This is a genomic window from Flavobacterium sp. OHVDL-2026-0007 (genome assembly GCF_059882335.1).
In genome coordinates, this window is sequence record NZ_CM187612.1 from 2133850 (window position 1) to 2191520 (window position 57671).

The 57671-nt window shown below is 34.9% G+C and carries 56 protein-coding genes (2 of these 56 only partly in view); 12 read left to right on the forward strand and 44 right to left on the reverse strand.

The features are described from left to right. Positions 1–1178, reverse strand: the 5' portion of a protein-coding gene (locus AC51AA_RS08235; protein ID WP_500705485.1) for a hypothetical protein. 64 nt of this gene lie to the left of the window's left edge; only the first 1178 of its 1242 coding nucleotides appear in the window; its start codon is at positions 1176–1178; its stop codon lies beyond the left edge, outside the window. A gap of 85 nt (positions 1179–1263) precedes the next feature. On the opposite strand from AC51AA_RS08235, the gene AC51AA_RS08240 reads away from it, so the two are divergent. Together AC51AA_RS08240 and AC51AA_RS08245 are read left to right on the forward strand one after the other, a co-directional pair. Further along, a complete protein-coding gene (locus AC51AA_RS08240; protein ID WP_500705486.1) occupies positions 1264–2127 on the forward strand; it encodes a hypothetical protein in 864 nt (287 codons plus the stop codon). 596 nt (positions 2128–2723) lie between these two features. Continuing rightward, entirely contained in the window at positions 2724–3395 is a 672-nt protein-coding gene (locus AC51AA_RS08245; protein WP_500705487.1) for a hypothetical protein, read from the forward strand. Here AC51AA_RS08245 and AC51AA_RS08250 read toward each other — a convergent pair. The 26 genes from AC51AA_RS08250 to AC51AA_RS08375 form a co-directional block, all read right to left on the reverse strand. Next, positions 3387–3911, reverse strand: coding sequence for an ASCH domain-containing protein (locus AC51AA_RS08250; RefSeq protein ID WP_500705488.1), 525 nt, complete (start codon positions 3909–3911; stop codon positions 3387–3389). The two genes, AC51AA_RS08245 and AC51AA_RS08250, sit on opposite strands and share 9 nt — an antisense overlap. A gap of 40 nt (positions 3912–3951) precedes the next feature. After that, positions 3952–4194: a hypothetical protein gene (locus AC51AA_RS08255; RefSeq protein ID WP_500705489.1), complete on the reverse strand. Its 243-nt coding sequence runs from the start codon at positions 4192–4194 to the stop codon at positions 3952–3954. Further along, positions 4194–4325 (reverse strand): hypothetical protein, encoded by a 132-nt coding sequence (locus AC51AA_RS08260; RefSeq protein ID WP_500705490.1) that lies wholly within the window; start codon positions 4323–4325, stop codon positions 4194–4196. Before AC51AA_RS08260 ends, AC51AA_RS08255 begins: the two co-directional genes overlap by 1 nt. Before the next feature lie 373 nt (positions 4326–4698). Beyond that, positions 4699–5814: a DNA polymerase III subunit beta gene (gene dnaN / locus AC51AA_RS08265; RefSeq protein ID WP_500705491.1), complete on the reverse strand. Its 1116-nt coding sequence runs from the start codon at positions 5812–5814 to the stop codon at positions 4699–4701. A gap of 19 nt (positions 5815–5833) precedes the next feature. Further along, positions 5834–7183, reverse strand: a complete 1350-nt coding sequence (locus AC51AA_RS08270; protein ID WP_500705492.1) for a PcfJ domain-containing protein — start codon at positions 7181–7183, stop codon at positions 5834–5836. Between the two features lie 6 nt (positions 7184–7189). Continuing rightward, positions 7190–7702, reverse strand: a complete 513-nt coding sequence (locus AC51AA_RS08275; protein WP_500705493.1) for a PcfK-like family protein — start codon at positions 7700–7702, stop codon at positions 7190–7192. Beyond that, the gene (locus AC51AA_RS08280; protein ID WP_500705494.1) at positions 7699–7938 is read right to left on the reverse strand and encodes a hypothetical protein; all 240 of its coding nucleotides are present in this window, start codon (positions 7936–7938) and stop codon (positions 7699–7701) included. Before AC51AA_RS08280 ends, AC51AA_RS08275 begins: the two co-directional genes overlap by 4 nt. A 64-nt stretch (positions 7939–8002) precedes the next feature. Next, the gene (locus AC51AA_RS08285) at positions 8003–8722 is read right to left on the reverse strand and encodes a recombination protein NinG (RefSeq protein ID WP_500705495.1); all 720 of its coding nucleotides are present in this window, start codon (positions 8720–8722) and stop codon (positions 8003–8005) included. Then, positions 8719–8943 (reverse strand): hypothetical protein, encoded by a 225-nt coding sequence (locus AC51AA_RS08290; RefSeq protein WP_500705496.1) that lies wholly within the window; start codon positions 8941–8943, stop codon positions 8719–8721. Before AC51AA_RS08290 ends, AC51AA_RS08285 begins: the two co-directional genes overlap by 4 nt. 33 nt (positions 8944–8976) lie before the next feature. Then, on the reverse strand, positions 8977–9621 hold the full coding sequence (locus AC51AA_RS08295) for a hypothetical protein (RefSeq protein WP_500705497.1): 645 nt from the start codon (positions 9619–9621) through the stop codon (positions 8977–8979). Then, positions 9608–10519: a DUF4373 domain-containing protein gene (locus AC51AA_RS08300; protein WP_500705498.1), complete on the reverse strand. Its 912-nt coding sequence runs from the start codon at positions 10517–10519 to the stop codon at positions 9608–9610. Before AC51AA_RS08300 ends, AC51AA_RS08295 begins: the two co-directional genes overlap by 14 nt. A gap of 8 nt (positions 10520–10527) precedes the next feature. Further along, positions 10528–12285: a DEAD/DEAH box helicase gene (locus AC51AA_RS08305; RefSeq protein WP_500705499.1), complete on the reverse strand. Its 1758-nt coding sequence runs from the start codon at positions 12283–12285 to the stop codon at positions 10528–10530. Between the two features lie 102 nt (positions 12286–12387). Continuing rightward, positions 12388–12909, reverse strand: a complete 522-nt coding sequence (locus tag AC51AA_RS08310) for a hypothetical protein (protein ID WP_500705500.1) — start codon at positions 12907–12909, stop codon at positions 12388–12390. Between the two features lie 2 nt (positions 12910–12911). Next, positions 12912–13202, reverse strand: a complete 291-nt coding sequence (locus tag AC51AA_RS08315; RefSeq protein ID WP_500705501.1) for a helix-turn-helix domain-containing protein — start codon at positions 13200–13202, stop codon at positions 12912–12914. Continuing rightward, positions 13199–13639: a hypothetical protein gene (locus tag AC51AA_RS08320; RefSeq protein WP_500705502.1), complete on the reverse strand. Its 441-nt coding sequence runs from the start codon at positions 13637–13639 to the stop codon at positions 13199–13201. The genes AC51AA_RS08315 and AC51AA_RS08320 overlap by 4 nt, the downstream gene beginning before the upstream one ends. 14 nt (positions 13640–13653) lie before the next feature. Further along, complete coding sequence (locus AC51AA_RS08325) at positions 13654–14394, reverse strand: MBL fold metallo-hydrolase (protein WP_500705503.1); 741 nt, start codon at positions 14392–14394, stop codon at positions 13654–13656. 2 nt (positions 14395–14396) lie between these two features. Next, the gene (locus tag AC51AA_RS08330) at positions 14397–15461 is read right to left on the reverse strand and encodes a recombinase RecT (protein WP_500705504.1); all 1065 of its coding nucleotides are present in this window, start codon (positions 15459–15461) and stop codon (positions 14397–14399) included. A gap of 4 nt (positions 15462–15465) precedes the next feature. After that, positions 15466–15675, reverse strand: coding sequence for a hypothetical protein (locus AC51AA_RS08335; RefSeq protein WP_500705505.1), 210 nt, complete (start codon positions 15673–15675; stop codon positions 15466–15468). Next, positions 15675–17681: an AAA family ATPase gene (locus tag AC51AA_RS08340; RefSeq protein WP_500705506.1), complete on the reverse strand. Its 2007-nt coding sequence runs from the start codon at positions 17679–17681 to the stop codon at positions 15675–15677. Before AC51AA_RS08340 ends, AC51AA_RS08335 begins: the two co-directional genes overlap by 1 nt. Before the next feature lie 24 nt (positions 17682–17705). Then, on the reverse strand, positions 17706–17921 hold the full coding sequence (locus AC51AA_RS08345; RefSeq protein ID WP_500705507.1) for a hypothetical protein: 216 nt from the start codon (positions 17919–17921) through the stop codon (positions 17706–17708). A 2-nt stretch (positions 17922–17923) separates the two neighbouring features. Beyond that, the gene (locus AC51AA_RS08350; RefSeq protein WP_500705508.1) at positions 17924–18145 is read right to left on the reverse strand and encodes a hypothetical protein; all 222 of its coding nucleotides are present in this window, start codon (positions 18143–18145) and stop codon (positions 17924–17926) included. Positions 18146–18218: 73 nt separating this feature from the next. Continuing rightward, positions 18219–18446 (reverse strand): hypothetical protein, encoded by a 228-nt coding sequence (locus AC51AA_RS08355; protein WP_500705509.1) that lies wholly within the window; start codon positions 18444–18446, stop codon positions 18219–18221. A 3-nt stretch (positions 18447–18449) separates the two neighbouring features. Further along, the gene (locus AC51AA_RS08360; protein ID WP_500705510.1) at positions 18450–18944 is read right to left on the reverse strand and encodes an NUMOD4 domain-containing protein; all 495 of its coding nucleotides are present in this window, start codon (positions 18942–18944) and stop codon (positions 18450–18452) included. Positions 18945–19043: 99 nt separating this feature from the next. Beyond that, a complete protein-coding gene (locus tag AC51AA_RS08365; RefSeq protein ID WP_500705511.1) occupies positions 19044–19268 on the reverse strand; it encodes a hypothetical protein in 225 nt (74 codons plus the stop codon). Between the two features lies 1 nt (position 19269). Further along, positions 19270–19488, reverse strand: coding sequence for a hypothetical protein (locus tag AC51AA_RS08370; protein ID WP_500705512.1), 219 nt, complete (start codon positions 19486–19488; stop codon positions 19270–19272). Between the two features lie 27 nt (positions 19489–19515). Then, entirely contained in the window at positions 19516–19758 is a 243-nt protein-coding gene (locus tag AC51AA_RS08375; RefSeq protein ID WP_500705513.1) for a DUF7303 family protein, read from the reverse strand. A gap of 386 nt (positions 19759–20144) precedes the next feature. Between AC51AA_RS08375 and AC51AA_RS08380 the strand changes: the two genes are divergently transcribed. From AC51AA_RS08380 to AC51AA_RS08400, 5 genes are all read left to right on the forward strand, one after another. After that, on the forward strand, positions 20145–20852 hold the full coding sequence (locus tag AC51AA_RS08380) for a hypothetical protein (RefSeq protein ID WP_500705514.1): 708 nt from the start codon (positions 20145–20147) through the stop codon (positions 20850–20852). 86 nt (positions 20853–20938) lie between these two features. Further along, complete coding sequence (locus tag AC51AA_RS08385) at positions 20939–21172, forward strand: hypothetical protein (protein ID WP_500705515.1); 234 nt, start codon at positions 20939–20941, stop codon at positions 21170–21172. 40 nt (positions 21173–21212) lie between these two features. After that, positions 21213–21638, forward strand: a complete 426-nt coding sequence (locus AC51AA_RS08390; RefSeq protein WP_500705516.1) for a hypothetical protein — start codon at positions 21213–21215, stop codon at positions 21636–21638. 41 nt (positions 21639–21679) lie between these two features. Beyond that, entirely contained in the window at positions 21680–21934 is a 255-nt protein-coding gene (locus AC51AA_RS08395) for a helix-turn-helix domain-containing protein (RefSeq protein ID WP_500705517.1), read from the forward strand. A 44-nt stretch (positions 21935–21978) separates the two neighbouring features. Continuing rightward, entirely contained in the window at positions 21979–22956 is a 978-nt protein-coding gene (locus AC51AA_RS08400) for a KilA-N domain-containing protein (RefSeq protein ID WP_500705518.1), read from the forward strand. A gap of 302 nt (positions 22957–23258) precedes the next feature. Here the strand turns inward: AC51AA_RS08400 and AC51AA_RS08405 are convergent, their stop codons facing one another. Beyond that, a complete protein-coding gene (locus AC51AA_RS08405; protein WP_500705519.1) occupies positions 23259–23492 on the reverse strand; it encodes a putative signal transducing protein in 234 nt (77 codons plus the stop codon). Positions 23493–23689: 197 nt separating this feature from the next. Here AC51AA_RS08405 and AC51AA_RS08410 point away from each other — a divergent pair, with 197 nt between their 5' ends. From AC51AA_RS08410 to AC51AA_RS08420, 3 genes are all read left to right on the forward strand, one after another. After that, positions 23690–24910: a DUF6600 domain-containing protein gene (locus tag AC51AA_RS08410; protein ID WP_500705520.1), complete on the forward strand. Its 1221-nt coding sequence runs from the start codon at positions 23690–23692 to the stop codon at positions 24908–24910. Between the two features lie 1328 nt (positions 24911–26238). Further along, positions 26239–29058 (forward strand): heparin lyase I family protein, encoded by a 2820-nt coding sequence (locus AC51AA_RS08415; RefSeq protein WP_500705521.1) that lies wholly within the window; start codon positions 26239–26241, stop codon positions 29056–29058. A gap of 299 nt (positions 29059–29357) precedes the next feature. Continuing rightward, positions 29358–30191 (forward strand): heparin lyase I family protein, encoded by an 834-nt coding sequence (locus AC51AA_RS08420; RefSeq protein WP_500705522.1) that lies wholly within the window; start codon positions 29358–29360, stop codon positions 30189–30191. A 196-nt stretch (positions 30192–30387) separates the two neighbouring features. Here the strand turns inward: AC51AA_RS08420 and AC51AA_RS08425 are convergent, their stop codons facing one another. Next, the gene (locus AC51AA_RS08425; RefSeq protein ID WP_500705523.1) at positions 30388–30588 is read right to left on the reverse strand and encodes a dodecin family protein; all 201 of its coding nucleotides are present in this window, start codon (positions 30586–30588) and stop codon (positions 30388–30390) included. Between the two features lie 143 nt (positions 30589–30731). Further along, positions 30732–31499 carry a helix-turn-helix transcriptional regulator gene (locus tag AC51AA_RS08430; RefSeq protein WP_500705524.1) on the reverse strand — a complete coding sequence of 256 codons (768 nt, stop codon included), beginning with the start codon at positions 31497–31499 and terminating at the stop codon, positions 30732–30734. Between the two features lie 161 nt (positions 31500–31660). Here AC51AA_RS08430 and AC51AA_RS08435 point away from each other — a divergent pair, with 161 nt between their 5' ends. After that, complete coding sequence (locus AC51AA_RS08435; RefSeq protein WP_500705525.1) at positions 31661–32311, forward strand: DUF1349 domain-containing protein; 651 nt, start codon at positions 31661–31663, stop codon at positions 32309–32311. A 76-nt stretch (positions 32312–32387) separates the two neighbouring features. Here AC51AA_RS08435 and AC51AA_RS08440 read toward each other — a convergent pair whose 3' ends face one another. The 4 genes from AC51AA_RS08440 to AC51AA_RS08455 form a co-directional block, all read right to left on the reverse strand. Continuing rightward, positions 32388–32807: a hypothetical protein gene (locus tag AC51AA_RS08440; RefSeq protein ID WP_500705526.1), complete on the reverse strand. Its 420-nt coding sequence runs from the start codon at positions 32805–32807 to the stop codon at positions 32388–32390. A 2-nt stretch (positions 32808–32809) separates the two neighbouring features. Continuing rightward, positions 32810–33232 carry a helix-turn-helix domain-containing protein gene (locus AC51AA_RS08445; RefSeq protein ID WP_500705527.1) on the reverse strand — a complete coding sequence of 141 codons (423 nt, stop codon included), beginning with the start codon at positions 33230–33232 and terminating at the stop codon, positions 32810–32812. Then, positions 33222–33722, reverse strand: a complete 501-nt coding sequence (locus AC51AA_RS08450; protein WP_500705528.1) for a hypothetical protein — start codon at positions 33720–33722, stop codon at positions 33222–33224. The genes AC51AA_RS08445 and AC51AA_RS08450 overlap by 11 nt, the downstream gene beginning before the upstream one ends. A gap of 177 nt (positions 33723–33899) precedes the next feature. Further along, positions 33900–35075 (reverse strand): MFS transporter, encoded by a 1176-nt coding sequence (locus AC51AA_RS08455; RefSeq protein WP_500705529.1) that lies wholly within the window; start codon positions 35073–35075, stop codon positions 33900–33902. Positions 35076–35210: 135 nt separating this feature from the next. On the opposite strand from AC51AA_RS08455, the gene AC51AA_RS08460 reads away from it, so the two are divergent. After that, positions 35211–35717: a GNAT family N-acetyltransferase gene (locus AC51AA_RS08460; protein ID WP_500705530.1), complete on the forward strand. Its 507-nt coding sequence runs from the start codon at positions 35211–35213 to the stop codon at positions 35715–35717. 149 nt (positions 35718–35866) lie between these two features. On the opposite strand, the gene galA is transcribed toward AC51AA_RS08460, so the two are convergent. The 10 genes from galA to AC51AA_RS08510 form a co-directional block, all read right to left on the reverse strand. Next, a complete protein-coding gene (galA, locus tag AC51AA_RS08465) occupies positions 35867–38314 on the reverse strand; it encodes a beta-galactosidase GalA (protein ID WP_500705531.1) in 2448 nt (815 codons plus the stop codon). Positions 38315–38561: 247 nt separating this feature from the next. Continuing rightward, positions 38562–40340 (reverse strand): GDSL-type esterase/lipase family protein, encoded by a 1779-nt coding sequence (locus AC51AA_RS08470; RefSeq protein WP_500705532.1) that lies wholly within the window; start codon positions 40338–40340, stop codon positions 38562–38564. Between the two features lie 22 nt (positions 40341–40362). After that, the gene (locus AC51AA_RS08475; protein WP_500705533.1) at positions 40363–41283 is read right to left on the reverse strand and encodes an alpha/beta hydrolase; all 921 of its coding nucleotides are present in this window, start codon (positions 41281–41283) and stop codon (positions 40363–40365) included. Between the two features lie 124 nt (positions 41284–41407). Then, the gene (locus tag AC51AA_RS08480; protein WP_500705534.1) at positions 41408–42949 is read right to left on the reverse strand and encodes a sulfatase; all 1542 of its coding nucleotides are present in this window, start codon (positions 42947–42949) and stop codon (positions 41408–41410) included. Positions 42950–43043: 94 nt separating this feature from the next. Then, the gene (locus tag AC51AA_RS08485) at positions 43044–45110 is read right to left on the reverse strand and encodes an arylsulfatase (protein WP_500705535.1); all 2067 of its coding nucleotides are present in this window, start codon (positions 45108–45110) and stop codon (positions 43044–43046) included. 104 nt (positions 45111–45214) lie between these two features. Beyond that, on the reverse strand, positions 45215–48607 hold the full coding sequence (locus tag AC51AA_RS08490; RefSeq protein ID WP_500705536.1) for an endo-alpha-N-acetylgalactosaminidase family protein: 3393 nt from the start codon (positions 48605–48607) through the stop codon (positions 45215–45217). 329 nt (positions 48608–48936) lie between these two features. Next, positions 48937–50412 (reverse strand): alpha-L-fucosidase, encoded by a 1476-nt coding sequence (locus tag AC51AA_RS08495; RefSeq protein WP_500705537.1) that lies wholly within the window; start codon positions 50410–50412, stop codon positions 48937–48939. Positions 50413–50629: 217 nt separating this feature from the next. Beyond that, positions 50630–53764: a beta-galactosidase, LacZ type gene (lacZ, locus tag AC51AA_RS08500; protein ID WP_500705538.1), complete on the reverse strand. Its 3135-nt coding sequence runs from the start codon at positions 53762–53764 to the stop codon at positions 50630–50632. 239 nt (positions 53765–54003) lie between these two features. Further along, entirely contained in the window at positions 54004–55521 is a 1518-nt protein-coding gene (locus AC51AA_RS08505; RefSeq protein WP_500705539.1) for a RagB/SusD family nutrient uptake outer membrane protein, read from the reverse strand. Positions 55522–55531: 10 nt separating this feature from the next. Then, positions 55532–57671, reverse strand: partial view of a SusC/RagA family TonB-linked outer membrane protein gene (locus AC51AA_RS08510; RefSeq protein ID WP_500705540.1) — the 3' portion only. Its footprint extends 932 nt past the window's final position; 2140 of the gene's 3072 nt are visible here — the last part of the coding sequence; its start codon lies beyond the right edge, outside the window; the stop codon is at positions 55532–55534.

Genomic DNA, 57671 nt, shown 5'->3' on the forward strand with positions numbered 1-57671 from the left:
ACACCAAATTTGGTTAAATAATAGTCGTAACCGCTAAAAACAATTAACCTATGATCAATAAGCCTTCTTAATTCCTCCTCGCTAAATTCATCTCTTGAAATTGGCTCTCTAGTAGATGTATCAAGTCTAGATAGAATTCTGATAATTTTTGATCCTAAATTATTCTCAAGTAATATTATTTCCTCCAAATTTAGGAATAAATTTGAATCTTTATTGTCGGATTCCTCTGTTAAATAACGTTCGTTCTCAAATGCATTAATCCTGTCGTGAGCCATTCTTACTTGACGCTGTGCCTCATTAAATTTATTTTCTAAATCTAACTTACTGCGTTCTAATTCAGCAATTTCATTTTGGTACGTATTTGATTGTTGTCCTTGATTTTGAGCTATCTCCCTTAAATTTTGCGTGTTTTGTTCTAAATCGTTGATTTTCTTTTGAAGTTCCTTTAATACTTGCTCGCGCATATTAATTACCTTATCTGAATTCTGCATCTCGCGTTCTAGATCTCCTATTTTATTTTGATAATCACTTGATTGTTCTTCCCAAATCTGAAGCTGGTCTGTTAATTGTGATTTTTCATTTTTTAGTTGAGTTAATTTATTCTGATCATCTTTCGATTGTTTTTGTCGCTCTTGTATTTCATTTGATAAATTCAACTTAATACTTTGCAGCTCAGCAACCGTCTCTTGATGTACATTTATTTGTTGCTCCCGCTCTTCGAGTAATTTTTCTGATATTATCTGAGCGCCCTCTAGTTTTTTTATTTGATCAAGCATTTCCTGCTTGTCTTTATTGCGAGATAATTTATCCTGTAACTCTAGTTCTTTATCAGCTAATTTAATTTTTAAATCTAGTAATTCTTTTTTTCCATCATAGATTTGAGTACGCCTTGCATTCTTAACCGAGACAAGTAGGCTATCTATCCATTTCATAAGGTAAGGAACTCCTACACTATAAATTAGAGCTATTCCAAATGGAATTAAATATGCCAAAACTCCTAAATATTCATGATTAATTACAATTATTCTATCTTCAATTGTCGCCTTAGAAAAAAACAATACAGCCAGTACCCTCCAATTGTAGAATAAAAATGTCAGCATGAATGAACCTACAATCGGGGTTTTTAACCTTTCTTTTGATGAATCTAGTAAATTTTTTATTAATTCTGGAAATGTCATAAATTAAATTTTGGCAAACATAATTTAATTGTAGAATTAAAAAAAATTAAAAACTTTAATATTATGTTTGTTAAAATTATAAATAATGAATACAATCGCGAATTTTTTTCAAAGCATATATGATAGTTACCAAGATAGAATTAAAAGCCCTTTCGTTGGCTCATTTTTGATTTCATTTTTGATTTTTAATTGGAGAGTATTTGCAATACTATTTTATTCAGAATGGGCGATCCATTGTAGAATTGAATGGATTGAAGAACATTTTTATAAACAATCTAACTTTTGGTACCCAGTTTTAATTGCACTCTTTTACATATTAGTACTCCCATATATACATTTATTTTTTGAATGGGTTCTGTCTATTTATTCAAGGAAAAAACTAACAAAAAAAAACGCAGCTAGAGCCAATGATCTGAAAACTCAAAAAGCTGAAGCAAAATTATTAAGGGAAATTGCAGACGAACAGGCTGGGACAAGTGAAATTTTAAATTTGCAAGCTAAAATTGACTTACAACAAAAAGAAATCAATGAACTAACTGATCAATACAAGGAAGATCGCGAACGATGGAAAGAACGCTCAACAACTTCATATGAAATAGAAAAGGAATTAAATGCATCAGTCGACAAATTGTCAAAAGAAAACAGGTCGCTTAAAAGTAAACTCGATGAAGAAGATTATAAAAAACTAATAGATCCTGATATTGTTGAAATAGCAATGACAACACTTAAAAAAACAACATTATTAGAACGTAACGCACTTAAATCTTTATTTGGAAATGGAGGTAAAAATAAAACTTATCTTCCTTCAGACTTAGATACATCCTTCTTAAATCGACTTACAGAACTAAGACTGATAAAAATAGATAATGACGTGATAGGAATAACCACATTAGGAAAACTTGTTCTTGTAATGATGGAAAGTGACTTTGGTAAAGATCTGGTTTCGTAATTAAATACTAAAACACGAAAAAAAGGCAAGTTATAAATATTATATAAAATTGATTACTTTTAAAACTTTAACCAAAAACAATCCAATAAATGAAATTAATTAAAATTACAGATGCTAATGATCGTATACATTACATTAATATAAATTTTATCGTCGACATCTTCGACAGAGGTGACTTACGATTTGTGATTACAACTAATAAAGAAGTCTTTAGCAATGAGCCAGTATTAGATATTTTACAAAAAATAACTGACGCCGAAAAGTAACTTCTTATCTCATGACATTTTGATTTAAAAGGGGTGCTGCCTTTGGTTTTAAACCAGAGAACTTTTTAACTATGTACTGAACAAGAGATGCAGTATATCTTTTTGTGTTAATATAATCAAGATGATAGATGAGTAATGATGTAGGAACGATCACATTAATATTTTTAGCAATATTGGTATTAAGTGTGATATTGATTATCCTGGTAATGGATGCCACCAGTATTAGAAAAATGAAATTGAAGTTTTCAAATATTTTTTCTATCGAAGTTGAAAAATAACTTCTCTGGTGGCATCGCCACCAGTTTTTCAAATAACTAAACTCTATTTTAAATGACTAAATTCTTAAAAGATCACGCTTTTATATCTATCTCAATTTTGTCTTTTGTACTATTGCTAATTCCTATAGCAATATTCCTAAAGCATTTTGGTGGAAATATGATTTCAAATGACTTAAGCGATTGGGCATCATTTGGAGATTTTATGGGCGGTACAATTAATATTGTTCTCTCATTTACAAGTTTAATAATTCTTGCTATTTTAACGAATACAGTTAGTAAGCAATCAAATGAAGAAAATAAAAAAATAAATTTGCTAGTGCGTAAACTTGATTGCTATGACAAACTAACTTCGTTCTTGCCCAAAATAACTACTATTAGTGACGAACTAGTTAGATCTACTGCGATAATTATAGATACAAACAAATCAAATGATGTAAGGTTAGAGAACTTGCAATCTTTTCGCAATTTAACATTAGTATTTAGGGACTTTTATCATTTCATACTGACTTTCGAACGCAGATACGGACATTTATTTGAATATAATTTGAACTCTCCTGATTTTCATAAATTGTTAATCAACGCAAATAAGTTGATTATTTTTTGTGATGAAATAGTTGCTCGCAGATTAGATACGCAGATTATTGTTGAAAATGAAGACGAACTTATACTGATGAATCAATTTTATTTTATTCTTATTGATAACCTGAAAAAAGAATTAAAGTAAATCTCTATATATACTAAAATCCGGATCCCAAAACCCAAGTCTACCTTTTACGTCTAAAATTGGTTTGTCATAAAGAACCGGATTAGCCAATACCCAATTCCAAATTGGTTTTTGATTTAAATATAGGCTCATATTGTATTTAAACAACTCATTATTCCCACAATCATCTTCATCACAATGATAGTCTTTGATTAATGGCTTTGGCAGCATCTTTTCGGCCCAAATACTTGGATGATCCTGAACGCAATCAACGATATCTACTTGACCAATGATAGCTGATTTCAAAAAGAATTTATCATGTTCCCCTTTTTTACATACATCAACTTTTTTATTTATTGCCTCCCATTGATCAACTGGAAAAGCCAAATTATTACCCTTAAAACTTGGGTAAATCTGACCAGAAGCGTGTATATAAAAAGTTCCTCGAAAATTTGTTCTCCAAGTTCTGTTTTCAATGTCTTTGATTCCAGTAGCGATTAAATGTGCCCATGGTTGTTTTATTGATAGTGCTTTCATAATTTAATTACGGTTTTAGGTAATAACTTGATTTATTACGTTATGGGGTGTAAGTTGGATCTCCCAACTTTATAAGTCTTTCTTTTGCGCTTGAAATGGTTTCTTCAGCATCTGAAATTGACTCATGTAATTCTTCAATTTCTTCATCGATATCAATCTGATCTTCTTCAAGTTCACCGCAATTTTCGCAGATCGTCGTTTTTGGGAACCATTTTTTAGATTCTACTCCAGTGTGTAAGTCAAACCATTCTCCACAGTTTTGGCAAGGTGTAGGCATTTCCATTAGCTAAATCCTTTACGTTCATTTGGAGCGAAGGACTTTCCTTCACTTAAAAATTCTGTTATTGTATCACTCAAAAAATAAAGTGTAGCGATTATAAACCCCATTGCAATAATTGTTAATGCTGTATGCATAATTTTGATTTATAGGTTAATAAAAAACCGCCCAATTAAAGGCGGTTAAAAAGTCTGATTATAATTTGATTGGGTGTCAATGAAAAGTATCCCCTTATTCTCCCAATCAGCGAAACGACCATTATAACTAGCAACCTTGGCGACAACCAAAGAATTCAATATAGAATAAGGGATTTTATAGGAGGTATGTTTTATAAAATTGCAGTGAAAGCAATCAGAAAAGAGACGATAAACGCGACTACAACACCTAATAAAAAAGCCAAAACTATAGCGTTTGTTAGGCTTTTTTGATCTAAGTATCTGAAATTACCATTTAGAAAAGTAAATTTCATAAGTAAATCGATTAAGAAATTTTCAATATGTTTCATGACTTCTAACTAATTAGGGATGGCATAATAAGCATTAGAAGTTTCTCTTCATCAACTTGTCCATCTACTTGAGTTACAATTGCAGCTCTATTTGGTTGTGAAAATTCAAAGTTTACCTCATCGCAATTTAAAGTACTGATCATTTCAGCTAGATATTTAGCATTGAAACCAATTCTAGTATCTTCACCTCCATAATTACAATTTAATCGCTCATTTGCCTTGTTTGAGTAATCAGCATCCTCGGATGAAAGATGTATTTCGTTTCCAGCGAACTTCATTACAACTTGTTTTGTTGTTTTGTTTGCAAAAATTGAAACACATTTGACAGAACTTAAAAGGCCGGCGCGACTGATCACCGCTTTATTTGGATTGTCCTTTGGAATTACATTTTCGTATTTTGGATAATTACCCTCAACCAATCTAGAAATCAAAACATAATCTTCAAAAGTGAAAATTGCATTTGTTTGATTGTATGAGATAACAACTTCAATATCTAAGGTTGAAAGGATTCCTTTTAAAACATTCAAAGGCTTTTTGGGAACAATCAAATCAACCTCAACTTCTGAAGTGATATCTGTTCTGGTATATTTTACCAATTTATGAGCATCAGTTGCAACAAAATTTAAACCTGCAGGTGAAAACTGAAATAAGACTCCAGTCATAACTGGTCTTAAATCATCAGTACCAGTTGCAAAAATTGTTTTGCTGATCGCTTTTCCTAAAACTTTAGAATTTAGGTTTACAGTTTGAGCATTCTCGATTACAACAGCTGTTGGGTATTCTTTTGCAGACAAATAGGCAATTGAATAATTTCCCGCTTCTGAGCTAATATCGATAGTGCTGTTTTCCAATACCGAAAAAACAAGTGGCTGCTCTCGGAATGATTTCAACATCTCAATCAACATCTTAGATTGAATTGCAATACCACCCTTCGCTTCAGAAGTGATTTCTAATGTAGCTGAGATTGTTGTTTCAAGATCTGAAGCTGTAATTTTTAATTGATTTCCATCAATATTAAATAAGAAGCATTCTAATATTGGAAGTGTATTTGAAGAGTTAATCACTCCATTTAGGATTAAAAGTTTCTCAAGTAAATTTTTACTATTTAATATGAATTTCATAATATTTTGATTTTTGTGATTATGCTACTTGATCAAGTACATTAGTGCCTTGTAGTAGCTTTTTATTTTTTTCGATGATCCTTGAAATCTTCCCCATGTTCTGACGAACAAGCGAAATAATTTCTTCGTGATGTTCTGTTGGCTCATTATCGAATCCTCTACATTGAATTATCGAATAGGTAGATAATGAAATTTCAATAGTTTCGATAGGCATTCCTTCTATTCGAGCGGACATTAAAAGAATTCCTGATTTCTTATGATAGTCATTCGAGTAAACACAGTGCTTAAGCACCTTTCCTTCTTGCTCAACGTCTTTTTCATCAATTAAGCAAACAACCTTGATTTCGCCTTTTTTAAAACTAAAATCTTTGAAAACATCATGTTTTATTTTTTTCAAAACCTCATCAGCTTCGGCCTTCAATCTTTCATTTTCTTGACGAATAACCTCCCTTTGGGCCGCCTCTATTTTTCTACGCTTTTCTATTTTTGCCACATAAAAATTATGTTCTTTATTTAAGTTCTTCGGTAAAATAAATTTTGGATTTAAGATGTCTTTCCCATTTTTATTAAGCATCTCCAGATAATCATACCATATTCCGGCATCTTTAATCTGATACTTATTGCGAAGTAAAATCTTAATTTGTGGCCAAAATGAATGGTAACGGTCATCTTTGTGAACCGCATAAAACAAGAGTTCTTTTTGTTTTGCTTTGAATAGAGTTTCAACTTTTGAACTTCTTTCAAGTTTTTTCAACAAAAGCCTATAATCACAATTATGAAAGTCTTTACCAAAACCATACTTTTTGAACCTTGGAAGGAATGTTGCACCAGGACAATTAAAATCCGATGCAAAACGATCATAATCACTTTGTCCATATCGAGGATTAACATATCGTACTTCATAATCAGATGAACTAAAACCATCTCCACTCCATGTCGTATTACGTCCTACGATAACTTTTTTGTTTTTATCATAGTCAGTCCATTCTTCAAATAAATCTCTGAAATGATGGTATGGAGGTTTGTTCTTGTACATGTTTTTCCAGCAAGAAAAATATCTTACCACCTGAAATCTATCTACTACCTGAACAACAGAATAGGTCATTATTTTAATAAAACAACCATTCCAAATTGTTATCTTTTTTAGTTTCTTAGCGCATGAAGGACATTTAATCCCAATCACTTCTTCCTTCCAAATATCCATTTCTGGTTTCCACATGTGATTACACTCTAAACAGACAAAATTTTTGTAATGCGTTGTGTAATAAAAATCATGTTTATCAATAACAAATGACTCGTGTTCTACTGGATCTGGAAGTCTTTTATGAAGATCCCAAACCTCCGCTTGCAATTTAGTTCTTGGTCTCATAGGAACTTAAAATAAAGATGACTGAACTTCTGATTGCTCAGTATTTTTAACTGGTGCTTTCTTCTTAGAAAGAAGCTTTTGTCTAGCTTCTTCTATAGTGTTTTTAATCGCGAACTGTTTTGCCTCCGCTACTTCTTCCTCGGTCAACTGTACATTAGAAGCCAAATCTTTTTTAACATCGTCTTTTAATTCAGCAGCAGCTTGTTTAATAGCCATTTCTCTCGCCGTAGCTTTTTCATCATCCGTAAGCTCTATAGATTGGTTAACAATAACCTTAGCATTTGAAGGCTTAATCTTTTTTATATCATCTTCATCGTAATAGTGAACAGCCCAGCCAAACACCTCGTTATCTGCATAACCGGCAGAACCTCCTTTTTGAGCACATTGTATAACGTAGTTGCAACATTCATCAAGTGTTTTATTCTGTTTTTGGTACGTTACTGCAAACAATTCATCTTCTGCAGCCCTTTTATCAAGGTAACTCTTGATGGTTTCTTTAAATGCGTCTGATCCTTTCATGCTAATTGTTTTTTAAAGTGATAGATTTTATGTCCGTTTGGTAGTTCCTTGACCTCAGTTGGTTTTTGCTTGAAGTCTAAGAAAGAAATAAGCTTTTCATAAGCATTTATTTCACTATTCCCTTTCATCTCGATTTCCGTCTTATTGGGAGTGTAGAAAGTGGTAGTTGCTATCCAAATGCTTTTTACAATTTTGGATGTTTCTATTTTGTCTATATTGATATTTTCTAAATTCATTCTGAATGTTTTCAAGTTTGATTAATTATTGAGCAATAAAAAAGCCCTCGATATCGAGAGCCTTTTAGTTTTTGAATTCGCAGAAATTCCGATCATAAATTCCGAGTTCGATATTTATTTTATTTCGAATCTGGATTCGTTCTTGTGGTGTTTTCTGTTCTGGATTTTTCTTAAGATCCAATCTTATTTTAGAAGCTGTTGATGCGATTTCAATCATTTCATTAGTTGATAAATGCAATGGTCTATGACGCTGAAGGGTTTCAATATATTCAAAGTAACTATTGCCATATCTTTCAATAAGACCTAATCTGTATTTGATTTGATCACCGCTATGATGATGATTACTTTCGAAAGATTGAATGTGAATGTTGTGAAGATTTAAAGCAGTTGTTCTATTAGCACCTACTGAAATGTAATGTCCCCCGTTCATTTTGCCAAAATTACCTGTAGCAATACAAGATTGACCATAATCAATTAATCTTGAAATTTCATTGAGGATCGGTTGCAGATGTTTTGCTCGGTATTTATCTGGTGATAGTATAGAAACTTTTTGAATTGCCTTATCTGCTATTTCCTTTTTCTTATTTTCTTTCTGAACTTTTGATTTAGCAGAAATCATTGATCTTTCGAGCTTGATTTTTCCTTTTTCAGTATTCAATAACCAATCAGAATAACACCCACACATCTTGCCTAATCCATAAACTCGATGCTTTGTTTTATGACCGCAGCCAAATCCCTTTGCGTCACCGGTACCCAAACAGGGTTTTTCTTTTGGTTCGATCATGATCGTAAAGAATTTGATTTTGGAATAGATCCTGGAACTGACTCTGAACTTAATTTCTTTATCGCTTGATCAACTGAAGAATCTATATTGATGAAAGGTTTCAGTGTTCTTCCAAAATCGCTTAATGGTACTGGAGAAAGAGTTTCTAAATATTCAACTCCCATTTCAGATATTTGGCGCTTGATATCGATCAGCTTTTTTATTACTGCATCATTTTGCATTTTAGATTGTTTTGAAGTTAAACATAATTTGATTTACGGTCTGTATTCGCCTGGAACCACGGTTCTTTTTGATCTTAAATAAGCAAGGAAAGGCTTCATTTCTTCCTTTTTTTCCCAGTCTGAAATAGTATCTTCTAGCATTTGCCTGTCCATATGCTTAACCATAGCATCTATTTCCTCTTTCATTTCCTTATCTTTTTCTTCTCGTTCCTTTTTAGCTAGTCTTTTAGCGTAAAATTTAGAAATGGCATCATCATTTTTTGTTGAACAATGCTCATTTTGAATGCTTTTATTCAATCGTTCCACTTCCAAGTATTTACGATCAAGATATTCCGGAAACCATTTTATTAAAATATTCTGGCCATCTAGTTTGTAATCTTTTCCATCCCCAATGATTCCTTGACGAACCTGTTTTAACAGCAATACGACATCTTCAATAGTCTCATAAGGATATTTTTCAACGATATCAGATGCTAGCATTGCCGCTTGAGATTGTGATAAAGACTTTCCAACATTGAAATTTGAATTGAATCTATTTAGTAAATAGCAAATAGCTGTGATTGTATTGATCTCGCCAACGGCCTTTTCTAACTTTTTAAGTTTAGTACCATCAATGGCATTCGATAAGCTTAGATTTTTTTCAAAAACAATTAATCCAACTTCATTATTTGATCCCAAACATTGCATTAACTGCACTGACAGCGGATTGTTTATGCTCAGAATCTGTTCTTTCTGAATTACTACTTCGTGCATTTTCTCTGTTTGCATAATTATCTTCTAAAATTTTTAAAAAATTAGCTGGCTTGAAAATCCAATCAAAACTAGCTATCCAATTATCTTTGTTATTTCCTTGCAGAAAAGCTGAATCTCTTGTTTTTTGAATTACAACCTGAATCGATTCTTTTCCGTGCTGTTTTTCTAAAACCAATATTCTTTTTTTTCTAGCATCTGACATTTTTTTAACTTCAGGTAAAAGACCTCTATTTGCATTAAAAAAATAAAGTAGTTTACCAAAATCAATCTTATGATTGTCAGGTTGATTTTTTAAATCAACAACTCCGTTAGGAGATTCTTCTTTACTTTTCTCTTCTTTACTTTCCTTTACTCTACTCTCCTTTACTTTAGGGATAACTTCCGGTAGATTGGTTTGTTTTAACGTCATTCTTCCGGTAGATTGAACGTTATTTTGCTTTATTTCTTCCAATACGTCGGAATATTGAAAACATTTAAGTTTTCTTTTCCTGTACGCATCCTGAATACTATCAGTAAATTTTTGGCTAAAAATCACCTTATGTTCTTCGAAAAGAAATCTGTCAATAGCTCCCAATTTTGCCAAATCATTTAGAATTGAAATTGTTTTTTCTTCATCAATTTTAAAGACTGACGTTAGAAACATTAAAGTCATATCGTTTGAAATATCGATATAATGATTATTGGCCTTACCTAATTGTTCGAGTAACTTAAACCATGAAGCATAACCATCATTTCCATATTTGGTTTCAATAATGTGCATTTTACGACCATGAGTACAATCATGCGGAAAATAGTCAACATCTTTTCTTTGCTCTCTTGCCATATCTCATGTTACTTTTTAAATAAATCAAATACGCTACTTATAATGCTAGTTGGGACGATATCCTCAGTTCCTGTTATGGCATTAGCAATAGCTTTCTTTTCTTGAATGATATCGTATAGCCATTGATCCAAAGTATCGTCTCCAAGCAAGTAAGTTGCTCTAACATTGCTAGGTTGTCCCATACGGTGACATCTCGCTTCTGCCTGCTCACAATCTGCTTGTGTCCAAGGAAGCTCAACAAACAATACCTCACTGCTTGCAGTTAGAGTTAATCCAACACCAGCAGCTTTATGATTACAGATAATTATTTTGGTTTCAGGTTTGTTTTGAAAACTATCAACAGAATTTTGCTTTTGAATAGAATCATCTTGACCAGTTACAGTAACTGCTTTTGGATATAATACTTTTAGCATATCAACAATAATTTTGTGTTTACAGAAGACGACAATCTTTTGTCCAGAATCTACAATTTCATCAATATATTCTTGTGCAGCTTCTATTTTCCCTTTAGCAGAAATTTGAAGTAACATTGTGATTTTTACAATAGTTTCAGAATTTACTTTTTTCTTAATTTCAGAATCTGTCAGATCAGAATTTTTAAGGAAGTTTGCAAAATCGTCTCTGACTTTATCAAACTCATTTTTGTTAGTGATAGAGCAAACAATTGTTTGTCTAGATAAAGGAGGAAGATCTTTCAAAACATCTTCTTTCTTTCTCATAAAGTAGCAAGACTTGTTCATCAGATAATTCAATTCTTTCAAATTAGCAGATCCTTTACCGCCTTCGCAATACCTAGCTTTAAAACCATTTTCTCCGCCAAAATGTCCAAGTTTGAACATTACGGCTAATTGACTGAATAAATCAATAGGTTTGTTTACAACAGGTGTACCAGTCAATAAAATAATGTATTTTTTACTTTTGGTGATTTGAATACATATTTTAGCCTGAATCGAATTAGGATCTTTTAAGCGATGACTTTCGTCAACTATTGCAGACTTGAATATCTTTATCCTATCATCCATAATAATCTGACTAGAGTGCTTTAAATCCTTTTTGGTAGGCATCGATCTAACAAAGAACTTCTTCAATGATTCATAATTCACAATAAATACATCAGCCATTCCCATTTCGTAAAAACGGTGCCATGTATCTTTGTTTTTATCATCAAGAATCATTGCCTTTTTGTCGGTCCACATTTCAAATTCGCGCTTCCAGTTTATTTTTAATGCTGAGGGACAAATAACAATGCAAGGAAAAGTAACTTCTCCTTGCAATTCAGCTCCGTAAACAGTTCCAATACTTTGAAGTGTTTTTCCAAGCCCTGGTTGATCACCATTTATAAATCTTTTTAACTCTAATCCACGAGCAATGCCATCTTCTTGATATGGTCTTGGTTTGTAACCGTTAATTGAATTCACGATTCCTAAATCAAAATGCAATTTTGGGAGATCTGGAATGACATCAACTTTTTCAGGTAAATTATCCTTAATTTGAATTACAGTTGCTTTGCATTTATCCCCTACTGCATAAACTTGTTCTTTATATAAAACAGGAATAACCCATACTTTTTTTGGATGATTCCATTTTGCAACTGATTTTAGTTTTCTCCAAACAATCCTTTCAGTATTTTTTAGATGTTCATACGGAATATTTATTTGTTCCGGCTTCACATTTATAGCCATTGAAACATCTGTTGGATTGGAAATATATTGTCCAGTTAAAATATTAGTACTCCATTCTGAAACAATACAAATACCTTTTACCATTTGTGTATTTCGGTCCTTCCATCTGCCAAAATCAATTGAAATATGAAACTCATTTAAAAATTCGACTATTTGCATTACTCGTAGATTATTATATTAAAAATTTTACATTGCTACCTCATCCTCTTCAAATTCAATTGAAGGCTGTTTGCTTGGTGCCTGCTTACCTTCTAGGTACTCATAAACCTCTGATTTAAGATTGTCAATCGCTTCTTTCAATTCAGGCATAAATGGATAATCATTGTAATCCTCAAATTTTAAAAACGGAGTATTTAAGTTTAAATAACTTCCCGATTCTAACCTTTTAGATCCTGAAATAGTAACACCTTCCAAATCTCCCATACCTCCAATAGTAAACCCTTGAACTTTGTATTTTAGAAGAAAATGTTCTTCAGATAATTCATCATCTGGAGAATCTAAACGAGCTCTACAATCAGTTTCTTTAATCTCTTCACAGATAAATGCGAAATGAGGTATTAAAGCTGAAAAAGCATTTCTTAGATCATCATGTATTGGAGCATCTGAAGACTCCGACGCTGATTTTTTTGCATTTTTTACAAATTGGTCATATTTGTATGCCAGGAATAAACTGTTTTTAATGTTGGCCTGCTTAATAGTGATGTTCATGATTAATTGTTGTTAATTATTAAAAAATATTCTTTGTATTTACCCTCCTTGTATTCTGATATCACTGGAACATTCCATATATCTTTTAGGTCTTTAATTCTTCTGCGTAAATCGCCAATTTTATAATCAATCAAAGCTTTTGTTGTCGTAAGTCTTTCGCCATTTAAAAGCGCTTCATAAACGACTCTACATTGATTTGAAAATTTCTCTTTATTTCTTTCGAAATGCTCTTGGTTACTGACTCTATTCTCAATATGAAAAAGATCCTCGAAATTTATTTCTTGCTGGTTCATAAAAATTGCTCGTTATTTTTTACCTGAATTTCTATTTCTCTAAGTATCGCCAAGTCTTTGGGCTCTGGAAGATATATGCCCGCCTCTTTGCTTGAATAGTCTCTAAATCGATCAATTGCCAGTGTCAATTCATCTTTTGTGAGATCTGCCAAACTTTTATATTCAACTCTAACCTCTCCCGTTTTTCTATTAACAAATTCGTATTCGAAAATGGACGGATTTACAAGTTTTTTGAAGTATTCAATCTTGATATATTCCAATTGTTCGCCATACTCCCAAGCAAACCATGACATTATTAAATGAACATACTTCAATTGAGGATAGGTTTTCGGAACCTTCTTGGCTGATAGTTCAAATACTTTATTATGCTTTACAAAATATTTGAACTTTTCAACAGCTCTTTGAACATCGATCGGTTTTTCTGGATTGTAAAGCATATAGTTACTTATGATTAAAAGGGGGTTATGTTGAAATCAATTGTTAATCCTATACTGGCCACTGTCACAGTTTTGCCAGTTAAGTCAGCAACTTCACTTTGAAATTGTTTAGCATTAGAATTAGTATCAGATAAGTGAATTAGAACGATATTATTGACCTTTGAAAGGTCATTGGCAGCCAACATATCTTTGCAGTTTTCTAATGAGAAGTGAGATCTCAGAATCCTGTTTCTTAGAAATTCTTTTCCACTATCAGAACCAAACTTTCTATCTATAATTTCTTTCGAGAAATTCGCTTCAATTATGATGTTGTTCAAACCTTTGAAAGTGTACTCGCAATAATTTGTATCGGTTAAGAAAAGGACTTTGCCGCATTCCGGATGTTCTATCAAAAAACCTAAAGGTTCAACTGCATCATGTTTGACATCAAACGCCATCACTTTAAAGCTTCCGATCTTTACAATATCTTTTGATGCAATTGTCAATGATCTATGAAAGTTATCTGGATTTAAGAACTGAGTAGTTTTGGCACCGGTATAAGTTGTAATGCCCAAACCCATGACCTCATCAAATGATTTAGCGTGGTCCTGGTGTTCATGCGAAACAAGACATCCTACGACTTTACTAAAATCAAAATTCAATGCTTTTTTGATGTCCATAATATTGACACCACATTCGATAAGCAACGCTTCATTATCTGTTTCTAGAATGTAAGCGTTGCCAATACTACCTGTTGAAATTACTTTTAACTTCATAATTAAAAGTCTGGTCCGTCACCTTGAGATTGATCCATATCCAAGGTTTGCTGAGTTGCGTTTTCAGGTTCCAGATCCTGACTAGCTTTTTGATCAATTACCGTTGTTCCGGCAACTTCCAAAAGCTTATCATCAACTAACTCTGCATCTTCAAAATCTAATGGTTCTTTGTTTGCGTTGGCATCAATTTGATTTTGAATTATTGAATCATTCATTTCGTTTTCCTTTTGAAGAATAGCCAAATAATTATCATCAATTTTTTTACTGTCAATAGTGATCGCGTTATAAGCATTTCGGGAAATTGTTTTGATAGCCATTTCTTCAAACCATCCTTCAATTTTTTCGACTCCAGTCTTTTGACCATTTTTCCAAACTGCCTTTTCTCCGCCCCAAAACTCAGCTGATGCATACTTTGGTTTTCTTTTTTCAATATCTTTCAAAGAGAATACCTTGATTTTGTTTTTCTCAGGATTGTCTTTAAACTCATGATACCAAAATCCACCAACAACATCACCTCTATTGAAATCATCAGTTACTTCCAAAGAATAAGACTCAACAGGATTGTCTTTGTCTTTTTTAAATTGTTTAAACTTATCTGTAGAATAAACCAATTCAAAAACCACATCTGAAGGAATATCTAAACCATACTTTTTAGCTTTAATTTCCATTCCTCGATATCCAATTACAAATCCTATATCATACTTATTATTCGCTGTGTTTTTATAAGGAATAATATTGATATGATTTGGCTGTGTAGGATCTAATTCAACACTTGAATAAGCTATTACGTCAACCGCCAATTTTGACATGTTTACATTTTCCCAAGTGAAAGGCAATGGATCAGGATCTTGTTTTGCTAATCTTTTTTTCTCATTGTCTTTTAAAGTTTGATCAATTTTAATAAAGTAGTTTTGGCAAAGTTTCTTTTGGAAAGGAGTCAATGTAACCGCTCCATTATTTGATGAGAACTCTTTCATCACAGCATTTGTGAAACGTTCGCTTTGTGATGGCTGTACAGTAGCCAAATTAGCTTTTGAAGTCTCTACAGGTGTATTTGTTGTGTTCATTTTATTAAATTTCTATTGTTAATTGATTACTTTGAAGTTTTGGACACCTTACGATTTTCAAATCGAAAGCTTGTTCTTGAATTTCTTTTTTGGTGTTTTGATTATGTGTACAATTGTCCGTACAGTCAAAACTTCCAATTTTAACTCCGATGTTCTCTTTACAGTTTTCAGTAAGGATCCCATCGGAGTCTCTTTTGACTCTATATTCGGTCATTATGCAACTCTAATTGCTTCATCAGGTTCACTAACTACCAATCTGATTAATTGGCTTTCAGTATCCATAATTGTATGGATCGATTCAGCCCCATCGATAAATATTGGAGCAGACACTTGATAGAATTTAGAAAGAGTGGAAATGATGTCTATTCCTGCATTTATTTTTGATGCTGTGTTGGCATCTGAGAAAGGAACTCCGTTAACCAAAATTTCACAAGCTGGATTTTCACCACCGTTAACTTGATCTTCAAACATTTTGAATTTTACAATTCTGAATTTGGAATTGACATTTTCTTCGATTGCAGTCATTTTGTCTTTTTCAAAGCGCTCAATTAAAAATTGAGTTTTTTCTACTCCAGCGATCTCTTGAGCTAATTTTGTTTCCTGGTCTTTCAATTCTACCATTCTCGCATCAACCAATTTAATCTGGTCCTCATTTCTAAGTTTAGACTTAAGACCGTCAATTTCTGAAACAAGAATCGCTCTATCTTCTTTAAGTTGAGCATCATCCACTTGTGGAACTTCCTGAACAGTTTTTTCAATATTTTCCAGCTCAAGTTTTTTAGTGCTATAATCTACATTTGACGCTAATAGCTGAGTATATAAATCCTCAACGTCAACTGGAACTTCGTTACTTACTAAAGCATTCTCTTTTTCAATATTCTCTTCGATAGTTAAAACCTCAGATTTTAAAGTGGTGATCATTGTTTCACCAGTGGTAACCCTGTCTTTTAAAGTTTGAAGCTCATTCTCTAAATTTGCTTTTTGAGTTGCTAACAATCCTCCTTGACGGTTAATTTCTGCCAGCTTAGTTGCTTTATCCGTTTTGAAATTAGTAGTCATATCAAGCTTCTTAGCTTCAATATCTGATTCTTCAAAAGCACGTTGGCAGGTTGGACAACAAAAAGAATTTTCTTCAATCTTTAATTCTTTTGAATTCTCATTGGTCCACTCAGATCGTTTAGCTTCAATTGTAGTTCCCAAAGCAACTAAATCTGATTCTTTACCAGTAACCAATCCTTTGATCGTTACCAAACCATTTTCAGCAGTTTTAAGCTCACCTTGTTTTGTGCTCAAAGAACTTTTAAGACCATCTAAAACTGATGTATCCTTTTTGGTTGAAGTATTTGCTTGAGTTCTAATTTGGCTTTCAATAGTTGAAATTTCAGATCTTAAATTAGATGCAGATCTTTTTGCAGCTTCATTTGTCGCTAGAATGGAATCCAATCCTTTTGATTTGTCTTGAATGCTTTCATCCAATTTGATCAATTGACCTTCTTTAACATCTAAAGAATTTCTAAGACTTACAAAATCATAAGATTCTGGTTTTGTTTTAGAAACCTCATCAATTCTAGTAGGAATCAATTTGATTTCATCTTTAGATTTTTTTACACTGGCTTTGATCTGCTTCAAATAATCTTCCATCGTTTTGCCTTGAGTAAGATTTGCAACCAAAGCTTCATATTCTGGATTACCAGCCGCAATTTCCTCATTGGATAATTCACCAGACATTTGCGTTAGTATGCTTCTTCTATCTTGCCACTTTAAAGAGTTAAGTGCATAAGGATTAGTGATCAGTTTAAAAACGGTTTCATCCATAATGCTATAAACCTTTGCTTGAAATTCTTTCTGCTGCATTGGAACCTCGTTCCAGAAATAGATTGTTTCATTCCCAGAATATTCCGCAATTTCTTCACCTCTCTTTTTTGTCCACTTTTCTCTGTAAATCTTTTTTAGGGTGATATCGTCTCCATTAACATTCAACATACCTTCAACTTCATGATCTTGTCTATTAAGCGAAGTGTCTACCGTATTTTTAATACTGAATTCTTTTTTTTCCTCAGCATTTTTACCGAAAAGAAGCCATAGGAAAGCATCATAAATTGTTGATTTCCCAGTGCCATTTGCACCAAAAACATCTGTATTATGACGGAAATTTACTTTTAGCTTCAGGGTCCCTTTAAAATTGGTTAGGATTAAACCTTTGATTTCAATTGTTTTCATTTTATTTTGAATTAGATGATTTGATTAATTTTTTACCCTTTTGAAAGTCTTAATTGTTTCCTCCGAACAAATTCGTTGAGAACGTTGGATAACGTGACCTCGAGTGTTTCTTTTTTCTTCAATGGGGTTTCCTTGTTCATCAATCAGTTCCAGCGTATGTAAGCCTGATTCTCGAACTGTCTTCACTTTTAAAAACAACCCAACTGGCGTTTTAAAAGTTTGGTTAGTCTTAATTTCCATCGCTAACATTGAAAAGGTGGATAGTCGTAATTTTGATGATCTTCAAACATTTCATCAAATTGAGGAACTTGGAACTTCCAAGCTAAAGCCAAAATATTTTCAGACTCTAAAGGATCTGAAATAGAATCATCAAATGCTTTTTTTAAGCACTTCCCTAAAAGGAACTTAGTATTGTCATTAGACAATGATGTTTTGTAGAATCTTTCTACTAAATTTGCGCTCATAATTGATTTAGATTAGGAACTCGAGGTTCGTTATTAAATTGATTTAAAAAACCACTTCATGCCCGAAGTGGTTTTACTTTTTAAGATGATCTGGTTTCTTTATCCGTTGACCACTTCCAATTAATTTCTTGTATTTATTAATCTTCTGTAGTTTGGTTTCTTTAGGTTGTGGTTTGGGAGCTTTGCTTACATTCGCTACACCCCCAACCAAATCCTTACCACCGATAATCTTATCGATAGCCTTTAAATGTTCCCGCAAACATTTGTATTGTGATAATGTGAGTGTTATAGTATTTTCCATTTTTTAGATGTATTTATTAACTATTCCATTTTCTTTTTCAAAATCCACTCTAGCTTGATAAGCTTCTAATTCACTTTTAAAACTTCCTAAGTGTTTTGATTTATCTTTAATCTTAATTTGAGAAATCCATCGTTTTGATCTAAAACTGAAATGCACACCAACATGTTTTGAGGTAAGATTTTTATCTTTGAACTTATGACAGTTGTTTTCTCGATTCGAATTCCACTCTAAATTTTTAACTCGGTTATCAGTCTTAATACCGTTAATATGATTTATCGTTTTAAGATTTTTAGGATTTTCAATAAAATAACTAGCAACCAATTGATGAATTTTAACTTTCTTCAATTTTTTATTGCTATAAATTCCAACTACCAAATAACCGTTACCATTATCAATTCCTTTCAGAATTTTATTGGTTACACCATTTTTTACATTACCAAAATTTGAAACCTCATAATTTTGATAACCATCAATTAGCTTGTAAGTTTCTACCTCCATCTGTTTATCTTTTTAAAAATCCAATTTATCAGATTGATAACTGCTAGTAGAATGATTAGAGATAGAAAAAATAGAATTGTAGATTCTATTGAAATGATCTTACTCATCTGTTAATTCTTCTTTAGGTTTTCCTGTATGTTTTGAAATGATATCCAAAACAAATGGTAAACTAAATTTTGTAGATTTTCGAACAGCAGATCCGTAGACAGAATCTCTTTCAATATTTAGAGCATCGGCTATTTTAGCACGTAATGGAATATCATTCCTGATGATCATATAAATCTCATCTTTAAGCTTTCTCTTTTTTGTGATTGTTGTTGCCATTTTATAAACAAATTATATTTATTGATTTCATGTGATTAACAAATTCTCTCTTAGACATAGAATCTAGATTGATATTAAATATTGGTGTTTTAGGATCTATCCTTTTACCATTTAAAGTGCAATTTTGGGCATGATTATGATAGTAATGAAACACTTGTGGTTGTGCGCTTGATTGTCCAATTCCGAAAATCAAAGCAATCAGGTTAAAAATATTTTTCATTTGATTTTAGATTTTAATTATTAATAATTATTTTATTCTCCAAATTCTAACCTCATCACCAAATGAAGCTGTTGTGAATTTTTTATCTGGATGCACTTGACAATATTTCCATATGGCCATGTATATGTTTTGCTTCTGATTAAAGATTTTTTTCTCTTCATCCATTTTTACAAAAAAGCTATCTCCAATACTCATTTCATTAAATGGGTAAATCCGTCCTCTTATCTTTTTGGGAAGAGGTATGTTTTTTTCAATTTTAAATTTTGGCATACTTCTTAATTTTTATTTAGGACCGTTGCCAGTAGTGAACTGGTTGTCAAATTCTGATCTCTCTCCTTTGCAACGGTTTGTTTTTTTTAGCTGTAAGCATTTAAAAACAGTATCATATTTCGCATAAAGCAATACTAACATAGCCCCCCTTTTTCAGAAGTATTTTTGGCAGATAGCTCAATCTCAAATTAATGTCGCCTGATGCTTTGCGTATTTATAGACTTATCTCTAAAAACTAATATTCGATATTTCAAAGAACTTTTTTAGTACATTTGCATTAGTCATTTGTACAGTGCAAACATACGAACAAATGTTCGTTTATTGAAAACTAAAACGAACAAATTTTCTATAAATGTTCGTATTTATAATAATTCTAAATAATATACATGGACTTTTATAGTAGTATCTTAAGCCTTAAGAAAGAAAAAAAGCTTACAAACTCTGACATAGGCGCTATAATAGGCATGTCTAGTGATGCTTTTAGAATGGCTCTGAAAAGAGAAAGCTTATCCGAACTTGAAAAAAGTGAAATAGAAAAATATTTCGCTTCACAACCGAACAAGTTTAAAAAAATTGATGTTGAATTATCAAATACGGATGATGAGATTGAAATTTTTATAAATAAGAATGGAATAAAATTTTACGAATACCCAGACGGATCAACCAAAATAGAAGTGATAAAAATACCATTTGATGCCTACGCCTCATACTTAGAAGCGTATAATGATGAAGAAAAATTACATACAGAGTTTAGTACAGCAACATTTACAGTAGACAAGGTAGCAAAAGGTAATTATCTTGCTTTTAATATAAAAAACAATAGCATGAATGGAGGAGGAATAAATGATACTCCTAGTGGTGCAGAAGTTTTAGCACGTGAAATAGGTCGTCATTTATGGCCTGATGGTTTCCATAAAAACAAATATGGATTTATATTAATGACAAAAAATGCGATATACCATAAAGATATAGGAGAATATAATACTGAGACTGGTATGCTTACTTTACTTTCTAGAAATAAAAATGATGATCCATTTGAAATTCATGTCAATGATATTTACAGAATATTCAATGTAATAAAAAGAACTTTTTAAAAATTAAATTGAAATTACGGATATCCGTAAAACATATCAAGTAATTATAATTACGTTCGATCATTATAAATTTAAAAACATCTAAAATGAAATATGTAGGATTCATTATATGCATTGCAGGAGCGTCTTTACTAGGATATGCTTTTACAATGGACACGACTTTGCCTGTTAATTATATAAGTAATGATTATAACTTACCTAACAGAGTTAATAATATAGGATTGGTAGCAGATAAACAAAATTATATGATTTTTGGTGCTGTCCTTTTTGCTCTAGGTTTGTTTACTATAAGTGTCTATGATAAAAAAGACTCAAAATAAATGATTCAACTAACTAACAAGTAAACCTAGTTTAAATTACATGAAAAAAATTACATTATTACTTATCCTAATTGCAATATTTGGATGTTCGTCAGAAAATAATCTAGATGATTCTAAAAAAAACATACCAGAAAAGTTCGATATAAAAATCGAAATTAAAAGTATAAGTGGATCTAGCCCAAAAGCCTCGATTTTTGTGAATTCACTTGGCGTTAAACAATGGACAAACTTAAATTTTCCTTTTGAAGGAACTTACACTTATTTCACAAAAGGTGATGAAATAAGCAATACAGCCTGTAAATGCATTACAATCTCAGCTTGGGCGTATTTAAGTAATATAGACAAAATTGAATCATTCAACCTATATATTAATGGAAAATTGGCAAGCAGTACAAGCGCTACCGCTCCACCTGAATCAAACGGAATCATGAATCCCACAATTATAGAATTCGTCTATAATCCTTAAAATATTTAGAGTAATAATAAACTCGCTTAAGCTTGTAATTAATGAATGTCACTGATAGAAGAATTCTAAGATTAATTGATGTTCTGATCTTTCAGAATAAAATTAATCGTGAAGTAGATTTTTGTCGAGAAATTGGAATCTTGCATCAAACAGTTTCTAAGATCAAAAAAGGATCTTCTCATTTTACAGTGACACATATAGAAACAATTTGTAAAAAGTACAATGTAAATGCAAATTGGATTTTTGGTCTAGAAAACAAAGTATTCAATACTCCAGAAAGTATTGAAATAGTTTAAAAATAAACATATTTGAAATCGTTTAACTTATAAATAATTGATTAATGGCAAATAAACACTCAAGTCTGAAAATACAGGATTATAACATATCTATGTTTACAGAAGGAGATAAAGATTTTATCTGTTTAACAGATATGGTAAAGGCACAAGAAGGAGATTTTTTTATAAGCGATTGGCTAAGGAATGCTAATACACTAGATTACCTTGCGGCATGGGAGCAAATATATAACCCGAATTTTAATTATGGCGAATTCGCCATAATTAGAAGTGGCGCTGGTTCTAATAATTATAAAGTTAGCATTAAGGAACTTACCGAAAAAACAAACCTTATCTCTATTAGAGCAACCGCTGGACGATATGGTGGCACCTATGCGCATAAGGATATTGCTTTTCATTTTGGAATGTGGATTAATCCCGTGTTCCAGTTATATATTGTTAAGGAATATCAAAGGCTAAAAGAGGTAGAAAGTAATCAATATAATTTAGAATGGGACGTTAGACGATTAATGACGAAAGTTAACTATGTCTTACATACGGATGCTGTTCAAAAACATATTATACCAAATAGCAACCTACCTATTGGAAAACAAGGCATCGAATATGCCAATGAAGCTGATTTATTGAATTTAGCTCTATTCGGTTATACTGCAAAACAATGGAAAGAAGCAAATCCTCAACATGCTTTAAACGGTGCAAATATGCGTGATTTTTCAAGCATTACTGACTTATTAATTATGTCTAATCTTGAATCGTTAAGTTCTCAATTAATTAATCTAAATACCCCCAAGGCAACAAGATTTGATTTTTTAAAAAAAATGGCTTCAGATCAAAGAGAGCAATTCAATAAAGTAGATATGATAAAATCAATCAAAAAATCAAATCCGATGACATATATTGAAGCTGAAAACTTAACCCATGATGAAATAGAAACGGAGTCAAAAAAAGATATTTTAGAAGCAAACAAACAGAATTTACTTGAATTTAATAAAAGATTAAAAAAAGGATTGAACAATAAAAAGTAAAGGGCTTTTAAGCATTTCCAGCAGTGAACAAAAAGTGAACAAAACTCAATAATAACCCATTTTAATTTGTTTGTAAAGTCAATAAAATCAATGGTTTAAAATTCAAAATACGTCAGTTTCAGTTTTCGATTCCCGGCGACTCCACAAAAAAGCCCGTAAACTCAATGTTTACGGGCTTTTTGTTTTTTAGTTGCCCTTTTCGTTGCCCTTTACAAACTACTTATAACTTTCTATTTAGGGTACCACAGCTAAGCATGGCCACTGAAGTCATTTTTTTGTTTTTGAATTAGAAAAAGATTGGATTATGTTTCCAGAGTATATACTCCAGAATTAAAATCATCTATCACTTTTTTGGCAGTTTGATAATCGTCATCATTCACTTTTAGAATAGCCGGCGCGTTGCCACCTGCTGTAACTACCCACGGATCAATACTAGACAAATACTCATTTACAGTAAAAACAACAATATTATTATTCTCTATTAAATTTTTGACATTCATAGCCTCCATATACGAGCCTCTAAAAACTTCTACCATAATTGATTTTTGTTTAGTTAATTTCAATAGCGAATAACCTTGTTTCTTAATTTTATTTAAATTGTAAATACTGGAAATTATGAAAGCTATTTTAAAAATTATCTAACAGCATACACTTACAAAACACTTACCTTTAAGTAGTTACAATTTAATTACGTTATTAAACCAACAAGCAAGTTAATTAAACAATTACTATTATGAAAGCAAAGGCTAAAATTTTTATTCTGTTCCTTGCTATCAATTCTTTTATCCTGATGGCACCTCAAAGAGCAGCAGCACAGGTATCCATCAGCTTCCAGACTTTTTATGATGATTTAAGCCCCTATGGTGATTGGATTGATACACCCGAGTATGGATACGTATGGATTCCAGATGTATCCGATGCCTTTATTCCTTATAGAACGAACGGTTATTGGGTCTCCACTAATATCGGTTGGACTTGGGTTTCTAACTATCGATGGGGATGGGCCCCTTTTCATTATGGACGCTGGTATTATGATTCTTATTATGGTTGGATATGGGTTCCCGGTTATGACTGGGGTCCTGGATGGGTTACTTGGAGAAGAGCCGAAGGTTATTACGGATGGGCACCATTAGCCCCTGGTATTAGCATTACTATTGCCTTTAGCAGCGGATATCGTTTACCATACAATTATTGGACATACATACGAGACAGAGATTTTGGAAGATCGAATTCTTATAACTATTATGTTCCTTTATCAAATAATCGTACAATTGTTAACAAATCAACTGTAATCAATAATAGCTACAGAGACAATTCAACCAAGGCCAGATACTATTCAGGACCTGAAAGATCTGAAGTGCAAAGACAAACTGGTAGAACAATCTCCCCATTAACTCTAAGGGAAAGAAATACACCCGGTCACAATCTAAACAACAAAGAAATGCAGATCTACAGACCACGGGTAGAGAAACGTGGAGCAGCCGAAAGAAAACTAGCCCCTTCTAAAGTGATACCCATGAAAGAGGTCAAACCAACAGGCCAAAGACCTCCGTCAAGAAGAGAAAATCTTCCAGCAAAACAGCAAAAATCTCAACGACAAGATAACAATCAACCAATTAGACAACAACCTCAACAACAACGAGATAATCAGTCTACTAAACAGCAGCAACGAATGCAGCAGGAGGCTAAAGATCAACAGGCCAAACAACAGCAAGCCAGACAACAGCAAATGCAACGAGAGGCTAGAGATCAACAGGCCAGACAACAGCAAACGCAACGGGCAGCACAAGAGCAACAAGCAAGACAACAGCAAACGCAACGGGCAGCACAAGAGCAACAAGCAAGACAACAGCAAACACAACGTGCGGCTCAAGAGCAACAGGCGAGACAACAGCAAAGAAATGAACCACGAGCGAAACCGCAGCAAAATCAGAAACAGACACGACCTGATTAGTAAGCTAGGTACTATCCTAATTTATTCCTTCATCACTCAACTCGATCGCAGCCTGCTGTTCCAATACTGAAGAGAATTCCTGGAACAACTGGAAATAGATGTATCGGAGCATAAAATGAATACGTACTATAATGATGAAGTATAATTGGAAAATGAAGATGAAACAATAGTGATTCAATTCACTCAAAATCCATATCATGAAAAAATTAATTTATATAATCAGTTTAGTAGGAATCTTATCATTGACTAATTCCTGCTCATCAGGCTATGTATCAGTAGAACCTTCATACCAAGAATATAGACCTGCACGTCCCAGTAATACGCATATTTGGATAGAAGGAAACTGGTATTGGGACAATCGAACACGTACTTATCATCATAGGGATGGTAACTGGACTACGCCCCGTAATAACCATTATTATGAACCAGGCCACTGGATCCAAACTCGACGAGGCTATCGCTGGGTGGATGGTAGATGGCGATAATTATCCAGTAATGGAATGAACCTTTAAAATTTAATAATAACAATAGACTATTTAATTTTCGGTTAGTATTTAGGCAAAAAGCCACAATAAAAATTAATTTTATTGTGGCTTTTTACTTGGTGGGTATTGTTATTTTTTTTTCTGAAGTTGAAGAACAATCTATCATAATAATAAGATAATAGCCTTCTAACAAAATTGACTACCAAAAACGATGACTTTTTATTAAGATAAAATCTTTTTATTTTTTTTTAAAATTGCTTAGGTTGTTATTAGACCTGTTGGTAAAAATGTTAGTTCATATAAAACCTACAGACGAATCCTATTTTTATTTAAAAAGTAGAAATAGGTAATTTAAATTCCAATTACCTGTTTTATTACCTACTCTCTTACTTCGCCTCATCGATTGGTTCACATTCTTAAAATGAGACATCTACACAAATTCGAAAGTTTTATAATGAAATTCGAAAGCCAACTTACAAACTCATGGCTAACTTAGCCATATTAAAGTACTAAAAACTAACTAATTACAATTGCAAAAGTTAAACCTATGAAAAAAAATTGAGCTTATTTTTAGTCATTTCTATCCATACTTTTAGTTCGTTTGACAAATCCCACCCTATCGTTGCGACTATTCGTTAATTGGATTTTCGTTGATAACAATCGCTTTAGGTCTATCAAAAGTAAGTACCGTCCATTATTTTACTTTCCTACACTTATAAACAACACTTGAATTCACCCTAGCCTTTAATATATAGTATAACAAGAACCACCTTAGAGCAAATGATTACAATCCAAAATAAAATAAAAACGTGAAAAAAAATTACTAACCAATTACCTTAACCAATGATGATTTTTAAAACAAAATTTCTGCCATTTCTAGCAACTCTAACCACGTTGCTTTGCGGTGCACAAACGGTGACCAACACCCTTCTGAATGTTGACTACGAAAGCGGCACCCTTAACTCGGGTATCCCAGGAATAAGCTCCTCCCACGCTACCGCACCCGATGCCAATTACATGGTACAGCCAGGCGCTACAGGAAATTGGGCCATTGCTCATAAAATGGTGTATGGCGATAACGGTTATTACTCCGATGCCGCATTTCGAAGCGAATCTGATGCCATAGCCTTGTCCGCTGGCCGTTATTTCCCAGGAGATGAACGTCGTTACGAATTTAGCGTAATGCTCAAAGACTGGACGCCATGGGTTTCCGGATCAACCTATGAAACAAATATTTTCCAGCTAAAAGTATCCGGTAATTCAACCACGGACTCTGGAGTTCCCCTACAGTTCCGTACGGCAAGAAATGCACTGCGATTAAGATATGTAGGCTCTACTTCTATTACAGACATTATACCTGATCTGCGTCCTTATGTAAACCAATGGCTCCATTTTAGGGTAGATGTGCTATGGGCGGATGGTCCCACCGGATATATAAGAACCTCTATGAAACTGCCCGGACAAAGTAATTACACTGTCGTAGATGAAAAAACCAATTATACTACTTTTGCAGGTGATATCAGTATCGGCAACATAGGATATATCAAATGGGGAGGTTACGCGCTGCAAGAGGGGCTTACACGTATTACCTACCATGACGATATCCGAATATTTGAACTAAACAATAAAAGCGTTGCGCAAGAGATTTGGAATAATCCCATTACTGGTAGCGCTGTTACTTTCGCAGCCCCACTAACGACAGGAAATACCACCGATCCTTATATAGTAAGCGATGTAAACACTGCTCCCAGCTTTTTTTATGCTAGTACTAGCAGTGGTCTTAATACTGCTGGTGCATTTAGTAACAGAGTTGCAGTAAACGGCTGGACAATTAAAACTTCTACGACCGCTCCTCCAACACCCTTTAATCCTAATCAATACTTTGAATTTAAAGTCCAACCAAAAGCTGGTTATAAAATAAATTTCTCCAGCTTTAATTTTACTGCAAGAAGAGGAAATGTAGCAGACCTTGGCATGTATGTTATGCGATCCAGTTTAGATGGTTTCACCAATGATATTACAACACCACAAACCTTTTCGGCTGCAGCTAACCTACCTACTGCTCTTGCTGTTGATTTATCTACTTTACCGGATACTCAAGAACCCATTACGTTTCGACTTTATTGGTATGGTACTAACCGAACTGGTGGTGTCCCAATAGTTGGTATTGATGATTTCAAATTTACTGGTAATATTTATAAAAGCATTCAGCTCTTGCAACTGCAGACAAAAAATGACATATCAAAAAACACAAACACGGACGCTTGTACATACACCGCACAGGGGAATGAGTTTGATGTAACTGCTACCGGTAACTGCGGTAACATTACTTACAGTTATGTGTTAACTGGTGCCACAACAGGCAACGGTAACAACAGTTTAGCAAACGTTGTATTCAACAAAGGTATCACAACGGTAAACTGGACGGCCACTGATAATTGTGGCAGTAAAAATATTTCGTTTACCACAACAGTAGCTGATACAATAAAACCAACGATTATCAGTCCCACAGCTATTACACTAAACAATGATACTGGTCAATGTGGCTCAACCACAACACTCCCTAACCCAGTTGTATCGGACAACTGTGGCATTGCCACTATAATTAGCGATGCTCCAACAATCTTTCCTGTAGGAGTTACAACAGTAACCTGGACCGTTAAGGATGTAAACGACAATACCAATACAGCAACACAAACAGTTACAGTCACGGATGCAGAAGCTCCAGTAATAAGTTCCACTGCTACTATTTCTCTTTGTAATGAAGCAAGCGGTAACTATACTATTCCCGTTGCAACGGCCACTGATAATTGTAATGTAAGCTCGGTAACCTACCAAGTTACGGGCGCCACCGCAAGAAACGGAAACGGACTCGATGCCAGTGGCAACTTCAATACAGGAACATCAACTATAATATGGACCGCTACCGACAATGCAGGAAATAGTAGTACGACCACTACTTCGGTTATTATTAACGGTATAATCTCTGCAAGCATAGCCGATGTTTTTGCCGTAAGTCCTGGAGGTAAAGCCAATACTCTTTATTTGGGTTATGGACCTTCTTCTTCTTTAACCTTGACTGCTATACCTGCAAATGGTATATTACCGTATACTTACTCATGGAACAACGGTGCCACGACCGCAAGCATTATGGTAAATCCGTCAACTCCAGGAGTAGATAATTACACGGTAACTATTACAGATGCACTGGGTTGTTCCGTTACTGTAACAAAACAAATAACGGTAATCGATATTCTTTGTGCAGCCGGAAAAGTAAAAGTATGTCACAGCAGCGGTCCAAATCATGACAAAATCCTTTGTATCTCAACAAATGGCGTTGCGGCTCATCTGGCACATGGATGTTACTTAGGTGATTGTGTCAGCAGTACTGATGGTACTGAAATTGACAAAATAGAAACAAACGAATTCATTGTAAATGTTTCTTCCAATCCAACTAAAACAGAATTCAAAATAAATGTAACTGGTGATCCTCGAGAAACCGTTTCTGTCGGTGTGTTTGATCTTTCAGGCAGAAGAATAACGCTTGTCAAAGCAAATGCCGGCCAAACCATAACAACGGGCAGTGAACTAATTCCAGGAATCTACCTTGCAGAAATAACACAAGGAAATAATACGAAATCGGTTAAGTTAATAAAACAATAATTGCGTTATTGGCTACCTTAGGCCGCAAATAAAATTATAAGAAGCTGTTTTGATATCTAAATAGTAACTCAGACAGCTTCTTATTTACCTGACAAACCATAAAATTGAAAGTATTAAAAAAAGTTAATGATTCCTCCAAATAGAAAAACACAGTCCTAAAAACAAGATATTAGTAAATAATTACAAGACCCCAGATATTACCCTATTTTAGATTAGGCAAGAAAATTGTGCAATAGCTGTTAGAGCAGGACTAATCTAACTATCCTAAATAAAACAATTTCCAACCCAAATAATTCCCCATGAGAAAAACACACATTAATTTTCCAAAGTACGTCGCCGCTACCCTACTATTGCTGGCAACATCATGCAGCACAAAAGAAATTGAGCCAGTAAACCAGGAACAGTTGCCAAAAGGGGATACAATCTTGAATGTAAACTACGAAAACGGAATGCTCAACTCTGGTATCCCAGAGGTAACAGCCACGCATGCCACGGCGACTGATGCAGCTTATATGGTCAATCCAGCAGACAATGGCAGCACCTATGCCATTGCACATAAAATTGTTTATGGTGATCCTGCTTACTGGTCAGACGGTAGTGACAGAAGCGAGAGCGACGCTATAGCCGTACCAAATGCTAAGTATTATCCAGGAGATGAACGCCGATACGAATTTAGCGTACTGCTGAAAGACTGGACCCCATGGGTTTCTGGGCCCACCTTTGAAACCAATGTTTTTCAGCTAAAAGTATCGGGTAATTCAACCACGGGTTCCGGTGTCCCTCTACAGTTCCGCACAGCAAGAAATGCGATGCGATTACGATATGAAGGTTCATCATCTATAAAAGATATTATAGCAGATTTGCGACCATATGTAAACAAATGGATGGATTTTAGGGTAGATGTTTTATGGGCCGATGGACCAACTGGCTATATAAGAACTTATATGAAACTTCCAGGACAAAGCGATTATGTATTAGTTGATGAAAAAACAAATTATCGCACTTTTGCTGGCGATACAAGCATCGGAAACTTGGGATATATTAAATGGGGGGTCTATGCAACCCAGGAAGGCCTTACCCGTATCGCCTACCACGACAATATTAGGATTATCAAACTTCCGTTACATAAATAGTGACCTTATTTAGGTGTGGTGACTTATACAATTGTCTATACCATACTTGACAGAAACACTCTCAAAAAAAAATCCTGTAAATATATATTTACAGGATCTTTTTATTTTTGGATAACAGATTCGTTGATTGTTTTCTGCTCAGCATCTTCGTTAAATAAGGCTGTTTGATTACAATCATCTCGCTTTTTAACTTATTCTACTCCAGTTCAAATGTTATTTTTAGATTAACTCTAAACTCCGTGACTTTACCATCTGAGACGGTTACACTCTGTTCTTGAACGTACGCTGAACGAACGTTTTTTAAAGATTTGGACGCTTTGCTTACTGCTTTTTGAGTGGCATCTTCCCAACTAGTGGCTGAACTAGAAAGAACTTCGATTACTTTTAATACTTTCATAATTTATATTTTTTAGGAGAATAAATTTACAAAAAATATTTTACAACCAAGCTTACAAAAGCTTTTTTACATATCTAAAACATAGATTATCAATACCTTTACACTTTTAACCCAACAACATTGAATGCTTTTATATTAATCCCTTATAACAAATGCAACGCATTAGCCGTGCGAACAGCCTCAATAGAATTATTTACTTTTAATTTCTCCAGTATATTTTGTCTGTGGCGATTTACAGTATTAATACTTATGTTTAGTTGGGAAGCGATTTCCTTGCTGATTACACCTTCGCTAATTAGTAATAAGATTTCTTTTTCTCTCGAGGTCAACAAATTGATGCAATTCACATAAGTATCGACGTAATAACTTTCTCCTGTTTTGGTATTGACAATTTTACCATCAATACCACTTGGGGATCCCATTTTTTCAAAGGAGTAATTATACAGACAAACAGCAAGCCATAAACCACCTCCCGAACTACTCTTGAGATAAAAACTACGGTGTAGAATATATTGGTACTCCTTCTTACTATTTAGGGCTCGAATACTACACCTTGTCATATAATTCACTCTCTCCTCCGGCGCAATTTCTTTTAAGAAATTAAAAAACTCTAACTCCAAAAGGTGTCTTTGAAAAAGATCATCTGGATGAATGCGCTGATAAATATCATCTTCCCAAATAGAATCTATTGTAGTATAGCCTGAACTACTCATTTCAAAAAAACTTCCAAAATTGCCCGCAAAAATATAACTTCTATTATTTACCAGATCAGATAACACAGCAACCGCATTGTCTAATTTCACATAGGCTTGCATCATATGAATAACATCATCTAATACTTCCTTGCGTTTCTCAGGGCTATCTATAGATTCAAAAGAAAATTTGTCTTCTAAGCTCGAAATAGGATTCATATAGCAATTTCTTTTTTATTACAGAGTAAATGCTACTGCATAGATTACTTAATATAAAGTACTACGTCAGTTTTTCAAAAATGGTTATATATAACTATTGCAAAAAACACATCAAAACACCTACTTTGTCAAACATTAATAAAATTCAAATTTACGAAATCATGAAGAGAATTCAATTAGTTTTAATCCTTGTCTGTCTTATAGCTGCAAAGGGTAATGCTCAAAAATTAAACGCAATGAACTGGCTCAACGAACCAGCGGACTGGGAAATAAAAGATAACAAACTCACTATGCAAGTTACAGCTCAATCCGACTACTGGAATAAAAGTCATTACGGATTTACAGTAAATGACGGTCCTTTTCTTTATACCGAACGAAGCGGTGAATTTGAAGTTGTTGTAAAGATGAGTGGAGTTTATAAAACCAGATTTGATCAAGTCTGTCTTATGCTTCGAATAGATGAAAACAATTATGTTAAAACAGGTATCGAATACGTCGAAGGAGTATATAATATCAGCACAGTACACACTATTGACAAAAGCTCTTGGAGTGTAATGGGCTTAAAAGAAAAACCGAAAAATGTTTGGATGAAAGCAGTACGTCGACTAGATGCTGTAGAAATTTTTTATTCTCTAGATGGTGTCAATTATACGATGACCAATACAGTCTACTTTCCAGAATTCAAAACGGTACAAGTAGGTATGATGGCTGCAAGTCCTGATGGAAAAGGTTTCAGTGCTACATTTGAAGATTTCAAGATTACACATCTTCCAGATCAAAGACGTTTAGAATGGTTAAAAAAGAACCAATAGTCTAACCTGGTAATATAGCATTTTACTAAAAAAATCTCTAAAGGCAAATGCCAATAGAGATTTTTTTTATCTTAAATTATTTATTTATATAAAAAGATTTGGGATCAATCACAGGCAGAATCGCATTGTGCAAGTAGGTTCCTTTAAGTGTTGAAAACATAATACCTCTTAGCGTTGAAATAGCAATTGAATTCATCGTTATTAACATCTCAGAAGGCAACTTCACTTCTTTATCAATCGTATATTTTGCCAAATCTTCAATTTCTAACACCAAGTTTATCGAAAGATTTGCTAGAATAGATTTTTCATCTTCTACAAAAATAACAACAGTAGGTTTAATAACAATCACATTTTGATCGATATCAACTAAATGTTCAATGTTAATACTAAATTTATACACAACATCATTAGCCAATACATAATTTATTGCCACTAGGTTCGATTGACCTATTTCAATGTTCTTTATTCTAAAAGAAATATTTCCTGATATATCCATATTTATACTATTAATGAATAAGAATGGGCAACCTTTAACTTATTAAAATTTAGCAAACTAGTAAAATTAAAATTCTTTTTAAGTTCACTTGATGACTCTATATCAATGTGCACATCTTTTATCGCAACATTTTCTTCGATATCAGAATTGACAAGCTTAATTCCCAATTCTTTCTGTAATAACAACAATGTGTCTGTAGTAAAATTATGCGTACCACTTAACCATTTGCTTATTTCTGAATTATTTTTATTTATTTTTTTTGCAAATTCCGATTTCTTTAAACCTGTCGACTTAATTGCATCAGCAATTTTAATTGCTAATCTCATTTTACCCTCTGTTCTTTCTAGTTCTTCACTAGAAATAGTTGTTATAAGAGAGTCTAATAATGGACTATTATATGTTTTGGGCATATTTTTAGATTTCATAATTATCAAAATTAAAGGTTAAATCACCTTCAAAATCCATAAAGTTGGGTTTAGTAATATCTTTATCTTTTAATCTTTGAGTAATTTCTTTTGAAAGATCTCTTAAAAAATAATTTTCTGCTTCTAGTTTTTTATCTTCTTGTAGTGCTCTTATCGTCTTAGGCTTATAACCTCCTCCTCCTAATATAACAATATCATTACCATATCTAATACAATATAATCTTAGTTTGGAATTCGGATCATCATACAGTGCACAAACACCATCACCAGGAACACCTTCATTAGTTTTAAAAAACTGTTCCCTTGCTCCTGTTTTATTTCCAATGATAAGCAATCTTTGGATGATATCTTTTATTTCAACATTATACTCAGAAATATTTTCTTCAATAAAATTATCAAATAGAGTTTTACCTTTCTCTTCAATATACACAGAATATATGGATGACTCTGTTCCACTAAAGTTACCAAGTTTTACTAATGTACACTCCATAGCTCTATTGAAAATGCAAATATAATAAAAATTTCACTTATAAGTAAAATAAATAGGTAATTAACTTTTTTACTGAATATAATTACCTGAATTCTAAAGTCTAATAATTTGAGTAACTAATTTAGTAAGCCTAAAAATGACTTACTAACGATATAAACTTAATTGAAAAGAAAAAAACTATTTCGACTTACGAAGCTGCATCCAAACATAACCTAAGGCTAAGAAAACCATTCCAGCACTAGCATACATAAGCATAGGAATATTGGCAATCACATCTTGATACATCCATCCAGCAAAAAGTGCTCCTAGACCAATTCCTGCTTCAAGGGCAATATACATCGTAGCCATGGCTTTACCTCGATGTTCGGGAAAACTCATATCTACTGTCCAGGCATTTAAAGCGGGTGAGACAATTCCAGTGGCAATTCCATAAACAGCTGCTCCTACTAAAAGTCCGGCAATGGAAGTTGAAAATCCAACAATGACCAGCGATATAATCAAAAAGAAAAGTCCTATTGCAATTAAATGAACACGTCCGTATTTATCAGAGGCCTTTCCTGCACCAAAACGAATCATGACCGAAGTAATGGTAAACACCATGAAAAACAAACCTTTATTGGCTATTCCCAAATACTGACTCCAATCCGGAATCAAGGTCAAAATCACCCCATACGCCATATAAGAGAGTAGTGTTACCACAGCAGCCGGCAGTACTTCCAAAGCGATAATATCTTTTCTAGAAATCCTTAGAAGACGAAGGCTAAAAGGCTGTTTGTATTTTAATGTTTCTTTCATATTCATCAAAATAACAATGGACATAAGGGCAAAAACAGAAGAAGCATAAAAAAGCATATTCATTGAGGAATACAACTTAATTGTACTTCCAATAGCAGGTCCCAAAGCCATACCTATAGAGAAACAGAGACCGTGCAAGCCCAATGCTTCACCCCAACGTTCCCTTGGAATAATATCTGCTACGTAGGCCGCAGTCGCCGTAGGTTTGAATCCAGTAGAAAATCCATGAATTAGCCTCAAGAATAAAAATCCAGAAACCGTTCCTAAAACGGGATAAAGAATACCACAGACAAAACAAACAATAGAACCAACAGCCATCACAGGGACTCTTCCCATAGTATCGGTCAGTCTACCGCTGAAAGGTCTTGAAATTCCAGCTGTTAATGTAAAAAAAGCGATTATCAATCCTTTATACTCTGCCCCTCCCATATTGCTTAAATATTCTGGAAGTTCAGGTATCAGCATATTAAAGCTCGCAGAAAAGAGCAATGAACTTAAACAAACTAATCCAAATTGAAGATTATAGATGGGATGAACGGCTTTTATAGGGGTATTCATGAAAAAAAATTAAGAGTGCAAAGATAGGCAAAACAACAGTTTCGAACTAACGAGCTGGTTTAATTCGTAAAACTTTCTAAAGTTTAAGCTACAACTGTACAGCTTTTTATATTTTTGCTCTATACAAACTGCACGATGTCTACTCTTTACCATAGTCCAACCCTAATTATTCGTGAGTTCTTAGCTGACGAGCAATCCACTTTTTTAAATCTGTTTAAAGATGATCTAGTTACACAATTTTTACCTAAAGTTTCAGAAGAGCGGTATGTAGAGATGTTTGATGAACTACTTGAAAATTATCAAATAGGGAGGTTAAGTCGATGGGGGATATTCGATGCTGAAAACAATAATTTTATTGGGATGTGCGTGGCTCGTGTTTTTGTGCACAACAGCAACCAATTAGAAATAGGTTATGTTCTTAGCAGAGCTTACTGGGGTAAAGGCATAGCTACAGAAGTATCGAAGGCTTTAACTCATTATTGCTTTACCCATACCAATAAAAATGAAGTAGTAGCTATAACTACTCTCGACAATAGTGGATCACAAAATGTATTGCGAAAAGCTGGATTTGAACGATTACCGAATTTACTAAGACAGCAAGAGGAAATGGCTTACTTTAGGATCAATAGACCATTGGTCTAATGTACTATAGAACAATTGCTATGGTTTAGCAATCTAGGTGCACAACAAGGACTTTGCACTTACCAAAAAATGCTGTCTCACATTCCATAGTGAGACAACATTTCAGATCATCCAAACAGTGTAATGGGAATTTCAGTCCCCCTCTGTCCTTATTTTTTTAAAATTATAGTAGTAGTTTCACTTTTCAAATCTTTAGAAGCAGCTGTCAATACAAATTCTCCCTCTTTCTCTGGCGCTTGTATGATGATTTGACATTTTCCGTTAAACAACGAACGTTTCCAATTACCATCCAGACAATTATCCGCTTCATGGGAACTCGGATCTCCGTTACCTACACCCAAAATACGTCCCTCGCCAGCAAGAGTAAATTCAACCAAATTCATGGCATCAGGAACTTCTCTGCCTTTAGCGTCAAGAACAGTCACATTGACAACCGACACATCATTCCCGTCAGCCTGAATCGTTTTACGGTCTGGAGTCAAAACAATTTGATAGGCTTTACCTGTGGTTTCCACAGCCGTACGAATCGTCTTGCCACCTTTAAAACCAATAGCTTCTAATTTCCCTGCTTCATACACCACATCCCATTCTAAATGTCCGTTTCTTGGCATCGTCTTTTTACCCAAACTTTTACCGTTTAGCAATAGTTCTACTTCATCGGCATTACTATTACACCATACGTTTACTTTATCTCCTTTTTGATGACCATTCCAATGCGGATAGATCTTGATCACATCTTTATCAGTCCACCAACTTTGATAATAGTAGTAGGTATTTTTTGGAAAACCACAAACATCCATTATTCCAAAATGAGAATTAACATTAGGCCAAGTAAAGGGAGTCGGTTCACCACGATAGTCAAACCCAGTCCAAACAAAACCTCCCATTAGCCAAGGGCGCTCTACAGTAAATTTCCACCATTCTTCAGCCCGCTGTCCCCAAGCAGGTTTGTTCAAATCATAATCGGGCAAATAGCCTTTTATGGAATCTTTGGCATACATCCCTCTAGAGCTTACCATACTGGATACCTCACTAAAAATGATCGGTTGTGTGGGATGTTCTTTATGATAATCGTCTAATTCTTTAATGTGATAATTAAAACCTCTTACATCCATCTCTTGGTTAATACCCTGAAATTTAATCCCGTTATTTCCTCCGTATGTACTTAGTCTTGATGGATCCAGCTCTCTTTGACGTTGCACTAAAGTATGGGCCATACGTCTTCCCAAATCAGTATTTTGAACTCCGGTCTCTTCATTTCCAAGACTCCAAAGCATAATACTGGCATGGTTACGATCTCTTAAAATTAATTTTTCAAATTGTTCTAAATATTCTTTACCTGTACCAATTACTCGAATTTCATCTAAGACCATCATCCCTAATTTATCACAGGCTTCTAGAACAGATTTTGAGGGTGGGTTATGGCTACAACGGTAGGCGTTTACCCCCATTTCTTTGAGTAATTTTATGCGGTAGTACACTAAGGCATCTGGTACTGCGGTCCCAACACCTGCATGGTCCTGATGCACACACATCCCTTTGACTTTCATGGATTTTCCGTTGAGAGCAAAACCTTTTTCTGCATCATAAGTAAAAGTTCGAACACCAAACTGGGTTTGTGTACTATCTGTGGTGACACCATTCTTTTTTACAATAGAAACCAATCGGTATAAATGAGGAGCTTCCACATCCCATAATTCAGGTTTATTGATCGATAACTGCTGAACGGTTTGACCCACTTCATTATTTTTAACGGTAAGTTTATCGGTCACTGATTTGGTGACTTTCACTCCATTGGCATTGACCACATAAGACTCCACTGCGCAATCCACTGTGCTACCCTCTTGATTCTTTACAGAAGTTTGGGCTCGCACCACCGCTTTTGTTTTTTCAACTTTAGACGATACATAAACACCATACTCGGCAATATGCAAAGGATTAGATGTTTCTAAGAAAACATTCCTGTAAATACCCGCCCCTTCATAAAACCAACCTTCGTATTGAGTTGCATCCACGCGAACAACAATAACATTGTCTTTTGAGAATTCAATAAAATCTGTAATATCAAAAGAACTTTCACTATAACCACTAAAATTGCTACCGATGTAATTATTATTTACCCAGATCTTAAAATCTCTATAAACCCCTTCAAAACGAATGACAAATCGCTGCCCTTCTTTGCTCTTATCTACAGAGAAGTGTTTTCTATACCAACCAATACTATTATCTGGATAAAAACCACCAACGGGTCTATAACCGTGACTTTGAACATCAAAATGATCCTTATACTCAAAAGGCAATTCTACCGCCCAATCATGAGGAACGTTAACTGTGCGCCAATTATCATCCTTGAATCCTGGTACAATACAACCACCTCCACCTCCAGCAATGGTGAAATTACGAACGATCCCATAGTCAAAATCTTTAGCAGGATTGTTAGCGCTTCCTAAATGGAATTTCCAATTTTTATTTAATGAAATAGTCTCAGGTGAGATCATTTTTTTGTTCTGCTGCTGTGCGGAAATAGGATGCACAGTAAAGCAAATCATCAAAATACAAAGGGCTAACTGGTAACTTTTTTTAAGAAAAACAATCATGATTTAGTATATAGTTTTGGTTGGTTTATTGTTTAATTATTAAAATATTTAAACACTTAAAACAAACTTAATAAAAATTTTTAATAAACCTGTTTTATTTTCAACCTAATCCCTCGCTTTCTATCTGATCTTTTGATCAATACATCTCAACTATTGAGCCTGGGCAACCCAAAACCCTTTTTTTATACCCTAGGGGAGTCCTTAACAGACAAAAACAGTTTATTACTTTAGACGCCCTAGTTCCTAACTATTTATTGACAACGAAATAGACAATTCTACAAGCATTCCCTTTGCTTAATGCATTATGCTGATTTGACGTCCTAATGGTCATAGTATGCTTGCCTTCGGCTAAATTATCTTGCAAAACATAAACCCAAGGCAAATGAAGAGAAGCACTCCATTTGGTAAACAAGTCCGTTTTTATAAATGGCGCTCCATCAATACTGGTTTCAAGAATTCCTGCATCAGGTCCCGCAGCCACAAAAATTCCTGCAGCCGTTCCAGTAAAACTTAACTGCAATTCAGCAGCAGCTTCCTTTGCTTGCAATACAGGGACATTCTCAAAACCTTCGCGGCCACCCACATCTGAAGGCTTCCAATTTTCAATATACTCCCAGCCTTTAATTCGTTTTGCCTTTTTTATATTTACATATTCCCCTTTCGAATAGGAGAATGCATCTAATTTATTTTTAGGTATTTTATGTAATGTGATTTTTGAATTTATTGGTAGTTCTTTGTTCCAAACGGTATTGAAAAATGCAATCATAGCATTACCATAAATTGCCTGCCCAAAAGCTGAAGGATGCAGATCAATAAAATCTTTTTCCCATGAAAACTCTTTGTTATTTATTCTATCGGTTACTTCCTTGGCCAGGTTAATGGTGGATATTCCATAATGGTGCGCTACTTTTTCAAATTGTTGAATGACCTCTGGAGTCTTTCCTTCATTATACATCTTTATCTTACCGGGATCAACAAAGTGCATCATGACAATATCTATCTCTGGATTTAATTCTCTTGCATGTCGAATGATTCCTTCCATACCTCGGATCATTTCCACAGCGTTCATATTATTTCCATCGGGGCCATCATTAACCGCCGCCTCTTCAAAAAGCAAATCAATTTTCCCTTTAGACCCAACATCATTTATAAATCGAAATGCACCTGGAACACTTCCTGTTGAAGGAATTCCAGCTTTAATGAATTCGAATTTGGTTTCAGGAAACCTTTGTTTTAAATAGTTACAAATGCTGTCTCTCCATCCCCCATTGTACGTAATTGATCCGCCCAGAAAGGCAACCCTTCCCACTTTTTCGTTTTCGAATTTAATCCTTGAATTATTGAAATCGCTACGAAAACTAAAATAGGGTGCAGATGGTAATTTTGTAATTGTTTTAAAGACTGTTTCGGCAAGTAGCTTTGCCCCTGCTGCATCTGGGTGAACCTTATCAGGAACCAAATACTCTTTTCCAATAAAGGGTGTGTAAAGATCGATCAGTGGTAAATTTTCCTCTTTTGCTATCTTTTCGATTATCGGGATAATCTCTCCCGAAACGACACTAGCACTAATACTCGAATTATCGGTCAAAAATACCGGAACAGGCTTGCACAAATAAATCCTGGGATGCGATCCTAATTTTGAAAAAGAGGCAATAAAATCTTTATAATCTTTTTCAAATTCATTTTTGTACTTCCAATTCTGCGGCTTAGAATCATTTGTACCTAATTTGATGATCACAATATCGGGGGAATATTCTAGCGCATTTTGATAGGTTTGTTCTTTCCAATAAGGATGATCACCCTTGCGAAGCATGGTCCTTGCACTAATGCCAAAATTTTTAACTTCATAGTCGTCTCCAAGTATCTTTTGTAATTGAGCTGGATAAGAATTTACTTCTCGATTTTCAACTCCAGAGCCAAATGTAATGCTGTTTCCAATACAGGCGATTTTAATTTTTGATTGTGCGTGAAAAGTCACACTTAAACCAAACAAAAAGAGACTAATAAGTATCGCTTTATATTTCATTATTCCCTTTTTATTTTTAAAGTTAATTCAACAATTTATTGACCAACATCCAATTTTTCAACCTTTCGATCCATTGGTCTTTAGTAGTGGTATTATTCAAACCAAAACCATGTCCTCCTTGTTGGTAAAGATGCAATTCAGCAGGAACATTACTTTTTAATAATGCTTCATAATAAACGATACTGTTTGCTGGTTTTACAGCCTCGTCATCACTGCAATGCAATAAGAATGTTATGGGTGTCTTTTTCGTTACTAGCAGTTCGTTTGAATAAAACCGAACTACATCCGCCTTCGCATTTCTCCCTAAAAGTGCTTCGCGACTACCCATATGTCCAATGGCCGTTGAAAAACTAATCACGGGATAAATCAATATCGAAAAATCAGGTCGCAGCGAAATCTTATCTGGGTTATCAATGAACGCTTTATCAAAATGAGTAGAAGCCGAAGCGGCCAAATGACCTCCAGCCGAAAAGCCCATGATACCAACCTTGTTTGGATTAATGTTCCATTTCTTAGCGTTTTGTCTCACTAATTGTATCGCTCGTTGCGCATCCTGAAGAGCTCCAACAGTTTTATCAACCATAAGATCATCATCAGGCAAACGGTATTTTAATACAATAGCTGTAACACCCCATGTATTGAGTGCTTCCGCAACCGCTGTTCCTTCACTATTCCAGGCCAATATTCCATAGCCTCCACCAGGACAGATGATCACCGCCGAGCCGTTGTCTATCTTACTATCGGGTTTATAAATGGTTATGGTTGGTTCAGAAACTTTGCTGATGCGTATCACTCCGTCGGTTCCTGTATCCCTTATTTCTTTGGAAACAGCCAGTTTACTATTGGGTACCTTATCGTATAATTTCATAGTCGTTTGTGCCTGTAATCCAGCAGTTAAAAAGTTACATCCTATCCACAGTACTACTAGCTTTCTTAATTTCATAATAATCAGATTCAAACCTTAGATACAATTATTTAATTGATTTGTTTATTAACTAACCTCTATAGATGCTTAAAATCGAACGTCATAGATCGTTATAAGAACCACTCTTTGTCCTAAAAACTACTTACAAAAGAATGGCTTCATCTGGATACATAACCGACTTATTTGTTTTTTTGTCTATTGGCAACTGTGCTTTTTCTTTTCGTAAATAGCGGCCTAGCTGACTTGCCATTTTTTTGGCTATCCCAAAATGGGCCTTCAATAGATTGTTTTTCTCACCGATATCTTCTTTGGTATTGTACAGTTCGAAACTTTGACTTTCGTAAAAATAAATCAGTTTCCAATCTCCCTGTCGTACCACACTATACATCTTTAGATCCGCTTCCTCTGGTCCCCAAACATGAGGGTAATGCCAATATAAAAACTTGTTGTTTTTTATCGGCTGTTGTTTCAATAAAGGAACAATACTTTTCCCATCAATAGCTTGTACATGCTCGTACTTCTTAATACCACTCATGGATAATAGGGTAGGAAAAACATCCTCAATTATGATGTTATTACTATTTAAGGAATTTTCTTTTGTAACACCCGGCCACTTTACAACAAAAGGGATGCGAACCCCACCTTCATAAGCCGAGCCTTTACCACTACGCAAAGGAAAATTATGCGTATTAGATTCACCTCCACGGGCGTGGACACTGAGTCCACCATTATCCGAAAGAAAAACTATAATCGTATTTTTATCGATGTTTTTGGCTTGCAAATAATTCATTATATCCCCCAAACTTTTATCCATCCCCTCTATTAGGGAAGCATATTTTGCTTCAATAGGATCAAGACCTGCATCATAATACTTTTGCACAAACCGCTTGTCTGCCATTATAGGAATGTGGATAGCGTATTGTGCCATATAAAGAAAAAAAGGTTTTTTCGTTTCTTGTGCTTTATCCATGGCTTCTAAAGCTTCCAGGGTTAAGGCTTCGGTTAGAAAAATATCTTTTCCCCAATATTTGTCAAGTCCTGGAACAGCCCAAGGATTGTCTTTTCCAACTTTATTACCAAAATTTTCCAATCCAGAATAACTTCCCGGTGCACCCGCGGCATGTCCTGCTATATTTATATCGAATCCCAATTGCAACGGATCGGCAGCTGGAGTACCTTTAGCTCCAAAATGAGCCTTCCCAACTTGAATGGTGAAATAGCCACTTTTTTTCAATAAATACGGAAGAGTGGTTACCTTAATTGTATTTTCGATTCCAGCTATGGGAGAAAGTCCATTTACATTCCATTGTGGAGGACTTAAGATTGGAGATTGACCATCGTTACTTTTATTTTTCTCCAAAGTCCAATTGGTTACTTTGTGATGTATGGGATTCATACCCGAGAGTAAACTCACACGACTAGGAGAACAAATCGAAGCTGCATAAGCATTGGTGAATTTCATTCCTTCAGCAGCCAATCTTTCCAGATTAGGGGTATGATAGATGGAATTTAATTTTGTTTTTTCTTTATAGAAAGGAACTGAACAATCCTGCCAGCCCATATCGTCTACTAAAAAAACAATAATGTTTGGCCGAGAATTATCCGTAGCATTCTCTTGGGAGAAAATTGGTCCTTGGCTGGAGATAACAAAAAAAATAAATAACTTCTGAAATGTCTTTCTCATTGTTCAAAATTTAAGTAAATATCTAAAAACAAGGTTGATTAAGCAATAGTACACCTATACTCATTTGATTAAAATTCTCACTTCCTGTTACTAATTAGTGAAATAAATCCTTTACTTCCAAATCCTTCCACTCACTAGCTTCTTTAGATTTCCATTTTACACTAACGGTTTCATTGACTTTAGCTTTTTTCAATATATAAATCGAAACAGGATGATAGCCTTGTTTTAAATTCACTTCTTGTACTAATTCCTTACCTGGCACGTAACCAAAATCAGCATCAAATAAGCTCGCATCATGCAAACGCACATAGGCCTTAGTTGATGTTTTCAATGAAAAACTGTATTGACCATCAGCAGGGATTTTAATAAAACCTTTGTAACACAGCATACCATCCTCTGTTGCCACTACTGCCTCTTTAAGAGAACGGATTACACCTTGTTTTTGCCCTTTTAATCCTTTATCTGAAATCACCCAAGGAAAATTTCCAGCAAAAAAATCTCGTCTAAATCCAGGCAAAAGCTTAGTCGAAACTTCAACAGAAGGAATGAGTGCATGGTCATAAGGACGAGGCGCTTCAAGATCAGCATGTCTTGTTTGCAAAACCGAGGCCTTCATTTGTGTTTGCATTTTCTCAAAACCAGGTTTACTCGCTAGATTATTTTGCTGCTTTGGATCCTTTACAACATCGTAAATTTCAAAGTCATCCTCGGCCGATTGAATAGCATAACGAACTCCCACGTAATTACCTATTCGCATCAATTGCATTTGTCCACGTTTTCTTTTTCTATGCTCTGGATCAAATTCCTTAAAATCTGGAGTGGTTCCACTTTCAAAATATTCTACATAAACCAAACTTTTTTCTTGTTTCCCTTTACCTATCAATGAAGGCAGCATTGAGACACCATCCGTCCTTGCAGGGGCAGCAACCCCTGCTACATCAGAAAAGGTAGCCATCCAGTCGGACATCATTGAAGGCGTAGTCACCACTTTTCCTGCTGGAATATGTTTGGGCCAGTTAGCCAAAACGGGCATGCGAACACCACCTTCCCAACAATCCCTTTTAATCCCATCAAAAGCCCCATTACTAGCAAAAAAAGTAGGCTTGAATCCAACGAAGGAAGAAGGAAGATAGGATTCAATAGAGGCTCCATTATCCGAACTGAAAACCACGAGGGTATTCTCATCAATTTTTAAATCTTTTAACAATTGCAATATATCACCTACTGCATCATCAATTCGGCGATTCGCCGTAGCATAACGCTTATAGGTATCTGGCCATGGCACTTCCTTAGTAGCAAGGTTTTGATCATCATCATAAGTGGCATTAACGTAATCAGTATGTACGTACGAATCAGGTACTCCGGTAGCTGTATTGATCATCTGTCCAGAGGTACCTAACCATTGCAGCCCTCCTTTTAATCCTTTTCCTTTTGGATATTCACCAGTAGGCAGCTCCAAAACGGCATGTGGCGCATCATAAGCCAAATACATAAAAAATGGCTGAGTAGCCTCTTTGCCTTCTTGATGTTCTATAATTCTTTTTTTAGCCTGGGCTGTCCAAAGATCTGTCGTATAACATTTAGCTAAACCTGCTGCCACGTTGGTATAATCCTCATAAACCTCTCTTTTACCTCTGTACAAGCCCTCAACAGGATAATGCTCATGTCCATCGACATGTCTCATATAGCCATAATAGGAGTCAAAACCACGCTTTAAAGGGTGTCCTGGCCAATACGGCCCTGTTTCCTTAACCCCTTGTAATCCCCATTTTCCAATGGCCATTGTTTGATAACCTGCTTGTTTTAAAACGGTTCCTAAGGTATGATTATCTTCCAATTCTTTATCAAACTGATTGTCTCTAACATTAGCATTTCCTTGGTTGACACCCGTCATTAAAGAACCTCTTGAGGGAGCACAAACTGGGGCATTGGCATATTGTTGAGTAAACATCGCTCCGGATGCTGCCATAGCATCCAAACAAGGAGTAAGCTGATACGGTTTTGAGCGATCATTGGTTTTCATTCGTTGGTTTTGAAAAAAAACACCTATATCACCATACCCCATATCATCTACTAAAATATAAATGATATTCGGTTTCTTTTGAGCAAACACCGCGTTTGTAAATAAACAGGCGATGACTAATGTTATGATTTTATTCATCTGTATTTTTTTGTAATTATTATAAGATAAGCTACATACAACCTTCTACAGCCATAGCTTCAGCCCTTGAGATTTATTTATTGCTTCTTTTCTTCCATATAATATTATTTATCAAGATTGCCCTCTATGGCAAAATTATCCATTACTAGAGTTCCATTACCCTTTTTCATTGCTGCTATATAGTAATCATCCTGGCTAGTGGTTGTAAATTCACCAGAGAAAGTCGAACTTCCATCCAGTGGCAAATTAAGCACTTCTTTATTGTCTTTGACAGAACGGACCACTACACGATAAACGCCTTTTTCCGTGGACTTATAATCAAACTTAATTTTATACGCAGCATTGGGTTTGAAACGAATCATAGAGGGTGAGCTGCGATACACTTCACCATTTCCTTCTTGCCATGTTTTTAATGAAAAATCACCCTCAATAGTATCATCCGTATACCCTTCATGACGCTGAGACAGATGGGTTTTATAGGAACTTGGTTTGCTGGCTATAAAGGCGCCCCAACCTTCATCCACATCCTCAAAATCTTCGAAATAGGCATAGGCGGTCTTTTTTATATTAGCTTGTTTCACTATTCTAACATCATCGAATTGTACAGATGACCCCACAGTGCCCTCCTTGAACGATAAGGATACCTCAAGCCTTCCTCCATGGTAAAAGTAAGGTACTTTTATGCGTTGGAAATACGTATTATATCGATCGGTATTATCGGTATAATTAGTCACTTTACTTTCTGTTATGGAATAGGATTGACCTCCAATAGAAAGTGTAGCCTTAGCTTTTCCTTCAATCTTACACCAAACCGATACCATATACTGAACTCCCTTTTCGAGTTCCAGCTCTTGACTAACATTGGCCATACCTTTCATTTCTAAAACGTCTTGTCCATAAGACGTCTTCTGAATTTGAACATCCTTTCCTTTGACTGTCCAACCCGCTAGTCCACCATCGAATCCGGGATTTGAAATCAAACCACCATCCCCCCACTTGGGTTGGGCTGTGTCGGCTATTTTATTTTGATACAGGACATAGCCTTGTTTTGGATCGGCATTTATACTAATCTCACGTTTGTCATTTATAGGTAAGTCGGTTACCCATTGACGGCCTTGGTCGGTTAAGCGATACAAACTTACTGTACCACTTGACTTCCAACTCTGGGGCAACGTCCAGGTAGATTCCCCTCCTTGAGTGTTGTAATGATAAATTTTTTCCTTGGTAATCGGATTCCATGGAATGAATATCTTGTCCCCCTCTTTTATCAAATGACCATTTTGAGTCAGCTTGTTAACACCCTCTAATGATTCAGAAACCAAACCAGCTTCAAACAAAGCTTTTTTATCATCTATCGTCTTTAATCCATGGTACATTAAATAACGATATGGAAGTTGCTGTGTAAAGAAATTATGCAATACTCCCTTGAAATCTCTTCCTTTTTGCCAGCCCATAAATCCAATTTCAGCTCCACGGGAATAGCCTCCTAACAATAAAGGATGAGCGGCATAACCATCACGAAATTTGTGTTGAACAAATCGAGAAATAATACTCTTCGCTTCAGGAGGGTAATGCGTCCATACCGCTTCCCTGTAAAATATTTCGGGATCTTCCGTCCAGATTGGCCATCCATTATTTTTAAAATGTTGAGCGGTAAAATTTGCTATTGAGCGATGTTCACGATAAGTATCAATATAAACAAAGGCTAAGTTTGGCAGATCCTTTTTCATTTGATCTATACTTTGTATGAAGGTCCCTCTCTTTATATCCAGTTCTTTATTGATCAGATAAGCCTGATCCAACCATGCCCACCCGGGTATGTCCGTTATGATCTCACCATCATAAGCTTTTGCTTCGGGGTAAGCCTCACTATGATTGATATGAACCCCGATACGCGCATTATACATCTTTGCTTTTTCAGTTAAAAACTGCAAATCCTTAAGTCCACCCGCTCGACGGTTGTAGTTACCTGCATAGTCAGGATGTGCACTATCATGACCTTCAGACTGATAACCTTTCAATTCTAGCATCTGTCCAAAACCATCTGTAGCCTGATAAAACTTCTTGATATTATCCAATTGACGCAGAAAAGGATACTGTCCTCCACTGGCAAAATTCATAGTGATCGTAGCGTATGAGTTTCGGATTAAATCTGCCCCATAAGGTTCTGGATATACCTCAGACAAAACATAAGAAGCATCTTGCCAATTCACTATTTTGTCCCCATTACTGTCTTGGGTAAAAATGACTTTCATTTCTGGTAATGGCAGGAGTTCATTTTTGATACCTCTGTATATCCACTCATTGCTAAAAAGAGAAGTAAAGTGCGTATTTCCTACTTTTGAAGTCCGATACAATACTTGCTTGGCATTATAGATAGAATTATTATCAATCGTTACGGCGAGCTTGTCATTATTCAAAATAGCAATAGCGGCTTCAAGCGCAGTTGTATCGGCAGGGCGATTGTTCAATGGAACAAAGTGGTCACTATGAACATTATTGGCAAGGGACAGTTTTGCATTTGTATCACTGTTGTTCATCGAAACAATATCATGATTGAGCAAAGCAATTGTTTTCACTTTAAGATCCCCACGCTCTTCGATCTTGGTAACTTTCATTTCAAGAATCATGTCTTGAAGTCTGAATTCTGTAGTTATCCCTACCTTTATTTCAGGTATTTCCGATTCATAAATTATTTTATCCTTAGTTGGAAAAACTTTAGTCTTGGCTTTGTACGTCTTTCCATTAATAACAAATCCATTACTTACCGCTTTTGATCCAGGCAATATAGTACCGTCCTCTTTGATTTTATACTGATAAACAGTTGGAAACTCTTTCGAAAAAGTAACCTCCATTTTAGCTGACTCTAATTTTATGGAAGAAGTTTTTGTCGATTTTGAAGTTAAACTCTTGATAGGCGTAATCTGTATATTACTGATTTCTACTTCCGCCCCATCCTGCGCTCTAAAGCCTGCATACCCAGGCTGATTTCCCATTATGGAAGCTGTGCTGTGCGCTATTTTTTCCCCGTCAATATACACCGCTACGCTTTTATCAATATATTCTATACGAACGTGCCTTTTGTAATTTTTATAAAACTTAGAAATTTCAACTGCTATTTCTTTTTTCTCTTTGGGAGTACCTACATACCAATGAGAATTGGTTAAAATATCAGAGGTTAAGTCACAGCCGACATAAGTCCATTCTCCCTTGTCCACATATCTGCCAATGACTCCAAATTTGGAAAGGGAATTTTTTGGCACTACATCAAACTCTATTGCCAAATTATACATTTTAGACAAATGCTCATTAAAAATAAAGAGGGATTCCTTCCCTTTTTCAGCTTTAAGATGAAGGCTTTGTCCTTGGTCCTTTTGGTCCATTGGCAAATAGTGAATAGACAAAATGTTATTATTGGCTACTTGAGCTTTTGCACCTAATTGTAAAAGGAGCAAAAAAGCTAAAAAACAGCTATTTTTTAATACAGTAGTATTCATATGTTATTAATCAAAGATTTATAATTTCTATTCTCGTTTTTTGTCATTGGCGACACCACTTTAACAAACATGTTACCATCTGCTCTCCCTAACAACGATCTAAAACAAAAGCAAACAAAATTGCTAGATTCCTCTACTAATCAGGTCCTTTTTGGCTCCTGATTCCATTCTCAGTTGTACTTTAATCTAGTCCACAAAAAAGCCTGTAAACGCAATATTTACAGGCTTTTTTAAACATCTTTATTTATTTGATAGTAAGCCTATCTCTCTTTCAGTTTGATAAATAAATTTCTGTAAACAAATAACTTGTATCAGCAATTTAAATAGCTCTACTGTTTACTTTCCTTATCGAAGTACAATCCCATCTCCGCTAAAGTGGGTTGTAATCTAGCGGAAACAATACGCAATCTTACTTTGGATGCCTTTACGGTAGGAAACTCCAGCAAGCGTTTGAAACCAATAGTGGTTCCTTCAGTTACTTTTTTCCACTGAGTCTTATCCCAATATTCAAGTACAAATTTTTCCACTCTTTGTCCAACACGTATGTTTTCCTGAAGTGCTAAAACATTAAATGTTTTTTCTGCTCCTAAATCCATTTCAACCGCATTGTTATTTCCTATCATTGAGAATGAGATATGAGTTGCATCATTTCCGTCAAGCAAAGGTTTTATGTTTTTAATGGAACCCACTGCTTTTGACCCCTTCAATAGATTTATTTTGAATATAGCATCCAATTTTTCTCTCCATGATTTTAAAGCCACTACATCAAAGTTACTAATCAACCCTCTTTTATCTGGAGGAATATTCAACAACAATACCCCATTTCTTCCTACAGAATGAAAATAAATTTCTTTCAAGTAGGCTGGTGTTTTCACTTTTTGATCTTCTGACTCATGATAGAACCAACCTGGACGAATCGATACATCAGTTTCAGCAGGGTACCATTTTAAAGCATCCCCACTACCTAATTGACTGCGACTTCCTAAAACCTGACCCATCATATCTCCAGCTGGTGGCGTATCTGCTTTGGTTTGTGAACCCTCGTTAAAATTATTGTTTTTCCCAACGGGAACAACACTCCATTCCTCTTCACGACCGTGACCACTTTCGGTACCTACCCAACGCACATCTGGTCCTGAAACGGCAATTACTGCTTGTGGCTGTAGTTTTCGAATATGGGCGTACCATCTTTCAAAATCATATACCTGTTTCTTACCATTAGGTCCTTCTCCATTGGCACCATCAAACCAAACCTCATCCACTTTTCCGTATTGAGTCAGTAATTCTGTTAACTGATCTATAAAAAAATCATTATATGCCGCTGTCCCATAAGAAGCGTTATTCATGTCCCAAGGTGATAAATACACTCCAAAACCAACTCCAAATTCCTTACAGGCTTCTGCTACCTCTTTAACAACATCTCCTTTGCCTTCTTTCCATGGGCTATTTTTCACAGAATGTTCTGTGGTTTTAGTGGGCCACAAACAAAAACCATCGTGATGTTTTGCCGTCAAAATTACCTGTTTGATTCCAGCATCTTTACAAGCCTTCACCCACTGTCTCGCATCTAATGCCGTTGGATTAAACAATTTGGGATCTTCCTTTCCGGTTCCCCATTCTTTTCCAGTAAAAGTGTTTATTCCAAAATGAATAAATCCCGTTAGTTCCAAACCTTGCCAACGCAATTGTTGTGCTGAAGGCACAATATTAGCTGCAATTTTTACTAATTCCTCCTCTGACATGGATTTATTGACTGCTACAAAATTTTTTGTTTGTGCAAAGCCTAGCGATGTAAATATTGACATTAAGAACACTAATTTCAATCTGCTTTTCATTTCTACTTTTATGTTAAATTCATACCCTTTCAAAAACCGAAAGATATAATAACTATAGTATATGCATTACTTCATTATTATCTTTATTTAATTACTAATTATCTCTATCTATCAAAATCCAAAAAGGCTGCCTGAAAATTTTACTTTTCTGACAGCCTCTTTGTTAAGCTCCTGATTTAATTTTACATTATTTCTTTTTCATTTTAATAACAAAGCCATAGCTATATGCTGCGTTGGTCAGTTGATATTGCTGATGAGGCAAAGCTCCCCAACTGTTATCTCCTCCAACGCCTCTTTGTGCTAAGTCCACGCAAACCACAACTTCTGGGCGAGGTGTAATGTCATTAATATGACGGTATTTTTTAGTTAAACCTGGATCAAAATCCTCAGGATAATTGTGCAAGGCACTTACACTAAGCGGCTGTAAGCCTTCTATTTCAATTCCATTTCCGCTATTAGTGGTAAGACTGAGCCAACGAACATCTGTTTTATATCCATTTTCCTGAGGTCGTGTATAGGGCACATATTGATCGGCTACTTTACTTTCATAAATTCCTTTCAAAGAAGCAGTGTTTCTGTCTTGATAGTTTTCCCACGGTCCTCTTCCGTAATAATTAAAATTATCAAGGTCTTTTTTAAGTGAAAACAGCATACCAAAACGTGGCATTTCCGCTAATGAATAGTTTCCTGCTTTGAATGAATTGACCATCGTTAAGCTTCCCTCTCCATCCATCGTATACACTATGGTATAAGTGGAAGCTACATCATTCAAGAAAAGAGTGGCTACAACACTAGTCTTATCCCCCTCTTTTTTAACTTCAATAGTTTTCAGCTTACTTATTCTCCCCACATTCCTCCATACATTACTGGTCACCATCATATTATTCCCAAAGTCATTATCGGTCGGTGCACGCCAAAAATTAGGAACCGGTAATTGATTGAAAAAATGTTCTCCATTGGAGGTATACTCCTCAATCAAACCACTTTGTTTACTTATACTCACCTCAACTCCAGCTGCACTAAGTTTAAACTTATCTTTATCTTCGGCTACAACAGCCTTTGTCCCAGAATGGATTTCTTTAACAAAGTACTTGGCTTCACTGATGGAAAACTGTTCTCGGGCCACTTCAAAATTTTGTGGCAAAACTTCAGTTCCATATTTGGTATAAGCAAAAACATTTAAAAGATATTCGACTCCATCTTCTGCTGTTATTTGGGGTAATTCAAGTTTAAGCTGTTTTGTAGATTGTGGCGCAAGACTAATGGCCATAGTACCCGATTTGATTACCAATCCATTTTTTAGGACTTCATATTTAAAATGATATTGATCCAAGTTGGTATAGCCAAAACCGTTCGTTACTTCAATTACACCTTTATTCAAATCAACTCCTGCAAATAAAATATCCTGATACACCTTTTTTACTTCAAAAGCACCTGGATGAGGCGTACGATCGGGCCAAACCAATCCGTTGTGACAGAAATTCTCGTCGTTTGTATAATTTTGACTTCCCATATCGCCACCATAGGCCCAATATTTTCGTCCTACTTCATCGGTCATCTCAAATCCTTGATCCACCCAATCCCAAATAAATCCACCTTGCATATTTTTGCTGCTTCGAATAATATCCCAATATTCTTGAAAATTACCGCTACTATTACCCATCGCATGCGCATATTCACACATAATAAAAGGACGCTTGACCTCCTTGCGTTGGGCATACTCTTTCATATAAGCAATACTTGGATACATCGGGCAAACCACATCGGTATTCTCCTGCTCTCCAGCCTGTTCAAATTGTACCAATCGGGTTTTATCTCTGTTTTTGATCCAGTTATACCCCTCTTGAAATACAGGACCATTTCCACATTCGTTCCCTAGAGACCAAAGAATAACCGAAGGTTGATTTTTATCCCTTTCCACTAAGCTTTCAATGCGATCCAGATGTGCTGCTTTCCACTCTGGCAAATAAGCAGGATGTTTACTCTTATCAAAAGTTCCTTGCAACTCAGCCCCCATTCCATGTGTTTCAATATTAGCTTCATCCACTAAAAACAAACCATATTGATTGCATAATTTTACCCACATTATGTTATTCGGATAATGACTGCAACGCACCGAATTGATATTGAGTTGCTTCATCATCTTGATATCCTTCATCATGGTTTCTTTATCCTGATAGTGCCCTGTTTTAGGATTGTGCTCATGAATATTAACCCCATGTACCATAATGCGAATACCGTTGACTAACAATTGTCCATTCTTTAGTTCTACTTTTCTAAAACCGATTTGTGTCGACACTGTTTCTAAAAATTTTCCATTTTCATCCTTTAGCGTTAGCAGTAAGGTATAAAGATTGGGCGTTTCGTTACTCCATAATTTAGGCTTTGATACCTGTTGGGTAAAAGTGGTGGTTGCTGCCGTATTAGCCCCTACATTTATTTTTATAGTTTTTCTAAAAACTTCCCTCCCACTAGCATCCACCAATTTAGCGTCAACAGTTTGGTTGTTTTTTGCACTACTATTCATATTCTTAAGTGTCACATCCACGGACAAACTTCCGTTTTTATAAGAAGCGTCAAGATCAGGACGCGCAAAAAAATCGGCAATGCGAGTGTTAGCGGTACTATAGAGATAAACATCGCGATCAATTCCTGACAAACGCCAAAAATCCTGATCCTCTAAATAGGAACCATCACTCCATCGATAGACCTCCACAGCCACTAGGTTTTTACCCTCTTTCACATAGGGGGTGATGTCAAATTCCGTTGGACTCTTGGTGTTTTCACTATAGCCTACTTTCTTTCCATTGACCCAAATATACATCGCTGAAGTACCCGCTTCAAAATGAAGGTACACACGGCGCCCATCCCAGTTTTTCGGCATCTCAAAGTGACGTCGGTAAGAGCCCACTGGATTATCTGTATGAGCAATGAAAGGTGGATTTTTAACAAAGGGATAAATAATATTGGTATAAATCGGAATACCATATCCTTTTAATTCCCAATTGGAAGGCACTGAAATTTCTTTCCAATTGGTGGTATTAAAATCGGTCTTAAAAAAGTCTTTCGGCCTTTCATCAGGAGTCGGTGACCAATTAAATTTCCATTGTCCATCTAGAGTTAGAAACCAAGGCGAACGCGTATAATCATCCGCAATAGCAGATGCATCATCCGCATAAGGCAAAAATGCCGCTCGTGCAGGTTCTCTGTTGATCTGGAATACTGCTGGATTTTCCCAGTCGTTAACCAGTGCCTTGTCTTGTGCATGGGTTACAAAGGAAGCGACCACAGCAATACAGGTCAAAATTGTATTTTTTTTCATATAAAATCTTGCTATTATATATTCTAAAAATTAGCATTACCAAACCTTTGTGCTCACGGGTTCTTTTATGCTTTTACAAAAAATTTTTCATAGTCGTTCTGCTTCAAAATTCCTACTTGTTTATTGGATTGCACTTTTCCAAAAAACATCCTAAGAGAAGACAAATGATGGATAACCATCAAATCCATCATTTGTCAAACACTTAAGATAAACTAACTACTTCAACAATTTAAATTTTATTACCAAGGTGCGTTTTGCGTCATATTAGGATTATTATTCAATTCACTTTGAGGAATTGGATAATACGAGAATTTTTGAGTGAAAAGTTGGTAACCTCCTACTTTACTATCTTTAATTACCGTCTCTAAAGTTCCCCATCTCCTTAAATCGAAGAAGTGTAATCCTTCACGAGCAAACTCAACATTTCTTTGATGCATAATCTCGGCCATCATTTGATCTTTAGTCCAACCGACCATAGAAATATCAGCTAACTTGGCTCGGTCTCTAATTCTTTTTACGAGTGGTATAGCCTCTGGTACTTTTCCTTGCATGGTTTTGGCTTCGGCCAACATTAAAAGAACATCTGCATAACGCATCGCATATTCATTCAATTCCGACTTCCAATCTCCTTCGTCATTATTCCACCAATTTTGATTTTTTCTGATCCATATTGCATCTGCTCCAAACTTTGTTACAAAATCGGAATTATAATAAACACAACCTGGATAATTCCATGCTAGTGTAGTTAAAGCTCTTGGGTCAAATTCACCACCAATAGTCTTCTCTTGGGTCATGGCATTTAACAATACTTTCGTAGGCAATAATTCATTCCAGCCACCCACTTCACCAGGTGCACATTCCTGAGCCATTGTTGTTGCTCTTGTTCTTTCAGCTGGTGTTCCGCCCCAAATGGTTGAACCTCCTACTTTGCTAAACTGAATTTCAAAAACAGATTCTTTACTGTTTTCATGTTTACCATCAAATAGTTCAGCATAATTATCCAAAAGACCATATCCGTTTGAGCCTTCATTATTGACTAACTTATTAAATTGCTCTTCGGCTTTTACCCAATCTTTCATGTACAAATACGTTTTCCCTAAAAAGGCAATTGCGGCATTTTTTGTCACTCTACCTTTAAGAGTGGCAGGATAATTTTCTGGTAATTTACTATTGGCCGCAAATTGAAAGTCAGTGATAACTTGATTCCATACTTCCGCTTCAGTAGCTTTAGATTTAAAATAATCCGCTTGGGTTTGTACTACATCTGTAGTAATGGGAACGCTTCCATACTCATTAACCAAATTAAAATAATTCAACCCTCTTAAAAAAGTAGCTTCAGCTAATAATTGCTCTCTTTTGGTCTCATCGATATTTTTAATTTGTGGCGCATACTTAATGACTTGATTGGCGCGAAAAATTCCAATATAAAGGGCTTTAAAGATATCACCTGTTAGATTCGTACCGGCATCATTCTTATAAGTAGAAACAGCATAACGGTCTTGAACATCGTTCCTTGCTACAAAATTTTCTGTTCTATTCTCCTTAAGTTGCATGGCTTGAATTTCCCAATATCCAGCATTATTATTGTCCACAAGAGTATTGTAAACCGTGGCTAATCCAGATTCAAGATCTTCAGGAGTTTTCCAAAAGGAAGTAGTGGTTAATTCACTTGGATTTTCTAAGTCTAGGTTATTATCACATGAACTTAATGTTACAAGTCCAGATAGTAAACATATGATGAATGATTTCTTTTTCATTTTTATCGATTTAAAAGTTAATTTGCAAACCAAAAAGTAGCGTCTTGCTTAATGGATATGATTTATAATCAACTCCTCTTCCGCCCAATGCATCTGCAGATACATCTGGGTTATAACCTGTATATTTAGTAAACGTATAAAGGTTATCTCCTGCAAAATAAATTCTACATTTATCGATAGCTACTTGGTTTGTTATGCTAGTAGGTATGGTATAACCAACTTGAATCGTTTTGATTCTAAGATAAGAACCGTCTTCTAGAAAGCGATCCGAATAATCGGCACCGTTATTATTTTTGTCTTCAATATCTAATCTCGGGAAATTTGAATTTGGATTAAAAGTAAATGAATCTAAGGTGGCACTAGAATAATTAATATTAGCTCTTACGGTTTGCAGATCGGTATTGTTCCCATTATAAATCTTATTCCCTTGAGTTCCCTGTAAAGCGATAGTACAGTCAATTCCTTTCCAATCTCCTTGTAATCTCAATCCGTATTCAAACTTAGGAAAAGCACTTCCTTTGTATTGTCTGTCCTCTCCATTAATTTCTCCATCACCATTGTAATCTATATAGCGAATATCCCCCACTTGTGCATTTGGTTGAATAAGCTTTCCGTCTTTTTTATAGGCATCAATTTCTGCTTGAGATCTAAACAATCCATCAGTATCTACTAGAAAAAAGGAATAAATTGGATACCCCACTTTACTATAGGTTACTGGAGCTCCATGAAAAGAACCTTTTCCTCCTTCTATTACTTGACTTCCTGTACTCAATTCATCTACATTATTTTTAATACTGGAGATATTACCTGTTATATTGAAGTTGAATTCACCTACTTTTTCATTGTACGTTAAACCCATTTCAAATCCTTTATTGGTTACGTTTCCTGCATTAGTATAAGGATTATTATTTGACCCTACAGATAGTGGAATTGGCACTCTTAGCAGTAAATCTGAAGTTTGTTTTTTGAAATAATCAAAGGTGTATTGCAGCTTTCCGTCCCATAAATCTAAATCCAAACCAAAATCTGATGTAGCTGTTGATTCCCATTTTAAACCAACCGCTGGATAATTCGTCTGAATATTACCACTCCATAAGGTGTTTGGTTCTCCTACTCCATAGCTGATTCCTGAAGTAATGGATCCTAAATATTGGTAATCTCCAATTTCTTGATTTCCTAATACACCATAACTAGCACGTAATTTTAAATCACTAATTGGTGTTTTTAGATTCTTAAAAAACTCTTCTTTACCAATTCCCCAAGCTCCAGAAACAGATGGGAAATTCCCCCATTTATTATCATGACTAAATCGAGAGGAACCATCACGTCTAATACTAGCTGAGACAGTATATCTACCATCGTAAGAATAGATCACACGCCCTAAATAGGAAACCAAATTATTCTGCAAATTATAACCACTTGCCGCTGGCTGTACAGCTCCAGAAAGCGTAAATATATTATCTGGTATTCCACTAACAGAACTTGTTACTGATTTGAAAGTATTATTATATACCGTATATCCCGCCAAAGCATTTAGGTAACTCTTACCAAAATTTTTGGTATAATTCAACGTGTTTTCTACTTGAGTGTAAAGATTAAATTCATTTAGATGAGATAAATCATTGTCTAAATTTTTAAAGAATCCCCCTACCTCATATCTGGGTGTATAATTATCTTTTTTGAAATCAGATACCGTTGCTCCAACACTTAACTTATATTTAAAACCATCAAAGAAGCTGGCTTCTAAGTAAGTGTTTAATAAGGCTTGATACGTTTCACTGGTGACATCAAAAAGATTCAAGGCTGCTATTGGATTAAAGATGTCGGTTACAGAACCAGAAGCTCCACCATAACCACCGATAGCATTTTCATCATAAATAGCAAAACCTGGGATCATACTGATTGCCGACCCTAAAACATTACGTCCTTGTCCTGGTACTCCTGGCAATTCTTTTCTTTTTTCTTTGGTTAACAAAATGGTTTCACCAATTTTAAAGATCCCTTTTTTATAATCTGATTTTACTCTCATATTAAAACGATCGTAATTGGTTTCCTTGATTACACCGTCTTGATTAAAATAATTTAAAGACATATTGTATTTTAGATTGTCTGATCCTCCTGAAAATCCTAACGAGTAATTTTGAATAGGT

What these genes read in the sequence shown, in the direction of transcription:
- AC51AA_RS08240 (WP_500705486.1), top strand. Translation starts at nt 1,264, where the DNA reads ATGAATACAATCGCGAATTTTTTTCAAAGCATATATGATAGTTACCAA.
- AC51AA_RS08245 (WP_500705487.1), top strand. Translation starts at nt 2,724, where the DNA reads ATGACTAAATTCTTAAAAGATCACGCTTTTATATCTATCTCAATTTTG.
- AC51AA_RS08250 (WP_500705488.1), bottom strand. Translation starts at nt 3,911, where the DNA reads ATGAAAGCACTATCAATAAAACAACCATGGGCACATTTAATCGCTACT.
- AC51AA_RS08255 (WP_500705489.1), bottom strand. Translation starts at nt 4,194, where the DNA reads ATGGAAATGCCTACACCTTGCCAAAACTGTGGAGAATGGTTTGACTTA.
- AC51AA_RS08260 (WP_500705490.1), bottom strand. Translation starts at nt 4,325, where the DNA reads ATGCATACAGCATTAACAATTATTGCAATGGGGTTTATAATCGCTACA.
- dnaN (WP_500705491.1), bottom strand. Translation starts at nt 5,814, where the DNA reads ATGAAATTCATATTAAATAGTAAAAATTTACTTGAGAAACTTTTAATC.
- AC51AA_RS08270 (WP_500705492.1), bottom strand. Translation starts at nt 7,183, where the DNA reads ATGAGACCAAGAACTAAATTGCAAGCGGAGGTTTGGGATCTTCATAAA.
- AC51AA_RS08275 (WP_500705493.1), bottom strand. Translation starts at nt 7,702, where the DNA reads ATGAAAGGATCAGACGCATTTAAAGAAACCATCAAGAGTTACCTTGAT.
- AC51AA_RS08280 (WP_500705494.1), bottom strand. Translation starts at nt 7,938, where the DNA reads ATGAATTTAGAAAATATCAATATAGACAAAATAGAAACATCCAAAATT.
- AC51AA_RS08285 (WP_500705495.1), bottom strand. Translation starts at nt 8,722, where the DNA reads ATGATCGAACCAAAAGAAAAACCCTGTTTGGGTACCGGTGACGCAAAG.
- AC51AA_RS08290 (WP_500705496.1), bottom strand. Translation starts at nt 8,943, where the DNA reads ATGCAAAATGATGCAGTAATAAAAAAGCTGATCGATATCAAGCGCCAA.
- AC51AA_RS08300 (WP_500705498.1), bottom strand. Translation starts at nt 10,519, where the DNA reads ATGGCAAGAGAGCAAAGAAAAGATGTTGACTATTTTCCGCATGATTGT.
- AC51AA_RS08305 (WP_500705499.1), bottom strand. Translation starts at nt 12,285, where the DNA reads ATGGTAAAAGGTATTTGTATTGTTTCAGAATGGAGTACTAATATTTTA.
- AC51AA_RS08310 (WP_500705500.1), bottom strand. Translation starts at nt 12,909, where the DNA reads ATGAACATCACTATTAAGCAGGCCAACATTAAAAACAGTTTATTCCTG.
- AC51AA_RS08315 (WP_500705501.1), bottom strand. Translation starts at nt 13,202, where the DNA reads ATGAACCAGCAAGAAATAAATTTCGAGGATCTTTTTCATATTGAGAAT.
- AC51AA_RS08320 (WP_500705502.1), bottom strand. Translation starts at nt 13,639, where the DNA reads ATGCTTTACAATCCAGAAAAACCGATCGATGTTCAAAGAGCTGTTGAA.
- AC51AA_RS08325 (WP_500705503.1), bottom strand. Translation starts at nt 14,394, where the DNA reads ATGAAGTTAAAAGTAATTTCAACAGGTAGTATTGGCAACGCTTACATT.
- AC51AA_RS08330 (WP_500705504.1), bottom strand. Translation starts at nt 15,461, where the DNA reads ATGAACACAACAAATACACCTGTAGAGACTTCAAAAGCTAATTTGGCT.
- AC51AA_RS08335 (WP_500705505.1), bottom strand. Translation starts at nt 15,675, where the DNA reads ATGACCGAATATAGAGTCAAAAGAGACTCCGATGGGATCCTTACTGAA.
- AC51AA_RS08340 (WP_500705506.1), bottom strand. Translation starts at nt 17,681, where the DNA reads ATGAAAACAATTGAAATCAAAGGTTTAATCCTAACCAATTTTAAAGGG.
- AC51AA_RS08345 (WP_500705507.1), bottom strand. Translation starts at nt 17,921, where the DNA reads ATGGAAATTAAGACTAACCAAACTTTTAAAACGCCAGTTGGGTTGTTT.
- AC51AA_RS08350 (WP_500705508.1), bottom strand. Translation starts at nt 18,145, where the DNA reads ATGAGCGCAAATTTAGTAGAAAGATTCTACAAAACATCATTGTCTAAT.
- AC51AA_RS08355 (WP_500705509.1), bottom strand. Translation starts at nt 18,446, where the DNA reads ATGGAAAATACTATAACACTCACATTATCACAATACAAATGTTTGCGG.
- AC51AA_RS08360 (WP_500705510.1), bottom strand. Translation starts at nt 18,944, where the DNA reads ATGGAGGTAGAAACTTACAAGCTAATTGATGGTTATCAAAATTATGAG.
- AC51AA_RS08365 (WP_500705511.1), bottom strand. Translation starts at nt 19,268, where the DNA reads ATGGCAACAACAATCACAAAAAAGAGAAAGCTTAAAGATGAGATTTAT.
- AC51AA_RS08370 (WP_500705512.1), bottom strand. Translation starts at nt 19,488, where the DNA reads ATGAAAAATATTTTTAACCTGATTGCTTTGATTTTCGGAATTGGACAA.
- AC51AA_RS08375 (WP_500705513.1), bottom strand. Translation starts at nt 19,758, where the DNA reads ATGCCAAAATTTAAAATTGAAAAAAACATACCTCTTCCCAAAAAGATA.
- AC51AA_RS08380 (WP_500705514.1), top strand. Translation starts at nt 20,145, where the DNA reads ATGGACTTTTATAGTAGTATCTTAAGCCTTAAGAAAGAAAAAAAGCTT.
- AC51AA_RS08385 (WP_500705515.1), top strand. Translation starts at nt 20,939, where the DNA reads ATGAAATATGTAGGATTCATTATATGCATTGCAGGAGCGTCTTTACTA.
- AC51AA_RS08390 (WP_500705516.1), top strand. Translation starts at nt 21,213, where the DNA reads ATGAAAAAAATTACATTATTACTTATCCTAATTGCAATATTTGGATGT.
- AC51AA_RS08395 (WP_500705517.1), top strand. Translation starts at nt 21,680, where the DNA reads ATGAATGTCACTGATAGAAGAATTCTAAGATTAATTGATGTTCTGATC.
- AC51AA_RS08400 (WP_500705518.1), top strand. Translation starts at nt 21,979, where the DNA reads ATGGCAAATAAACACTCAAGTCTGAAAATACAGGATTATAACATATCT.
- AC51AA_RS08405 (WP_500705519.1), bottom strand. Translation starts at nt 23,492, where the DNA reads ATGGTAGAAGTTTTTAGAGGCTCGTATATGGAGGCTATGAATGTCAAA.
- AC51AA_RS08410 (WP_500705520.1), top strand. Translation starts at nt 23,690, where the DNA reads ATGAAAGCAAAGGCTAAAATTTTTATTCTGTTCCTTGCTATCAATTCT.
- AC51AA_RS08415 (WP_500705521.1), top strand. Translation starts at nt 26,239, where the DNA reads ATGATGATTTTTAAAACAAAATTTCTGCCATTTCTAGCAACTCTAACC.
- AC51AA_RS08420 (WP_500705522.1), top strand. Translation starts at nt 29,358, where the DNA reads ATGAGAAAAACACACATTAATTTTCCAAAGTACGTCGCCGCTACCCTA.
- AC51AA_RS08425 (WP_500705523.1), bottom strand. Translation starts at nt 30,588, where the DNA reads ATGAAAGTATTAAAAGTAATCGAAGTTCTTTCTAGTTCAGCCACTAGT.
- AC51AA_RS08430 (WP_500705524.1), bottom strand. Translation starts at nt 31,499, where the DNA reads ATGAATCCTATTTCGAGCTTAGAAGACAAATTTTCTTTTGAATCTATA.
- AC51AA_RS08435 (WP_500705525.1), top strand. Translation starts at nt 31,661, where the DNA reads ATGAAGAGAATTCAATTAGTTTTAATCCTTGTCTGTCTTATAGCTGCA.
- AC51AA_RS08440 (WP_500705526.1), bottom strand. Translation starts at nt 32,807, where the DNA reads ATGGATATATCAGGAAATATTTCTTTTAGAATAAAGAACATTGAAATA.
- AC51AA_RS08445 (WP_500705527.1), bottom strand. Translation starts at nt 33,232, where the DNA reads ATGAAATCTAAAAATATGCCCAAAACATATAATAGTCCATTATTAGAC.
- AC51AA_RS08450 (WP_500705528.1), bottom strand. Translation starts at nt 33,722, where the DNA reads ATGGAGTGTACATTAGTAAAACTTGGTAACTTTAGTGGAACAGAGTCA.
- AC51AA_RS08455 (WP_500705529.1), bottom strand. Translation starts at nt 35,075, where the DNA reads ATGAATACCCCTATAAAAGCCGTTCATCCCATCTATAATCTTCAATTT.
- AC51AA_RS08460 (WP_500705530.1), top strand. Translation starts at nt 35,211, where the DNA reads ATGTCTACTCTTTACCATAGTCCAACCCTAATTATTCGTGAGTTCTTA.
- galA (WP_500705531.1), bottom strand. Translation starts at nt 38,314, where the DNA reads ATGATTGTTTTTCTTAAAAAAAGTTACCAGTTAGCCCTTTGTATTTTG.
- AC51AA_RS08470 (WP_500705532.1), bottom strand. Translation starts at nt 40,340, where the DNA reads ATGAAATATAAAGCGATACTTATTAGTCTCTTTTTGTTTGGTTTAAGT.
- AC51AA_RS08475 (WP_500705533.1), bottom strand. Translation starts at nt 41,283, where the DNA reads ATGAAATTAAGAAAGCTAGTAGTACTGTGGATAGGATGTAACTTTTTA.
- AC51AA_RS08480 (WP_500705534.1), bottom strand. Translation starts at nt 42,949, where the DNA reads ATGAGAAAGACATTTCAGAAGTTATTTATTTTTTTTGTTATCTCCAGC.
- AC51AA_RS08485 (WP_500705535.1), bottom strand. Translation starts at nt 45,110, where the DNA reads ATGAATAAAATCATAACATTAGTCATCGCCTGTTTATTTACAAACGCG.
- AC51AA_RS08490 (WP_500705536.1), bottom strand. Translation starts at nt 48,607, where the DNA reads ATGAATACTACTGTATTAAAAAATAGCTGTTTTTTAGCTTTTTTGCTC.
- AC51AA_RS08495 (WP_500705537.1), bottom strand. Translation starts at nt 50,412, where the DNA reads ATGTCAATATTTACATCGCTAGGCTTTGCACAAACAAAAAATTTTGTA.
- lacZ (WP_500705538.1), bottom strand. Translation starts at nt 53,764, where the DNA reads ATGAAAAAAAATACAATTTTGACCTGTATTGCTGTGGTCGCTTCCTTT.
- AC51AA_RS08505 (WP_500705539.1), bottom strand. Translation starts at nt 55,521, where the DNA reads ATGAAAAAGAAATCATTCATCATATGTTTACTATCTGGACTTGTAACA.